Below are 57,547 nucleotides of genomic sequence, written 5' to 3' on the forward strand. Positions count from 1 at the left end.
GCCCGGTTACATTCCGAACCCGGAAGCTAAGCCTTTCAGCGCCGATGGTACTGCAGGGGGGACCCTGTGGGAGAGTAGGACGCCGCCGAACAATCTTTCAAAGGACCCTTGGTCCAGCGTTCAACGCTGGACCAAGGGTCCTTTTTGTTTTTCACCATCTTTACGTCGAAGCGCGGCCATGGGCTGGCTGCGCGAGAATGACTAGCGGTACCCCGAAGACAGGAGTCACACCCATGTCCAACTACTCCGACGATCGTCCGGAGCGCGAGCCTCGGCGCAGCGACGGCGGTGACAGGGGCGGCTACCGCGGGGGCCGTGACGACCGCGGCGGTGACCGCGGTGGCTTCCGCCGCGACGACCGCGGCGGCCGGCCCGCCGGTGGCGGTGCCGGTGGCGGCTTCCGCCGTGACGACCGCGGCGGGCGTCCCGCCGGCGGCGGTGCCGGTGGCGGCTTCCGCCGTGACGACCGCGGCGGGCGTCCCGCCGGCGGCGGTGCCGGTGGCGGCTTCCGCCGTGACGACCGCGGCGGGCGTCCCGCCGGCGGCGGTGGCGGTGGCTTCCGCCGTGACGACCGTGGTGGCGACCGTCCGTCGTACCCGCGTCGCGATGACGACCGTGGTGGTTTCCGTGGCGGTCGTGACGACCGTGGTGGCGACCGTCCGTCCTACCCGCGCCGTGATGACCGTGGTGGGGACCGTCCGTCCTTCCCCCGTCGTGACGACCGTGGCGGGGACCGTCCGTCGTTCCGTCGTGACGACCGTGGCGACCGTCCCTCGTACCCGCGCCGCGATGACGACCGTGGTGGGCGTCCGTCGTACCCGCGTCGTGACGACGACCGTGGTGGTTTCCGGGGCGGTCGTGACGACCGTGGTGGCGACCGTCCGTCCTACCCGCGTCGCGACGACCGTGGTGGGGACCGTCCGTCCTTCCCCCGTCGTGACGACCGTGGCGGGGACCGTCCGTCGTACCCGCGTCGCGATGACGACCGTGGTGGTTTCCGTGGCGGTCGTGACGACCGTGGCGGGGACCGTCCGTCCTACCCGCGCCGTGATGACCGTGGTGGGGACCGTCCGTCCTTCCCCCGTCGCGACGACCGTGGCGGGGACCGTCCGTCGTTCCGTCGTGACGACCGTGGCGACCGTCCCTCGTACCCGCGCCGTGACGACGACCGCGGTGGTTTCCGTGGCGGTCGTGACGACCGTGGTGGCGACCGTCCGTCCTACCCGCGCCGTGACGACCGTGGTGGGGACCGTCCGTCCTACCCGCGTCGCGACGACCGTGGCGAGCGTCCCAGCTACCCGCGCCGTGACGACGACCGTGGTGGGCGCCCCTCGTACCCGCGCCGTGACGACGACCGCGGTGGTTTCCGTGGCGGTCGTGACGACCGCGGTGGCGACCGTCCGTCCTACCCGCGCCGTGACGACCGCGGCGGCGACCGGGGCGGCTTCCGCCGCGACGACCGGGGCGACCGTGCTGGGTACCGTGGCGGCCGTGATGACCGTGGTGGCTTCCGCCGTGACGACCGCGGGGACCGTGACTTCCGCTCCGACCGTGACCCGGTCAAGCGGCTCCCGATCGACGAGGACGTCACCGGCCACGAGATCGACGCCGATGTGCGCCAGGAGCTCCTGAGCCTGCCCAAGGGTCTGGCCGAGGAGGTCTCGCGGAACCTGGTCATGGTCGCCCGCCTGATCGACGAGGAGCCCGAGCAGGCGTACGCGTACTCCCGCATCGCCCTGCGGCTGGCCTCCCGTGTCGCCGCCGTGCGCGAGGCCGCCGGCTTCGCCGCGTACGCGACGCAGAAGTACAGCGAGGCGCTCGCGGAGTTCCGCGCCGCCAAGCGGATGACCGGTTCCGTCGAGCTGTGGCCCGTCATGGCCGACTGCGAGCGCGGCCTCGGCCGTCCGGAGCGGGCGCTGGCCATGGCCGGTGAGCCCGAGGTGCAGAAGCTGGACAAGGCCGGCCAGGTCGAGATGCGTCTCGTCGCCGCCGGTGCCCGCCGGGACATGGGCGAGCTCGACGCCGCCATCGTGACCCTGCAGAGCCCCGAGCTGGCCTCCAGCGCCGTGCAGCCGTGGACCGCGCGCCTGCGGTACGCCTACGCCGACGCCCTCCTCGCGGCCGGCCGTGAGGACGAGGCCCGCGAGTGGTTCGCGAAGACCCTCGAGGCCGACAAGGACGGCGCGACCGACGCCTCCGACCGGCTCGCCGAGATCGACGGCGTGGAGTTCGTGGACGCCGCCGCCGCTGACGACGCGGACCTCGACGACGCCGACCTCGAAGCCGACGAGGACGACGACCAGGACCCGGCCGAGGTTGCCGCCGCCGAGCGCGCCGCCGACCAGGCCGAGTACTACGACGAGGACGACGAGGAGTACGAGCCCGCCGACGACGCCGACGTCGACCTGACCGACGAGCTCGTGGTCGTCGAGGACGACGAGCGCGACAAGGCGTAACCGCGGCGCTCACCGGACGACGGAAGGGCGGCACCCCCTCGGGGGTGCCGCCCTTCCGTGTGTCCGGGGCCGGTGGCGGCCGTCAGGCCAGGCTGCGGAGCACCAGACCGGTGGCCGGCTTCGGGCCGAACGAGGTGGACTTCCGGGGCATCGTGACGCCCTGTCGGGCCAGGTCCCGGACGACCTCCTCCCGTACGGGGTGCAGCAGGACCGCGGTGCCACCGTGCCGTTCCGCCATGGCGACCGTGGCGGCGGCGTCGTGGATGTACGAGATGTGCTCGGGGGCGTCCGGGACCTGCCACAGGGCGTCGAGCAGGGAGGCGTGCAGCACGGTCGCGTCCAGCCGGCGCCAGGCCTCGGGGCGGTCGCGGCGGACGGTCCGCTCGATGAGGGCCGGATCCGGGTCGGTGACCAGGTGGAAGCTGCCGTCGCCGGTGAGGAGGAAGGCGTTCCCCCGCTCCGAGGCGTCCGCGAGGGCCTCCAGGGCCAGCGGCAGCGGGCCCTCGACGGGGCGGACCCGGAAGGAGCCCTCGACCTTGGCCAGCGCCTCGGCGAGGGGGAGCCGGCGCAGCATCCGGTGGATGGCCCGGACCTGGAGCGGGTAGCGGGCGGTGTCGACGAGGAGGACCAGGCCGAAGTCCCACGGGGTGGCCGGGCCGTGCTCCTCCTGGAGGCGCAGGTACGTCGCCCAGCGGTGGTGGCCGTCGGCGATGAGGGCCTGGCGGTGGGCGAGGTCGGAGGTGACGACGGCCAGCTCGGCGGGGTCCGTGATGGCCCAGAGGCTGTGGCGGAAACCGTCCTCGGTGACGGTGGACAGCAGCGGCTCGCGGGCGGCGGTGTCCTCGACGACCGCGCCCGCCCCGGTGCCGGGGCCGTCGCCGCGGTAGGTGAGGAGGAGGGGCTCCAGGTTGGCCGACGTGGCGCGCATCAGGCCGGCCCGGTCGGTGACCACGTCCGGCATGACGTCCTCGTGGGGGAGGACCACGCCCGCCTCGGCGGGGGAGAGGGCGAGGGCGCCGATGATGCCGCGCTGGAGGAGGCCCGGCTTGCGCTGCTCGTAGACGTAGAGCGCGGGCTGCGGGTCGCCGCTGAGGACGCCGCCGGCGAGCCAGTCGCGCAGGGTGCGGGCGGCCTGCTCGTTGCGCGCGGCCGGGGTCTCCGCCTGCGGCAGGATCAGCCGGACGATGTTGTGCGGGTCGGCGGATTCGAGGTAGTCGACTCCGTCGGGGCGTACGACCACGTCGTACGGCGGCGAGGTCACTGCCGCCAGGCTGCCGACGCGCTCCGGGACGTAGCGCAGTCCGTGGAATGGGATCAGGCGCAGCCCGTGCTCCGCGTTGCCAGGTGTGGTCATTGGTGCATGGTAAGACCCGTCTCGGGATGCGGGATGATCGGGGGAGTTACGGGGTAGCGCAAACTCGGACAAGATCGATCTTAAGAATCCCGATGTCTCGAGCGTTGTTGGAACGGTTCAGAAGGAGTGGCCAGATGACCCGGCAGAGCAGGACCCGCCCGGCGGGCAGTGAGCGGAGTCTGCACCAGGCGTACGACACGGCGCTGCTGGACCTGGACGGGGTGGTGTACGCGGGCGGGCACGCCATCGCGCACGCGGTGGAGTCCCTGGCCGTGGCCCGGGAGGGCGGGATGCACCTGGCGTACGTCACCAACAACGCGCTGCGGACGCCGGACGCCGTCGCCGAGCACCTGACCGAGCTGGGGATCCCCACCGAGGCGGGTGAGGTGATCACCTCCGCTCAGGCGGTGGCGCGGCTGATCGCGGAGCAGGTGGAGCCGGGGTCCAAGGTGCTGGTGATCGGCGGCGAGGGGCTGCGGGTCGCGCTGCGGGAGCGCGGGCTGGTGCCCGTGGAGTCCGCGGACGAGGAGGGCCTCGCGGCGGTCGTGCAGGGGTACGGCGGGCCGGAACTGTCGTGGGGGCGGTTCGCGGAGGCCTCGTACGCGGTCAACCGGGGGGTGCCCTGGTTCGCGTCCAACACCGACCTGACGATTCCGGGGGCGCGCGGGATCGCGCCGGGCAACGGGGCGGCCGTGGAGGTCGTACGCATCGCCACGGGCGCGGAGCCGCAGGTGGCGGGGAAGCCGCTGCCCCCGATGCACCGGGAGACGGTCCTGCGGACCGGGGCGGAGCGGCCGCTGGTGGTGGGGGACCGGCTGGACACCGACATCGAGGGCGCGTTCAACGGGGACGTGGACTCGCTCCTGGTGCTGACCGGGGTGACGGACGCGGTACAGCTGCTGCGGGCCGAGCCGAGGCACCGGCCGACGTACGTGGACCGGGACCTGCGGGGGCTGCTGACGGGACAGCCGGAGGTCGTGGAGCACGCCGGCGGCTGGCGGTGCGGCGGCTGGACCGCGGTGCACGCGGACGGCCGCCTGGACGTGGAGCCGGCGGACGGTTCCGGGGGTCCGGGTGATCCGCTCGACGGGTTGCGGGCGCTGTGCGCGGCGGCCTGGTCGCGGGCCGGGGACGGGGTGTACCCGGACGACGTGGAGAAGGCCCTGACGAAGCTGGGGTTCTGAGCCAGGCCGCCCGCCCGGCCCGCCCGGCTCGGCCGTTCGGGTGATCGAAAAAGGCGCAGGGTAGGCTAACCTAACCTTCGTGTTGGCTGAGAGTCCCCCCGAAACCGAGCAGAACGCGCCTCCGCCCGCGGCCCGTCCGCGGCACGCGGTGCGCGTGGCCGGTCTGCTGATCGCCCTCGCCGTGCTGGCCCTGGTCGCGGTGGCGAGCATCGCCGTGGGCGCCAAGCCGATGCCGCTCGACGAGGTCTGGCACGGCCTGTTCCACTACTCCGGCACCACCAACGACGTGGTCGTACGGGACCTGCGGGTCCCGCGCACCGTCCTCGGGGTGATGGTCGGGCTCGGACTCGGCCTGTCCGGCGCGGTGATGCAGGCGCTGACCCGCAACCCGCTGGCCGAGCCCGGCATCCTCGGCGTCAACGCGGGCGCCGCGGCCGCCGTCGTCTCGGCGATCAGCTTCTTCGGGGCCGCCACGCTGAACGAGTACATCTGGTGGGCCTTCCTCGGCGCCGCCGTGGTCTCGGCCGCCGTGTACGCGCTCGGCGGCAGCCGCAGCGCGACGCCGGTGCGCCTCGCGCTCGCCGGTACGGCGGCCAGCGCTGCCCTCGTCGGCTACATCAACGCCGTGCAGCTGATGGACACCAAGGCGCTGGACAAGCTGCGCTTCTGGACGGTGGGGTCGCTGGCCTCGGCCAACATGGACACCGTCGAGCAGGTGGCCCCCTTCCTGCTGCTCGGCGCCGTGCTCGCGCTGACGCTGGGCCGGCCGCTCAACGCGATGGCGATGGGCGACGACACCGCGCGGGCGCTCGGCGCGCACCTGACGCGGACGCGGATCCTGGCGATGGCCGCCATCACCCTGCTCTGCGGGGCCGCGACCGCCGCGTGCGGGCCGATCATCTTCATCGGGCTGATGATCCCGCACCTGGCCCGGCTCGTGACCGGGCCCGACATGCGCTGGGTGCTCGCGTACTCGGCCGTCCTGTCGCCCGTGCTGCTGCTCGGCGCCGACGTGATCGGACGGGTCGTCACCCGGCCCTCCGAACTCCAGGTCGGCATCGTCACGGCGCTCATCGGCGGCCCCGTCTTCATCTACCTGGTTCGGCGCAAGAGGATGGCCCAGCTGTGACCGTGACCCCCGCCGCCCCCGCCCCCAAGCTCCGGGCCCTGCGCGGACCCGGCGGCACCTCGCTGCGGGTCGAGCCGCGTGCCCTGGCGACCGGGCTGGTGCTGGCCGTGGCGACCCTGGTGCTGGCCGTCGTGCTCATCGGCACCGGCGACTTCGAGATCGCGCCCTGGGACGTGGTACAGACGCTGCTGGGCAACGGGACCCCCGCCGACGACTTCATCGTCAACGACCTGCGGCTGCCGCGGGTCCTGGTCGCGGTGCTGGTCGGCGCGGCCCTCGGGATGTCCGGGGCGGTCTTCCAGTCCGTCTCGCGCAACCCGCTCGGCTCCCCGGACATGCTCGGCTTCGGGTACGGGTCGGCCGTCGGCGCGCTCGTCGTCATCGTCCTGCTCAAGGGCGGCGCCACCGAGGTCGCGCTGGGCGCGGTCGTCGGCGGTCTGCTGGCCGGCGCGGTCGTCTACCTCCTCGCGTACAAGCAGGGGATCCACGGCTACCGGCTGGTGCTCGTCGGCATCGGGGCGTCCGCCGTCCTCGTGGCGGTCATCCAGTACCTGATCGCCAAGGCGCAGATCGTGGAGGCCACCCGGGCGATGGTGTGGCTGACCGGTTCGCTGGCCGGGCGGGACTGGGCGCAGGTGTGGCCGCTGCTCGCGGCCTGCGCGGTGCTGTTCCCGCTGGTCCTCGGGCAGAGCCGGGCACTGCGGATGATCGAGATGGGCGACGACGCCGCGTACGCGCTGGGCGTGCCCGTGGAGCGGACCCGGATGCTGCTGATGCTGGCGGCGGTCCTGCTGACCACCGCTGCCGCCGCCGCGGCCGGACCGATCAGCTTCGTCGCGCTGGCCGCGCCGCAGCTGGCCCGGCGGCTGTCGCGGTCGCCGGGGTCGAACCTGCTGACCGGTGCGCTGATGGGCGCCGTCCTGCTGCTGGCCTCGGACCTGGCCTCGCAGCGGGCCTTCGGCTCCGACCAGCTGCCGGTGGGCGTGGTCACGGGGCTGGTCGGCGGTCTCTATCTGCTCTGGCTGCTCGTCACGGAGCGCAAGGCAGGACGTATATGAACAAGCAGGTCGAAACGAGGAGTGGGCAAGTGCAGAGGCTGAGCGCGGAGAACGTCACCCTCGGCTACGACCAGCGGGTCATCGCGGAGAACCTGTCGGTGGAGATCCCCGACAACTCCTTCACGGTGATCGTGGGACCCAACGCCTGCGGCAAGTCGACCCTGCTGCGGGCCCTGTCGCGGATGCTGAAGCCGGCCGCCGGCCGGGTGCTGCTCGACGGGCAGGCGATCTCCTCGCTGCCCGCGAAGAAGGTGGCGAAGACGCTGGGACTGCTCCCGCAGTCCTCGGTCGCCCCCGACGGCATCACGGTCGCCGACCTGGTCTCGCGCGGCCGCTATCCGCACCAGGGGCTGCTGCGCCAGTGGTCGGCGGAGGACGAGCGGATCGTCGTCGAGTCGATGGCCTCGACCGGCGTCGCCGAGCTCGCCGACCGGGCCGTGGACGAGCTGTCGGGCGGCCAGCGCCAGCGGGTGTGGATCGCGATGGCCCTGGCGCAGCAGACGCCGCTGCTGCTGCTGGACGAGCCGACGACCTACCTGGACATCCAGCACCAGCTCGACGTGCTCGACCTGTGCGCGGAACTCCACGAGACCCGGGGCCGGACCCTGGTCGCGGTGCTGCACGACCTGAACCACGCGGCGCGCTACGCCACGCACCTGATCGCCCTGCGCGGGGGCGTGGTCGTCGCAGAGGGCCCGCCGGCCGAGGTGGTCACCGCCGGGCTGGTGGAGGAGGTGTTCGGGGTGCGCTGCCAGATCATCGACGACCCGGAGACCGGTACGCCGCTGGTGGTCCCCGCCGCCCGGCAGGCCCGCGCGAAGGCCGCCGTCTGAGGCGTACGCCTACAGCATGCTCTTCAGGCGGAGCAGGTCGCGGAAGCCGGCCTCCAGGCGGACCCGGCCCGAGGCCCAGGCCTTGGCGAACTTCAGCTCGCCGGCGACCATCGCGACCAGGTCGTCGCCGGTCATCGCCAGCCGGATCTCGGCCTTGGACCGGGGCGGCCCGGGCGTGAGGCCGTCCACCCGGATCCGGCCGCCCGCCAGGCGGCCGGAGAAGGTCTCGTCGAGGTCCGTGATGTGGCAGCTCAGGGAGCGGTCGAGGGCGGCCGCGCCGCGTACGTCGCCGTCCGCCGAGGCCAGGTTGTCGGAGAGTCGGTCGAGTGCCGCGCGGCACTCCTGGATCGTAGCCATGGTGATCACGACCGTACCGCAGAGCCGCGGGTGGTGACGGCCGCGCTTCGGGGTAGCGTCGTGGCATGACCGACGCACGGTCCGGGAGCGTCCCGGACGACCCCCGGGAGCCCTCGGCCCCCGCCGCCGAGCCGGCCGCCGGGCCCGCCGGGCCCGCGCCGCTGGGCCTCGTACGGACCCCCACCGGCCACGCCGCGGTGGACGCGGGGCTGGAGCGCCTGGCGGACGCGGACGACCTGGCGGCGGACGGGCACGTCGAGGTGTACGAGGATGTGCACAGGGGACTGCGCGAGGCGCTCGACGCGCTGGACGCGACGCCCGTCCCCGGACCTTACGAAAACAGGAGCTGAACCGAACGTGGCAGGAGTGGCACGCCGCCGCCTGGACGCCGAACTGGTACGCCGCAGCATGGCCCGCTCGCGCGAGCACGCGGCCCAGCTGATCGCCGCGGGCCGGGTCACCGTGGGCGGTACCACCGCCACCAAACCGGCCACCCAGGTCGAGACCAGCGCGGCGCTCGTCGTCCTCAAGGACGACAGCGACCCCGACTACGTCTCCCGGGGCGGCCACAAGCTGGCCGGCGCGCTCGCCGCGTTCCGGCCGCTGGGGCTGGCGGTCGAGGGCCGCCGGGCGCTCGACGCGGGAGCCTCGACGGGCGGGTTCACCGATGTGCTGCTGCGCGCGGGCGCGGCCCACGTCGTCGCCGTCGACGTCGGCTACGGACAGCTCGCCTGGTCGCTGCAGAGCGACGAGCGGGTCACCGTCAAGGACCGTACGAACGTGCGCGAGCTGACGCCGGAGCTGATCGACGGCGTCCCGGTCGACCTGGTCGTCGGGGACCTGTCCTTCATCTCCATCGGCCTGGTGCTGCCCGCGCTGGTGCGGTGCACGGCGCCGGACGCCGATCTGGTGCTGATGGTGAAGCCGCAGTTCGAGGTGGGCAAGGACCGCCTGGGCAGCGGCGGTGTGGTGCGCAGCGCCGAGCTGCGGGCCGAGGCCGTGAAGGACGTCGCGGCGCAGGCCTGGAAGCTGGGGCTGGGCGTGCTCGGGGTGACGGCGAGCCCGCTGCCGGGGCCGTCGGGGAACGTCGAGTACTTTCTGTGGCTTCGGGCGGGGGCACCGGCACTCGACCCGGGGGATGTCGATCGTGCAGTGGCGGAGGGGCCGCAGTGACGGATGTGTCAGCAGGTTCAGCAGGTTCAGCACGTCGGATGGAATCGGAGGGGGCGGTCCCGGGAGAAGCCGCGGAGCCGACGGGGCCGCGGACCGTCTTCCTGGTCGCGCACACCGGCCGGCCCGCCGCGATCCGCAGCGCCGAACTGGTGGTGCAGGGGCTGCTGAAGTCGGGGATCGGGGTGCGGGTCCTGGAGCACGAGGCGCGGGACCTGCCGCTGCCGGCCGAGGTGGAGCTCGTCGCGGAGTGCACGCCCAAGGTGTTCGAGGGGTGCGAGCTGCTGATCGTGCTGGGCGGGGACGGGACCCTGCTGCGCGGGGCGGAGTTCGCGCGCGGCTCGGGGGTGCCGATGCTGGGCGTCAACCTGGGCCGGGTGGGGTTCCTCGCCGAGGCCGAGCGGGACGACCTGGACAAGGTCGTCGACCGGGTGGTGACCCGGTCGTACGAGGTCGAGGAGCGGATGACCCTCGACGTCCTCGTACGGACCAACGGTGACATCGTGCACCGGGACTGGGCGCTGAACGAGGCCGCCGTCCAGAAGGTGTCCGCCGAGCGGATGCTGGAGGTGGTCCTGGAGATCGACGGGCGCCCGGTGACCGGCTTCGGCTGTGACGGGATCGTGTGCGCGACGCCGACGGGCTCGACGGCGTACGCGTTCTCCGCGGGCGGGCCGGTGGTCTGGCCGGAGGTGGAGGCGCTGCTGATGGTGCCGATCAGCGCCCACGCGCTGTTCGCGAAGCCGCTGGTGACCTCCCCCACCTCGGTGCTGGCCGTGGAGGTGCAGAACGGTACCCCGCACGGCGCCCTGTGGTGCGACGGGCGCAGGACGCTGGAGCTGCCCTCCGGGGCGCGGGTGGAGGTCCGCCGGGGGACGGTGCCGGTGCGGCTCGCCCGGCTGCACCACGCGTCGTTCACGGACCGGCTGGTGGCGAAGTTCGCGCTGCCGGTCTCGGGGTGGCGCGGGGCACCGCACTGACGCTTCAATAGCACATTCGTTCGAGGAACTTCGGGCGGGTGAGGTCACATGGCACCCGTGAAACCTCGGTATGGTCGTCCCGTGCTTGAGGAGATGCGGATACGGTCGCTCGGGGTCATCGACGACGCGGTGGTCGAGCTGTCGCCCGGTTTCACCGCGGTGACCGGCGAGACCGGTGCGGGCAAGACGATGGTCGTCACCAGCCTCGGGCTGCTGCTCGGCGGCCGCGCCGACCCGGCCCTGGTACGGATCGGGGCCAAGGCCGCGGTGGTCGAGGGGCGCGTCGTCATGCGCCCGGACGCCCCCGCCGCCGTCCGCGCCGAGGAAGCCGGGGCCGAGCTCGACGACGGCGCCCTGCTGATCAGCCGGACCGTGTCCGCCGAGGGGCGCTCCCGCGCCCACGTCGGCGGCCGCTCCGTGCCCGTCGGCCTGCTCTCCGAGCTCGCCGACGAACTCGTCGCCGTCCACGGCCAGACCGACCAGCAGGGCCTGCTGCGCCCCGCCCGCCAGCGCCAGGCCCTCGACCGGTACGCCGGCGACGCCGTCGCCGTCCCCCTGGAGAAGTACGCCGGCGCGTACCGGCGGCTGCGCGCCGCCACCGCCGAGCTGGACGCCATCACCACCCGCGCCCGGGAGCGGGCGCAGGAGGCGGACCTGCTGCGCTTCGGGCTGGACGAGATCGCCGCCGTCGAACCGCTGCCCGGAGAGGACGCCGAGCTCGCGGCCGAGGCCGAACGGCTCGGACACGCCGAATCCCTGGCCTCCGCCGCGCAGGCCGCGCACGCGGCGCTCGCCGGCGACGTCGAGGACCCCGAGGGCGTCGACGCCAACACCCTCGTCGCGGGCGCCCACCGCGCGCTGGAGTCCGTACGCTCCCACGACCCGGCGCTCGGCGCGCTCGCCGACCGGATCGGGGAGCTCGGCATCCTGCTCGCCGACGTCGCCGGGGAACTCGCCGGCTACGCCGACGACCTCGACGCCGACCCGCTGCGGCTGGCCGCGGTGGAGGAGCGGCGGGCCGCCCTCACCCAGCTCACCCGCAAGTACGGGGAGTCCGTCGACTCGGTGCTGGACTGGGCCCAGAAGGGCTCGGCGCGGTTGCTGGAGCTGGACGGGGACGACGAGCGGATCACCGGGCTGACCGCCGAGCGGGACGCCCTGCGCGAGGAGCTGTCACTGCTCGCGCAGGCCCTGACGGACGCCCGCACCGAGGCCGCCGAGCGCTTCGCCGCCGCCGTCACCGAGGAGCTGGCCTCCCTGGCCATGCCCCACGCCCGGGTGACCATCGAGATCCGGCAGACCGAGGACGCCGACGGCGTCGAGGTCGGCGGCCGCACCGTCGCGTACGGGCCCGCGGGCGCGGACGAGGTCGAGCTGCTGCTGGCCCCGCACCCCGGCGCCCAGCCGCGGCCGATCGCCAAGGGGGCCTCGGGCGGTGAGCTGTCGCGGGTCATGCTGGCGGTGGAGGTCGTCTTCGCCGGTTCCGCGCCCGTGCCCACGTACCTCTTCGACGAGGTCGACGCGGGCGTCGGCGGCAAGGCGGCCGTCGAGATCGGGCGGCGGCTCGCGAAGCTCGCCAAGTCCGCGCAGGTCGTCGTCGTCACGCACCTGCCGCAGGTCGCGGCCTTCGCGGACCGCCAGCTGCTGGTGGAGAAGACCGTCGACGGATCGGTCACCCGGTCCGGGGTGACCGTGCTGGAGGGCGAGGACCGGATCCGCGAGCTGTCGCGGATGCTGGCCGGCCAGGAGGACTCCCAGACGGCGCGCGCCCACGCGGAGGAGCTGCTGGAGGCGGCCCGCGCGGACGCGTGACGACGCGGTCGTTAGCCCGTGTGGGTGAGGCTGGGGGGCGCACTGCGGTATCTCGTACGGGATCCGCACCCGTATGGTCCCGGAACGCGCGTGCGGACTGGCATCCTGGGCGACGTCTCTGACTCCTCACCCTGGAGCTACGGCCCGTGAGCAGCTCCCCGGCCTCCTTCCCGCCCCCCGCACAGTCGTACGGGCGACCCCCGCTGAGTACCGTCCAGGTCCTCGGCGGTTCGGGCGCGGGCAGCAGCGCGCACGTGCGGTCCCTGGCGACGGGGCTGGCCGCGCGGGGCGTACGGGTCACCGTGTGCGCCCCCGTCGCGGCCGAAGGGGAGTACGACTTCACCGGCGCCGGCGCCGAGTTCACCCCCGACGCGGCCGGCGCCCTGCGGGCCGCCTGCGCCGGGGCCGACGTGGTCCACGCCCACGGGATCCGGGCCGGGATGCGGGCCGCGCTGGCGCTGCGCCGCGGGCACGGGCGGCGGGTGCCGCTGGTGGTGACCTGGCACGGCGGCGCACCGGAGCCCGCGGGGCCGCTCGGGCGGCTGAGCCGGCTCCTGGAGCGGCACGTGGCCCGGGCCGCGGCGGTGGTGCTGGGCGCCTCCTCCGACCAGGTCGACCTCGCGCGGCGGCGCGGTGCGCGGGACGCGCGGCTGGCGGCGGTGGCCGTACCGGCCGCGGCGGCGCTGCCCGACGCGGGCAAGACCCGGGCGGAACTGGGCGCGGTGGAACGGCCGCTGATCATCGCGGTCGGCAGCCTGGTGGCGCGGCGCGGGTACTCCGTACTGCTGGACGCGGCACGGGCGTGGCGGGTGCTGGAGCCGCTGCCGCTGCTGGTGATCGCGGGGGAAGGGCCGCTGCGCCCCGAACTGACCCGGCGCATCGAGGAGGAGGGCCTCCCGGTGCGGCTCCTGGGCCGCCGCCGGGACGCCGACCGGCTGCTCGCGGCGGCGGACGTGGCGGTGCTGCCGAGCCGCTGGGAGGGCCGGTCCCTGCTGGCGCAGGAGGCCCTGCGGGCGGGGGTGGCCCTGGTGGCCACCGAGGTCGGGGCAGTCCCGGAACTGGTCGGCGACGCCGCCGTCCTGGTCCCCTACGGGGACTCGGGAGCGCTGGCGGGCGCGGTGGCGGCCCTCCTGGACGACCCGGACCGCCGGGCCGCCCTCGCGGTGGCGGGACGCGCCCAGGCGGCGACGTGGCCGTCGGAGGACGACACGGTGGCGCAGGTCCTGGCGGTGTACGACGAACTGATGGACCGGCCCGTTTCCTGACCCCTTCCCGACGGGCCGCTCGCGCGGCGCGTCAGGAAGAAGCGGTATGCCGGCGGGCGCGCAGGGCCAGGCTGAGGGAGAGGACCGTTTCGGGGTCGTCCAGGTCCGTGCCCAGCAGTTCCGAGATGCGGGCCAGCCGGTTGTAAAGGGTCTGGCGGTTCAGGTGGAGCTCGCGCGCGGTCTCCGCCTTGCGGCCCGCGTGGGCCAGGTACGTCTCCAGGGTCGGGAGCAGCGGGGGACGGGAAGTGGTGTCGTGGGTGCGCAGGGCCCCGATCGCCCGGTCCACGAACGCCGCCAGGTCCGGATGCTCGCGCAGGCGCCACAGCAGCAGGTCGATGTCCAGGCGGCGGGCGTCGTACCAGGGCCGGGCCGGCAGGCCGTGGGCCGCGGTGGCGGTCTCGGCGGCGTGCCGCAGGCCCGAGGAGGCGGCCGCCCAGCCGCCCGCGACACCCACGACGACGGCCGGCGGGGCGGAGGCCCGCTCCAGCCCGGCCCGTTCGACGCCCGCCCGCAGCGCGGCCGCGACCCGGTCGGCGACCGCCGTGCGCTCCGACTCGGCGCGCAGGGACACCAGCAGCGGCACCCGGCCCTCCACCGGGCGGACGCCCAGCAGCACCGGTACCCCGACCGAGGACAGCTCCTCCAGGACAGCCCGGGCCAGCACCGCCCAGTTCCCCGACGCCCCCAGGTCCGTGGACAGCCGCATCACGATCGGCAGCAGCGGCCCCGTCCCCGGCCGGAAGCCCAGGACCCGGGCCTGCGCCGGGGCGTCCTCCGCCGAGATCCGGCCCTCCGCCAGGTCCGTGAGGAAGTCCCCGCGGCCGCGCGCGGCCAGCTCCTCCTCCTGCCGCGCCTGCATCAGCACCACCGCGAGGACCCCCGCCGTGCGCTCCGCCGCCATCCGGTGGACCGGCAGCAGCGGTGCCGACACCCCCGCCAGGACGACCCGCGCCCGGACCGACCCCGTACCGTGGCCGCCGCCCGGTACGTCGACCACCACGGCGTTCGCCGACGGCTCGGCCGTGCGCTGGCCCCGCAGCCCCTCCCACACCTGGAGCGGGTCCGCCGCCGCCTCCCCGGCCACCGGCCCGGCCGCGTACAGCAGTTGGCCGTCCGGGGTCTCCAGGAAGACCGGGTTGCCGGTGAAGTCGGAGAGGATGCGCAGCACCTGCGGGATCCCGCCACCGCCCAGCAGGGCCTCCGTACAGCGCCGGTGGACCTCCTCGGCCCGCTGGAGCAGGGCGTAGTGGCCGTTGACGATCTCGGTGTGGACCTCCTCCGTCACCGTCACGAAGGGCACCTCGCGGTGGAGTTGGACCAGCGGCAGCCCGGCGGCCTTGGCCGTCTCGACGATCGTGGCGGGCAGCCGGGTGAAGCGCGGGCCCAGCTCCACCACCAGCGCGGCGATCCCCCGGTCCGCGAGGCGGCGTACGAAGGCGCGCTGTTCGGCCGGCCGGGTGCCCAGGCCGAGCCCGGTGGTCAGCAGCAGCTCGCCGCCCTTGAGCAGCGAGGCGATGTTCGGCACCTCGCCCGCGTGCACCCAGCGCACGGTCCGTCCCAGCCGGTCCGCGCAGGCGACGACCTCCGGGAGCCCGCCGCGCAGCCCCGGCAGCTCAAGTGCCCGCTGAACCGTGATTCCGCCCTGGTTGTCCATATCGCGGACGCTACCGGGCGCCCTGTTCCTCGCACATCACCGGCCGGTCACGGAGCCCGATATGCCCCCCGTCCGGACCGACAACTCGTCGCCCGCGAAAGGAGATTATCGGACCGCGTGCCGATTGTGGCGTGCGTCACCCGGGTGGAGAGTGTCGGCCCTCGGACACAGCAGAGAAGACAGACCAGGAAGCAGGAACGAGGACTCCATGAGCAGAGCCAGCGCCACCCCTCCGCCCGCCGCCGGGGCCACACCCCCGGTCCAGCGCCTGAAGGCCGATTCCGTCGGCCTCGTCGGCGTCGTCTTCATGGCGGTCGCCACCGCCGCGCCGATCACCGCGATGACCGGCAACCTCCCCATCGCGGTCGGCTTCGGCAACGGCACCGGCGCCCCCGCCGGGTACCTCTTCGCGACCGTCGTCCTCACCGTCTTCGCGGTCGGCTACGTGGCCATGGCCAAGCGGATCACCGCCGCCGGCGCCTTCTACGGATACATCTCGCACGGCCTCGGCCGGATCGCCGGCATGGCCTCCGGCATGCTCGCCGTCCTCGCGTACATCGTCTTCGAGGCCTCGATCGTCGGCGTCTTCTCCTACTTCGCGAAGACGACCGTCCACGACCAGCTCGGCGTCGACCTGCCGTGGATCCTCTACGCCGCCGCGATGCTCGCCGTCACCGCCGTACTCGCCCACTTCGACATCAACCTCACCGCCAAGGCCCTCGGCGTGATGCTCGTCGCCGAGATCGCCGTCCTCTTCGCCGTCGCCACCGCAGTGCTCCTCGCGGGCGGCGGCCCCGACGGGATACCGCTGGAGCCCGTCAACCCGAAGAACGCCTTCACCGGCACCTCCGCCGGACTCGGCCTCTTCTTCGCCTTCTGGTCCTGGGTCGGCTTCGAGTCCACCGCCATGTACGGGGAGGAGTCCCGCGACCCCAAGCGGGTCATCCCCAAGGCCACCATCATCTCCGTCGTCGGAGTGGGCCTCTTCTACATCTTCGTCTCCTGGATGACCATCTCCGGCAACGGCCTGGCCGACTCCGTCACCCTCTCCGCCTCCGCGAGCCCCCTGGACCTGTTCTTCGCCCCCACCAAGACCTTCATCGGGGCCTGGGCCGTCGACGCCTTCCAATGGCTGCTGCTCACCGGCTCCTTCGCCTGCGGCATGGCCTTCCACCAGTGCGCCGCCCGCTACCTGTACGCCATCGGCCGCGAGGGCTTCCTGCACCCCGGACTCGGCCGCACCCACCACCGCCACGGCTCCCCGTACACCGCCTCCCTGGCGCAGACCGCCATCGCCACCGCCCTCGTCGCCGGGTTCTGGCTCACCGGCCAGGACCCGTACCTGCACCTGTACACGCTGCTCGCGATCCTCGGCACGATGGCGATCCTGATCGTGCAGACCCTGTGCTCCTTCGCCGTCATCGGCTACTTCCGCGCCAACCACCCCGAGGACCGCCACTGGTTCAGGACCTTCACCGCCCCGCTGCTCGGCGGGATCGGGATGACCGCCGTCGTGGTCCTGCTGGTGCTCAACATGGAGACCGCTGCGGGAGCCGCCGCCGGATCGCTGTTCTTCGAGCTCATCCCGTGGATCGTCGGCGGCGTCTTCCTCGGCGGCCTGGCGCTGGGCCTCTGGCTGAAGGCGAAGGCACCCGAACGCTACGAGGTCATCGGCCGGATCGTCCTGGAGGACGCCGCCGAACGCACCGGCGGGGCCGAAGACCCCGCCCCCGACGCCACCGCCTCCGGCCCGACCGCCGCCACCGTCTGAGGAGCCCCGCCATGGCCCGTACGCCCCTGATGCGCTCCCTGCGGCAGCTCGCCGCCGAACACGCCGCCAGCCGCCGGCTGCGCCTGCCCGTCGCCGAGGTGCGCGGCTCCACCCGCCGCGAACTCCTCTCCCGGGCCGCCGCGCTCGGCCTCGGCACCGCCATCGCCTCCTCCGCGACGGCGGCCGCCCCCGCCACCGCGTACGCCGCGGACGCCGCCCCCGCCAAGAAGCCCGCCGCCCCCGCCCGCGTCGCCGTCGTCGGCGCCGGGATCTCCGGCCTCACCGCCGCCCTCACCCTCCAGGACGCCGGCATCCCCTGCACCCTCTACGAGGCCAACCCGGCCCGCGTCGGCGGCCGCATGTGGACCCAGCGCGGCCACTGGGCGTACGGCCAGACCTCCGAGATCGGCGGCGAGCTGATCGACACCAGCCACAAGAAGATCCTCGAACTCTGCCGCCGCTTCGACCTGCCCGTCGAGGACTTCCTCGGCGGCGGACCCAACGGCGCGGAGGAAGTCCTCTGGTTCAACGGCGGCTACTACTCCCGCACCCAGGCCGACGAGGACTTCAAGGCCGTCTACCAGGCGCTGCGCCGCGACCTCCAGGAAGCCGGCGAGGTCAGCTGGAACAGCTCCACCCCCGCCGGCACCGCCCTCGACGACATGACCCTGTACGAATGGATCGAGACCCGGATCCCCGGCGGCCACGGCTCGCGGCTGGGCCGGTTCATCGACGTCGCCTACAACGTCGAGTACGGCGCCGACACCACCGCCCAGTCCGCCCTCGCCCTCGTCCTGCTGATGGGCTACCAGCCCAACCCCGGCAACTTCAACGTCTGGGGCCTCTCCAACGAGCGGTACCACATCACCGGCGGCAACGACCGCCTCCCGAACGCCATCGCCGCCGCCCTCGCCCCCGGCACGCTCGTCATGGGCCGCGCGCTGCTCGCCGTACGGGCCGGCGCCGACGGCACCCAGACCCTCACCTTCGACGACTCCGGCGCCACCCGCACCGCCGTCGCCGACCACACCGTCCTGTGCCTGCCGCTGCCGGTGCTCCAGAACCTCGACACCTCACGGGCCGGCTTCGACCCGCTGATGCGCGACCTGCTGCGCGACGCCCGCATGGGGCACTGCACCAAGCTCAACATGCAGTTCACGGCCCGGCCCTGGCGCGGCACCGGCCCCTGGCCGGGCGTCTCCGCCGGCGACTGCTTCACCGACTCCGACGTCCAGCAGACCTGGGACACCACCAAGGTCCAGCCCGGCACCGGCGGCATCCTCCTCCAGTACGGCGGCGGCGGCCTCGCCGGCTCCCTCACCCCCGCGAGCCCCTTCGCCACCGAGACCGACCCCTACGTACGCGCCCTCGCCGACCGGATGCTCACCGGCATCGACGCCTTCTACCCCGGCACCAAGGCCGTCTGGACCGGGCGCGCCCAGCTCTCCGCCTGGCACCGCAACCCCTACTCCCTGGGCGCCTACTCGTACTGGCCCACCGGCTACCTGCACCGCTACGCCAAGTACGAGGGCACCGCCCAGGGCAACGTCCACATCGGCGGAGAGCACTGCAGCTACGACTTCCAGGGCTTCATGGAGGGCGGCGCCACCGAGGGCGAACGGGCCGCCCGGGAGGTGATCGCCGCCCTCACCTGACACCCGCGCGGGGCGGGCGCCTCACAGGGGCCTGATGTTGTGGTTGAAGCGGAAGACGTTGTCCGGGTCGTAACGCCGCTTCAACTCGCCCAGCCGCCGCATGTTCTCGGTGCCGAGCCCTGCCACCACCCGGTCCGCGCCCTCGTCGCCCGTGAAGTTCAGGTACACCGCGCCGGTGCTCCACGGCCGGGCATCGGCGCGGACGTCCCGGACCCAGTCCCGGACCCGGTCGTCGTCGGCCGGGTCCTCCCACATCCCGAACGGGTGCACCGCCCAGGGCGCGCCCCGGTAGGGGACCGGGTAGTCGGCCGGGCCGGAGGCGATCGCCCCGCCCTGCGGGAACAGCACGTGCTGGGTGCCCGTCGGCACCGGCATCGAGTCGGCCCGCGCGCAGAACGCGTCCACGAACGCGTCCGGCGCACCGGTCAGGTACTCCGCCGACCAGTAGTTCCGCAGCCCCGGCGGGTCGTCGATCATGCACTGGAGGTCGGCGTACGGGATGGGCGTCACCATCTCCACCTCGTGCGGGATCGCCAGCAGCGGCTCCGCCAGCTCGCGCATCCCGTCCTCGGGACCCGCGTACGTCAGGAGCACGCCCGCCACCAGCAGCCCCACCAGGTGCGGCGGGACGAACTCCTCCGGCGGCGCGGTCAGGTAGATGGCCCCGCCGCCCACCTCGGGCGGACCCGACTCGATGACGTCCCGGAAGGTGCGCACCACCTCCGGGCCGCGCTCCGGCAGGTACAGCAGGAACGCGATCGACATGTGCGGCAGGTCGTGCAGCCGCAGCGTCAGCGAGGTCGCGATGCCGAAGTTCCCCCCGCCGCCGTGCAGCCCCCAGAACAGGTCCGGGTGGTCCTCCGCCGTGACGTGCAACAGCTCTCCGTCGGCGGTGACCAGGTCCACGCCCAGCAGGTTGTCCACGGCCAGGCCGAACTTCCGGTCCAGCCAGCCCGTACCCCCGCCCAGCACGAAACCGCCCACACCGGTGGTGGAGGCCCGGCCCCCGGTGGTCGCCAGCGCGTACGGCCCGCAGGCCCGGTCCAGGTGGCTCATCGTGGCCCCGCCCCCGATGTGCGCGGCCCGCGCCGCCGGGTGGACGGTGACCGCGTGCATCCGGCGCAGGTCCACGACCAGGCCGCCGTCGTTCAGGGACATCCCCGCCACGCTGTGCCCGCCGCCGCGCACCGCGACCGGCAGGTCCAGCTCCCGGGCGAAGCGGACCGCAGTCACCACGTCGGACGCGCCCTCGCACTGGGCGATCACCGCCGGCCGGCGGTCGATCATGGCGTTGAACAGGATCCGGGCCTCGTCGTACCCCGGGTCGTCCGGGGCGAAGACGTCACCGGCCAGATCCTCGCGGAGCGCGGCGAGGGCCGCGCCCGCCTTCGACAGGGGCGCCATGGCCACCCCCCCTTTCCCGTGAAGGGCGAAGGACCCTTACAGGCTAGGCGGGCGGCCCCGCCCCCGCGCGTCAGCCGCCGTAGGCCCCGCTCGCCGTCAGCCGAAGCGCCGTGTCGATCAGCGGAACGTGGCTGAAGGCCTGCGGGAAGTTCCCCACCTGACGCTCGTGCTTGGAGTCCCACTCCTCCGCCAGCAGCCCCAGGTCGTTGCGGAGCGCCAGGAGCTTCTCGAAGAGGCGGCGGGCCTCGTCGACCCGGCCGATCATCGCGAGGTCGTCGGCCATCCAGAACGAGCACGCGAGGAAGGCCCCCTCGTCGCCCTCCAGCCCGTCCACGCCGGCCTCCTCGCCGGCCGTCGGGTAGCGCAGGATGAAACCGTCCGGGGTCGACAGTTCGCGCTGGATCGCCTCGATGGTGCCGATGACCCGCTTGTCATCGGGCGGCAGGAAGCCCATCTGCGGGATCAGCAGCAGGGAGGCGTCCAGCTCCCGGGACCCGTAGGACTGGGTGAAGGTGTTGCGCTCCGGGTCGTAGCCCTTCTCGCACACGTCCGCGTGGATCGCGTCGCGCATCTCGCGCCAGCGCTCCAGCGGGCCGTCCGCGTCCCCGCTCTCGATCAGCTTGATCGTGCGGTCCACGGCCACCCACGCCATCACCTTCGAGTGCACGAAATGGCGGCGCGGACCGCGCACCTCCCAGATGCCCTCGTCCGGCTCCATCCAGTGGGTCTCCAGGTAGCGGATCAGCTTCAGCTGGAGGACCGAGGCGTAGTCGTTGCGGGCCAGGCCCGTCATGTGGCCCAGGTGCAGGGCCTCGGTGACCTCGCCGTACACGTCGAGCTGGAGCTGATGTGCGGCGCCGTTGCCGACGCGCACCGGAGCGGAGTTCTCGTACCCGGGCAGCCAGTCCAGCTCGGTCTCGCCGAGCTCGCGCTCGCCGGCGATCCCGTACATGATCTGGAGGTTCTCCGGGTCGCCGGCGACCGCGCGCAGCAGCCAGTCCCGCCAGGCCGCGGCCTCGCCCCGGTAGCCGGTGCGCAGCAGCGAGGACAGGGTGATGGCGGCGTCGCGCAGCCACGTGTAGCGGTAGTCCCAGTTGCGGACCCCGCCGATCTCCTCGGGGAGGGAGGTGGTCGGCGCGGCGACGATCCCGCCGGTGGGCGCGTACGTGAGCGCCTTGAGGGTGATCAGCGAGCGGATCACGGCCTCCCGGTAGGGCCCGTGGTACGTACACAGGTCCACCCACTCGCGCCAGAACTCGCTGGTCGCCTCCAGCGCCGCCTCGGCGTCCGGGGTCTCCGGCGCACCCTTGTGCGAGGGCTGCCAGCTGATCGCGAAGGCCACCCGGTCGCCGGGTCCGACCGTGAAGTCCGAGTACGTCGTCAGGTCCTTGCCGTACGTCTGCGCGTCGGAGTCCAGCCAGACCGAGTCCGGGCCGGCGACGGCCACGGTGCGTCCGTCGACCTTGTGCACCCACGGCACGACCCGCCCGTAGCTGAACCGCATGCGCAGCGCCGAGCGCATCGGGACGCGCCCGCTGACGCCCTCCACGATGCGGATCAGCTGCGGCGCGTGGTCCTCGCGCGGCGGCATGAAGTCGATGACGCGGACGGTCCCGCGCGGGGTGTCCCACTCCGACTCCAGCACCAGGGAATCGCCCCGGTAGCGCCGGCGGGCGGCCCGCGGCGGCTCCGCACCCGAGGGGAACGCCGGGCCGATGCGCCAGAAGCCGTGTTCCTCGGTGCCCAGAAGGCTCGCGAAGACGGCATGGGAGTCGAAACGTGGCAGACACAACCAGTCCACCGAGCCGTCCCGGCAGACCAGCGCCGCGGTCTGCATGTCCCCGATCAGTGCGTAATCCTCGATGCGCCCGGACACGTTGGTCTCCAGTCGAACGGCCACGTCCGCCCCGAAGGGCGCTTGCAATGCGCTGTCGCGCGGTCTCCTGTGCGCAGGGATCCCCGCGTCGAGTCCTAGATTGCCGGAACCGGCGTTGTTACGCCGTCTGCCGGACTGCTCGGCGGCGATGTGCAGCGGTATCCGAGCACGTTATGAGCGCACCCTAGTGATCTCCTTAAGTATGGGGACAATGTCACTCGGCCGAACGGGTGACCTGCGGGAACGGCTGGCCGGACGACCCGCGGGGACCGCCGCGCAGCGCGCCCGGAGGCGGACCGTCCCGGGCGCTGATAGGCTGGTACCCCGTGGACCGGTGGTCTGCCTGTGCGAATCAGGGGCCCCGAAACCGCAGCTTCGGCACCCCCGGAAACGGGAGAAGTCGCCGGACGCACCTCACCTCGCGACCACGGGAGCCCCCTCTTGGCGATGCCGCCCAAATCCATGACGACCAAGCACATCTTCGTCACCGGGGGTGTCGCTTCGTCCCTCGGCAAGGGCCTGACGGCCTCCAGCCTGGGTGCGCTGCTGAAGGCGCGCGGCCTGCGGGTCACGATGCAGAAGCTCGACCCGTACCTGAACGTCGACCCCGGCACGATGAACCCCTTCCAGCACGGCGAGGTGTTCGTCACCAACGACGGCGCCGAGACCGACCTGGACATCGGCCACTACGAGCGCTTCCTCGACGTCGACCTCGACGGCTCGGCCAACGTCACCACCGGCCAGGTCTACAACACGGTCATCGCCAAGGAGCGCCGCGGCGAGTACCTCGGTGACACCGTGCAGGTCATCCCGCACATCACCAACGAGATCAAGCACCGCATCCGCCGCATGGCGACCGAGGACGTCGACGTCGTCATCACCGAGGTCGGCGGCACCGTCGGCGACATCGAGTCGCTGCCGTTCCTGGAGACCGTCCGCCAGGTCCGCCACGAGGTCGGGCGCGACAACGTCTTCGTCGTGCACATCTCGCTGCTGCCCTACATCGGCCCCTCCGGCGAGCTGAAGACCAAGCCCACCCAGCACTCCGTCGCCGCCCTGCGCAACATCGGCATCCAGCCCGACGCGATCGTGCTGCGCGCCGACCGCGACGTCCCCACCTCCATCAAGCGCAAGATCTCGCTGATGTGCGACGTGGACGAGGCGGCCGTGGTCGCGGCGATCGACGCCAAGTCGATCTACGACATCCCCAAGGTGCTGCACACCGAGGGCCTGGACGCCTACGTCGTCCGCAAGCTCGACCTGCCCTTCCGCGACGTCGACTGGACGGTGTGGGAGGACCTGCTGGACCGCGTCCACAACCCCGACCACGAGGTCAAGGTCGCGCTCGTCGGCAAGTACATCGACCTGCCCGACGCCTACCTGTCGGTGACCGAGGCGCTGCGCGCCGGCGGTTTCGCCAACAAGGCCCGCGTGCAGATCAAGTGGGTCACCTCCGACGACTGCAAGACCCCGGCCGGTGCCGCGGCGCAGCTCGGCGACGTGGACGCGATCTGCGTGCCCGGCGGCTTCGGCGACCGCGGTGTCAACGGCAAGGTCGGCGCGATCACCTACGCCCGCGAGAACAAGATCCCGCTGCTGGGCCTGTGCCTGGGCCTGCAGTGCGTGGTCATCGAGGCCGCGCGCAACCTGGCGGGCATCGAGGGCGCGAACTCCACCGAGTTCGACGCCTCGACCCCGCACCCGGTCATCTCGACCATGGAGGAGCAGCTGGCCTTCGTCGAGGGCGCGGGCGACCTGGGCGGAACCATGCGCCTGGGCATGTACACGGCCAAGCTGGCCGAGGGCTCGATCGTGCGCGAGGTCTACGGCGACGCGTACGTCGACGAGCGCCACCGCCACCGCTACGAGGTCAACAACGCCTACCGCGGCGAGCTGGAGAAGAAGGCCGGCCTGGTCTTCTCCGGCACCTCCCCGGACAACAAGCTCGTCGAGTACGTCGAGTACCCGCGCGAGGTGCACCCCTACCTGGTGGCCACCCAGGCCCACCCGGAGCTCCGCTCCCGCCCGACCCGGCCGCACCCGCTCTTCGCGGGCCTGGTCAAGGCCGCCGTGGAGCGCCAGCAGCGGGGCTGACGCGCGGTAGCTGACGCTCGGTAACGTAGGCAGCCGGGTACGGATCATCCGTACCCGGCTGTCGCGCGTTGTGGAGGGCACTGGCCATGGGGATCGCCATCAAGGACACGTCGGAGACCTGGGAGACGCTGTCGACCAGGCGGCCCTTCCAGGGCGCCAAGACGGCGGTGGCCTCCGACGAGGTGCGGATGCCGGACGGCTCGGTGGCCCGCCGCGACTACCAGGTGCACCCGGGATCGGTGTGCGTGCTCGCCCTGGACGACGACGACCGGGTGCTGGTGATCCGGCAGTACCGCCACCCGGTCCGGCACCGGCTGTGGGAGCTGCCCGCCGGGCTGCTGGACGTGCCGGGGGAGAACCCGCTGCACGCGGCGCAGCGCGAGCTGTACGAGGAGGCTCACGTCAAGGCGGGGGAGTGGCGGGTGCTGGCCGACTTCTTCGCCTCCCCGGGCGGCTCCGACGAGGCGATCCGGGTCTTCCTCGCGCGGGACGTGGCCGAGGCGGACGGCGAGCGGTACGCGGAGACGGACTCGGAGGAGGCCGACATGCAGGTGGAGTGGGTCGCGCGGGAGGACCTGGTCCGCGGGGTCCTGGCCGGCGAGCTGGGCAACCCGGCGCTGGTCACGGGCGTCCTGGCCCTCACCGCCGCCCTCGCCTCCGGGGGCGGCCCCGACACCCTCCGCCCCGCCGACGCCCCCTGGCCGGCCCGGCCGTACGAGGCGTAGCCGCTGCGCGGGGCCTTCCCCTACCGCCCTTCCACCGTTCCCGGGGGCGCTGCCCCTGACCCCGTTGCGCTCGACCTCCCCCAGCCCCGGCGGCGTTCGATGCGCGGGGGTCGGGGCGGAGCCCCCGGGGAACGGGCGAAGGGCGGGGCCGGGAGCAGCCCGCGCAGCGGCGCACGACCCGCGGACGACCCATCGGCCCCGGACGGCCGGCATCGGACCAGTAATAGGGACATCGGCTGATCCGATCGGGCGATCTACGGGCCGCGCTCCCCGCAGCCCGTCGCTCTGCGTGAACTACGCTCAGCAACCCGAAGGCAGGGAGAGGAGCGGATCCGTGGCGGATTTCGTCGGGCGGCGGCGTGAGCTCAAGGAGCTGCGCGAGGACATCGCGCGGACCGGGCTCGACACCCTCTCGGGCCGCAAGGCGAAGGCCCCCCGCGCGCGGGTGCTGCTCGTCGCCGGGCGCCCCGGGTCCGGGCGGACCGCGCTCGCCGAGGCGTTCGTGCGCGAGGTCGCCCCCCAGTACCCCGACGGCCTGCTCCGGGTGCGGCTCACCGAGCCCGGAGGGGAGCCCGTCGACACCGAGCGGGCGGTCCGGACCCTGCTGGAGGGGCTCGGGGAGCGCACCCCGCCCGGGGCCGGTGAGGACGACCTCAGCGCCGCCCTGCGGGAGGCCCTCAAGAACCGGCGGGCGATCCTGCTCGTCGACGACGCCGCCGACCCGCACCAGGTCGACGCCCTGCTCCCCGACACCCCCGAGTGCCTGGTCGTGGTCACCGCCGAGGGCCCGCTCACCGGGATCCCCGACGTCCGCCCCTGCACCCTCGGCGGCCTCGACCCCGTGTCCGCCGTCGGCCTGCTCGCCCGGCTCATCGGCGACACCCGCGTCACCGTCGACCCCCGTGCCGCCGAGGACCTCGCCGAAGAGTGCGGGGGGCTGCCCGCCGCACTGGCCCTCGCCGGCGGCTGGCTCGCCGCCCACCCCAAGGCCGCCGTCGCCGACCTGGCCAAGCAGCTCCACGACATGCCCCCCGGCACCGCCGGCCCGCTCGGCCGCGCCTTCCGGCTGGCCTACGAGTCCCTGCCCCAGCCGGCCCGCCGCACCCTGCACCTGCTGCCGCTGGCCCCGGCCGGGTACCTCGACTCGCACACCGCCTCGGCCCTGGCCGGCTGCTCGGTGGCCGCGGCCCAGTCCACCCTGGAGGACTTCGCCGCGCTGGGCCTCGTACGGCCCGCCCCGGACGGCCTCTTCATGCTCCCCGGCTGCCTCGCGCCCTTCCTCCAGGCCCTGCTGGAGACCAAGGAGCGCCCCGCCGAGGTACAGCTGGCCCGTGCCCGGATGCTGGAGCGGACCGTGCGGCTGCTCACCTCGTGCCGGGCCATGGCCGACACGGACGAGGACGACGACGGGCTGCTGCGCGAGCACCTGGACGGGACGCCCCGGGCCCTGCGCTTCCCCGACCGCCGGGCGGCCGCCACCTGGCTCGACACCCGGCTGCCCGCGCTGACCTCGGCCGCGCACCTGGCCGTGGCGGACGGCGGGCTCGACACGCTGGCCCGCAGGCTGGTCTCCGCCCTGGTCCGAGCGCTGGCCGGGCACCGGGGCACCGAGGCGGCCGCGCCCGAGCTGTACGGGCTGCACCGCCTGGTACTGGACGTGGCCGAGCGGCGCGGCCTGCACCGGGAGCGGGCCGCGGCCCTGCTGAACCTGGCCGATCTGGACGCCGAGACCGGCCGGACCCAGGAGGCGCTGGCGCGGTACCGGGCCGCGCTGGGCGCGGGGAAGGCCGCGAAGGACCCGTACGCGACGGGCCGCGCGATGGAATCCGTAGGCGGGGCGTACCAGGAGCTGGCGGACTGGTCCCGGGCCTCCGACTGGTTCGGCCGCGCCCTGGCCCACGCCCTGGCGCGCGGCGAGCGGGCGGACGAGGCCAGGCTCTACGGCCGGCTCGGCAACGTGCACACCTACGCGGGCCGCTACGGGGAGGCCCTGCGCAGCTGGCGCGCGGCCGCGGCGGGCTACCGCCGGCTGGCCGATGTCCCCGGCCAGGCAAAGGCGTTGAGCGAGATGGCGCGGGTCCAGGAGTACGCCGGCAGGCCCGAGGAATCCCTGCACACCTGCCGCGAGGCGATCGAGCTGGCGCGCCGCGCGGGGGACCAGCGACTTCAGGCCGCGCTCCAGGTCCGGCTGGCCGACACGCTGGACCGTCTGGGTGACCCGGCGGCGGCGAGGCTGCACCGTTCGGCCGCTGACAGATTGCTGGGAGACGACCCCGCAGCCTGCGAAATCCGTAGTGTGTCCGACTGAACTTATTGGTTTGCAAGGCTAGACAGCGACTCATCCTTCATTAGACTGGCTTCACCACGACATCAGTGGTGCATCCCGTTGCGCGTTCTTGTGGGCGGGTATGTATGGAAGTGCCCCGTAATATCCCCTGAGCCAAGGACCGTGATCGACGATGAAGGTCGGCATCCCCCGCGAGGTCAAGAACAACGAGTTCCGGGTCGCCATCACGCCCGCCGGCGTGCATGAGCTGGTCCGCAACGGCCACCAGGTCTTCATCGAGCAGAACGCCGGTGTCGGCTCCTCGATCACGGACGCCGAGTACGTCGCCGCCGGTGCCGAGATCCTCGGCACCGCCGACGAGGTCTGGGCCACCGCGGACCTCCTGCTGAAGGTCAAGGAGCCCATCGCGGAGGAGTACCACCGCCTCCGCAAGGACCAGACCCTCTTCACCTACCTGCACCTCGCGGCCTCCCGCGAGTGCACGGACGCCCTGCTGGAGTCCGGCACCACCGCCATCGCGTACGAGACGGTCGAGCTCGCCAACCGCGCGCTGCCGCTGCTCGCCCCGATGTCCGAGGTCGCGGGCCGCCTGGCCCCGCAGGTCGGCGCCTACCACCTGATGCGCTCGGCCGGCGGCCGCGGCGTCCTCCCCGGCGGTGTCCCCGGCACCCACGCCGGCGAGTGCGTGGTCATCGGCGGCGGCGTCTCCGGCTGGAACGCGGCGCAGATCGCCATCGGCATGGGCTTCCACGTGACCCTGCTCGACCGCGACATCAACAAGCTCCGCGAGGCCGACAAGATCTTCGGCACGAAGATCAAGACGATCGTCTCCAACGCCTACGAGCTGGAGAAGGCCGTCATCGAGGCCGACCTCGTCATCGGCGCCGTGCTGATCCCGGGTGCGAAGGCCCCGAAGCTGGTCACCAACGAGCTCGTCGCCAAGATGAAGCCCGGAAGTGTCCTTGTCGACATTGCGATCGACCAGGGCGGCTGCTTCGAGGACTCCCGTCCGACCACCCACGCCGAGCCGACCTTCCAGGTCCACAACTCGGTCTTCTACTGCGTCGCCAACATGCCGGGCGCGGTCCCGAACACCTCCACCTACGCCCTGACGAACGCGACCCTGCCGTACATCGTGCAGCTCGCGAACCTCGGCTGGGTCGAGGCGCTGCGCCGTGACCCGGCGCTGGCGCTGGGCCTCAACACCCATGACGGCAAGGTCGTTTACGGCCCCGTCGCCGAGGCCCACGGCCTCGAGACCCTTGAGCTCAGCACGCTGCTCGGCTGAACCGTCAACGACTGACGTCAATCTCACGTATCCGGCCGGACCTTGCCCGCAAGGTCCGGCCGGACGCGTTTGCGGCATGCCCGCGGAGCCCGCTCAACTCGCCTCGAACGTAACCCTTTAACCCTTTCGCGCACCCGCGAAACTTCGCAGTGACAGCGCGCACGCCCTTGACAGAGTGGTGTTCGGTTGCCGACACATCGTGCCGGGTACGGCGGATTGTGTTGCCGCTGGGCGGTGACACGCCATAGAGTCGCCAACCGTCGGCATGGTGCAACGCTGACCTATCGATAAGTGTCCTGGTCACGTCCGAGGAGGTAAGACGACTTGTGAATGAGTCGACATTTGCTCCTGGAGGTGGTCGAGCAGGGACGCCTGAGCGGGGACAGGGTCCTGCCGGGCTCGAAGCTGTCGGCTCCGTCGCGGTCCGCACCTTCGCAAACCACCAGCACATGACGACGCCCCAAAAGAGCATGGACGGCCTAGACGTGAACTCCACGGCCGGCGACCACGGTGGCGATACGCCCATTGGTTTCGCCGACTACGACCAGGTGCCCGAGGGGCACTTCTACGACCCCGACGCGGAATACGAGCCCGACCCCGAGTACGCGGCCACCCTCGCGCCCGACGCTGCCCGCCAGCGCCGCGAGCGGATCGGCCCGACCGGACGCCCGCTCCCGTACTTCCCGATCCCGGGTCCGCTGACCGACCACGGTCCGGCGAAGATCATCGCGATGTGCAACCAGAAGGGCGGCGTGGGCAAGACCACGTCGACCATCAACCTGGGTGCCGCGCTCGCCGAGTACGGGCGCCGCGTGCTGCTCGTCGACTTCGACCCGCAGGGCGCGCTGTCCGTGGGCCTCGGCGTGAACCCGATGGAACTCGACCTGACGGTCTACAACCTGCTCATGGAGCGGGGCATGTCGGCCGACGAGGTGCTGCTCAAGACCGCGGTCCCCAACATGGACCTGCTGCCGAGCAACATCGACCTGTCCGCCGCCGAAGTGCAGTTGGTGAGCGAGGTCGCGCGCGAGTCCACGCTCCAGCGGGCGCTGAAGCCCCTGATGGCCGACTACGACTACATCGTGATCGACTGTCAGCCCTCGCTCGGCCTGCTGACGGTGAACGCCCTGACGGCGGCTCACAAGGTCATCGTGCCGCTGGAATGCGAGTTCTTCGCGCTGCGCGGTGTCGCGCTGCTGACGGAGACCATCGAGAAGGTCCAGGAGCGGCTCAACCCGGAGCTGGAGCTCGACGGCATCCTCGCCACCATGTACGACTCCCGTACGGTGCACAGCCGCGAGGTGCTGGCGCGCGTGGTCGAGGCCTTCGACGACCACGTCTACCACACGGTCATCGGCCGGACGGTGCGCTTCCCGGAGACCACGGTCGCCGGCGAGCCGATCACCACGTACGCGTCCAACTCCGTCGGCGCCGCCGCCTATCGCCAGCTGGCCAGGGAGGTGCTCGCCCGGTGTCCCGCCGAGTGAGTCTGCCCGGAGCCGACGAACTGTTCCGCACGACCGGGGGGATGGCCCTCCAGTCGTCCTCGCCGCGGCGGGGCGCCGAGGAGGCGCCGGCGGGCGGGGGCGCGGGCGGGGAACACGCGGCCGCACCGGCGGACGGCACGACGCGGACCACGGGAGAGGCCCGGGGCCGGGAGGCCGCGGAGACCGGGGCGGGCTCGGTGGGCGCGCAGCGCAGGCCGCAGGAAGGTTCTGCCAGCGCCGGGCCCCGGCAGGGCAAGGGCCAGGGCCGGGGCGCGAACCGGCGGCCGAGCGGGCGCGAGCGGCACGACGAGAAGATCACGGTCTACGTCTCCGCGGAGGAGCTCATGGACCTGGAGCACGCCCGTCTGGTGCTCCGCGGTGAGCACGGGCTCGCGGTCGACCGGGGGCGCATCGTGCGCGAGGCGGTCGCGGTCGTCCTGGCGGACCTGGAGTCGCGCGGCGACGCCAGCATCCTGGTCCGCCGCCTCCGGGGCCGCTGACCCTTTTCGACGCGGTCCTCGCACCGCTCAGCGCTGGCGCGCTTCCCGGGCTTCGGGCCCGCTGCCCCGGACTCCGTCCGGCGGGCCTGGGGCGGGGTCGGTTCGGGTGGCGGGGGCCGGTGGGTCTGGTGCGGGTGGTTGGCCGCTGCGCCGGGCCGGCCCCTCCCCGCCCTTCAGCCGTTCTCGCCTCAAACGCCGGCCGGCATGTCCAGCCCCGCCGGCGTCTGGGGCGCGGGTCCGGGCGGCGCCCGGGAACGGGGGAAGGGCGGGCAGGGGAGCGGCCCCGCGCAGCGGCGGACCCGAAACCGCCCGGCCAGGGCCTAGGCTGCACCCGTGGCCGCTCGGCCGAAACCCCGTACCACCCTGGACCGCGATGCCCCCGAACGAAGACGCCCCCCGCCCGGCCCGCCGGAGCCTGGGCCGCGGCCCAGGGGTGGCCCAGGAGCCCGCTACAGGGGGCCACCAGGAGGCTGACGGGCCGATCCGGGCCCGGGAGGCCCAGGCGGCCCCCCAGGCCGCCGGCGGCCCGCCTGCGGCCGCCGCCGGCGACGGACGGTTCACGTTGCGGCTCGACAACTTCGAGGGGCCCTTCGACCTGCTCCTCCAGCTGATCTCCCGGCACAAGCTCGACGTCACCGAGGTCGCCCTCTCCAAGGTCACCGACGAGTTCATGGCGCACATCCGCGCCATGGGCCCCGACTGGGACCTCGACCAGACCACCGAGTTCCTCGTGGTCGCCGCCACCCTGCTCGACCTCAAGGCCGCCCGCCTGCTGCCCGCCGCCGAGGTCGAGGACGAGGCCGACCTGGCCCTGCTGGAGGCGCGGGACCTGCTCTTCGCGCGGCTGCTCCAGTACAAGGCGTACAAGCAGATCGCCGCGATCTTCCAGGACCGCGCCGAGGCCGAGGGCAAGCGCTACCCCCGCACCGTCGGGCTGGAGCCGCACCACGCGGACCTGCTGCCCGAGGTGGTCATCGGCATCGGCGCCGACGGCCTCGCCCGGCTCGCGGTGCGGGCCATGCAGCCCAAGGCGGCGCCCGAGGTGTACGTGGACCACATCCACGCCCCCCTCGTCAGCGTGCGGGAGCAGGCCGGGCACGTCGTAAGCCTGCTCAAGACGCGTGGCGAGGCGACGTTCCAGGAGCTGACCGAGGACGCCCCCGACACCCTCACCGTCGTCGCGCGCTTCCTGGCGCTGCTGGAGCTGTACCGGGAGAAGGCCGTGGTCCTCGACCAGGCGGACGCCCTGCTCACGCTCACCGTGCGCTGGTGCGGCGGGGACGGCGACGGGATGCCGAAGGTGACGGACGAGTTCGACCAGGTCGTGGAGGGTGCCGAATGAACCGGACGCAGCTCGGGCTGAAGGGCGCGCTGGAGGCCGTGCTGATGGTCGTGGACGAACCCGCGACCGCCGAGCACCTGGCGAAGGTGCTGGACCGCACCCCGCGCGAGGTCGCCGGGGCCCTCTCCGCGCTCGCCGACGAGTACGCCGCGCAGCGCCGCGGCTTCGAGCTGCGGCTGGTCGCCGGGGGCTGGCGGTTCTACACCCGGCCCGAGTACGCGGCCGCCGTGGAGGCCTTCGTCCTGGACGGGCAGCAGGCCCGGCTCACCCAGGCGGCCCTGGAGACCCTGGCGGTGGTCGCGTACCGCCAGCCGGTGAGCCGTTCGCGGGTCTCGGCGGTCCGCGGGGTCAACTGCGACGGGGTCATGCGGACCCTCCTCCAGCGGGGTCTGGTGGCCGAGGCGGGCACGGAACCCGAAACAGGTGCGATCCTGTACAGGACGACGAACTACTTTCTGGAGCGGATGGGCCTGCGCGGCCTGGACGAGCTCCCGGAGCTCGCGCCCTTCCTTCCCGAGGCGGACGCGATCGAAGCCGAGACGCAAGAAGGTGTGCCGTCGTTCGATCCGGACGCACCGGACACTGACGTAGACGACGACAAGACGACGGAACTTTGATGCGAAGCAGCGGCAACGGCAACGGTGGCGGCAACAGGAACAGCGGCGGCAGCAGCGGCGGCGGGCGCGGTAGCGCCCGCGGCGGCGGCTCCGGCGGCGGTGGCGGCTACCGGGGCGGCTCCGGCAGCGGCTCGGGCGGTGGCTACCGGGGCGGTTCCTCCGGCGGCTCGGGCGGTGGCGGCTACCGGGGCGGTTCCTCCGGCGGCTCGGGCGGTGGCGGCTACCGGGGCGGTTCCTCCGGCGGCTCCTCCGGCGGCTCCCGGGACCGCGACCGGGACCAGGCGCCCCAGCGCCCCCGCAACCCGCGCCCCGAGGAGCGCCGCTACGACGTGGGCCCCGAGGGTGAGCGCAGCCGCGGCGGGGCCCGCCCGGGCGGCGGCGGTGCCCGCGGCGCGGCGGCGCGCGGCGGGGCCAAGGGCGGTCCCCGTACCCCCTCCCGCACCCCCGGCATCGGCGGCGCCGGCGGTCCGCGCAGCGGCCCGGGCAGCCGCAGCGGCCAGTCCCGCCCCCGCGAGCTGGACGCGCGGATCGAGGAGCGCGTGCGCGACCGGTACGCCGACAAGCCCGTGATCAAGACCCCGAAGACCTTCCCGGGCGCGGAGCTGGAGGGCGAGCGCCTGCAGAAGGTGCTGGCCCGGGCGGGCATGGGCTCGCGCCGCGCGTGCGAGGAGCTGATCGAGCAGGCCCGCGTCGAGGTCAACGGCGAGATCGTCACCGAGCAGGGCAAGCGCGTCCAGCCGAAGGACGAGATCAAGGTGGACGGCCTCACGGTCGCCACCCAGTCCTTCCTGTTCTTCGCGCTGAACAAGCCCGCCGGCGTCGTCTCCACCATGGAGGACCCGGACGGCCGCCAGTGCCTCGGCGACTACGTCACCAACCGAGAGACCCGTCTCTTCCACGTCGGCCGGCTCGACACCGAGACCGAGGGCATCATCCTCCTCACCAACCACGGTGAGCTGGCCCACCGCCTCACGCACCCCAAGTACGGCGTGCAGAAGACCTACGTCGCCGCGATCACCGGCTCCCTGCCGCGCGACATCGGCAAGCGGCTCAAGGACGGCATCGAGCTGGAGGACGGCTGGGCCCGCGCGGACAACTTCCGCGTCGTCGACCAGGTCGGCAAGAACTACCTGGTCGAGGTGACCCTCCACGAGGGCCGCAAGCACATCGTCCGCCGCATGCTGTCCGAGGCCGGCTTCCCGGTCGACAAGCTCGTGCGGACCTCCTTCGGCCCGATCGAGCTGGGCGACCAGAAGTCGGGCTGGCTGCGCCGCCTGACCAACACCGAGGTCGGCATGCTCATGCGCGAGGTCGGTCTGTAGCCCCCTCGCAGGATCCGGCGGAAGCCCGCAGTGCCCCGGCACTGCGGGCTTCCGCGTTTCCGGGCCCGGTCTCCTTGCCCGGGACCGCCGCACCTGTTTATAGTCAGAGTGACTATTAAAGGGAGCGGATGGCCTGCATGGGCTGGAACACGAGCTGGACCGAGATCCTCGGCTTCGCCACGGGCGCCGTCTGCGTGTGGCTGGTGGCCCGGCAGCACATCGCCAACTGGCCCGTCGGCATCGCCAACAACCTCTTCTTCATCGTGCTGTTCACCCAGGCGGGCCTCTACGCCGACGCCGGCCTCCAGATCGTCTTCATCGCCCTCGCCGCCTACGGCTGGTGGTCCTGGACCCACGGGGGTGGACCAGGAACCGCCACGGCCCTGCCGGTGCGCCGCACCACGCGCGCCGAATGGGCCTGGCTGCTGGTGGCGGGTGCGGTGGGGACCGCCGCCCTGACCCTGCTGCTCGGCCGGGTCAGCGACTCCACCGTCCCGTTCTGGGACGCCCTCACCACCGGGCTCTCCCTCATGGCCACCTACGGGCAGTGCCGCAAGCTCCTGGAGTCCTGGTGGCTGTGGATCGCCGCCGACCTCGTCTACGTCCCGCTCTACGCGTACAAGGGCCTGTACCTGACCTCGGTCCTCTACACGGGATTCCTCGCCCTGTGCGTGGCGGGCCTCGTCGGCTGGCACCGGGCGCTCCCGGCGCGGGGCGCCCGTACGGCCCTGGAGGCGACGGCATGAGCGGCGGCAAGCGCTACGGCCACGGGCTGGTGCTGGGCAAGTTCTACCCGCCGCACGCCGGTCACCACCACCTGGTGCGCACCGCCCAGGACCAGTGCGAACGGCTGACCGTGCTGGTCTGCGCCGCCTCCGTCGAATCCGTGCCGCTCGCCGACCGGGTCGCCTGGATGCGCGAGGAGCACCCCGGCGCGGAGGTCGTCGGCGCGGTCGACGACGTGCCCGTCGACCTGCACGACGCCGGCATCTGGGAGGCGCACATGGCGATCTTCCGCGGCGCCGTGGGCCGGCGCGTGGACGCCGTCTTCACCTCCGAGGAGTACGGGACCGAACTCGCCCGGCGCTTCGGGGCCGAGGAGGTCTGCGTCGACCCCGCGCGCACCCTGTTCCCGGTGTCCGGGACCGCCGTGCGCGAGGACCCGGCCGGCAGCTGGGAGTTCCTCGGACCCGGCGTACGGGCCGCCCTGACCCGCCGGGTCGTCGTCCTGGGCGCCGAGTCCACCGGCACCACCACCCTCTCGCGGGAGCTGGCCGCCCACTACCGCCGCCGCGGCGGGGTGTGGGCGAAGACCGGCTGGGTCGCCGAGTACGGCCGCGAGTACAGCGAGGAGAAGCTCGCGGCGGCCCGCGCCGTCGACCCGGCGGCCTCCTGGGAGGACATGACCTTCACCTCGCGCGAGTTCCCGGTCATCGCCCGCCGCCAGGACGAGGCCGAGGAGCGGGCCGCCCGGCTCGGCTCGCCGGTGCTGTTCTGCGACACCGACTCCTTCGCCACCGGCATCTGGCACGAGCGCTACCTCGGCGGCCGCAACGCGGAGGTGGAGAGGATCGCCGCCCGCCGCCCCCGCGACCTGTACCTGCTCACCGACCACGAAGGAGTGCCCTTCGAGGACGACGGGCTGCGCGACGGGCCGGAACTCAGACCCTGGATGACCGCCCGCTTCCGCCGGGAACTCGCCCGCACCGGCCGGCGTTTCCTGGTCGTGAGCGGGGACCGGCGGACCCGGCTCGACACGGCCGTGGCGGCGGTCGACGGCCTGCTGTCCGAAGGCTGGCACTTCGCGGCGCCCCTCCCGGAGCGCCGGTGAACTACGACCCGTACGCCTTCGAGCCCTTCGCGGTGACCGTCGACCTCGCCGTCCTCACCGTCCGCGGCGGCGCCCTGCACGTCCTGCTGATCCGGCGCGGCCAGGAACCGTACGCGGGCGCCTGGGCGCTCCCCGGCGGCTTCGTCCTGCCCCGGGAGTCCGCCGAGACGGCCGCCCGCCGCGAGCTGGCCGAGGAGACCGGCCTGCCGCCCGCACTGGTCGCCGCCCTGCACCTGGAACAGCTGCGCACCTACAGCGAACCGGACCGGGACCCCCGCATGCGGGTGGTGTCGGTCGCCTTCACCGCCCTGGTCCCCGACATGCCCGAACCGGCCGACGAGGGCGGCGGGGACGCCGACCGCGCCCGCTGGGTGCCGGTGGGGGAGGCCTCGGGACTCGCCTTCGACCACGCGCTGATCCTGGCCGACGCCCGGCAGCGGGTGGGCTCCAAGCTGGAGTACACCTGCCTGGCCACCGCCTTCTGCCCGCCCGAGTTCACCCTCGGGGAGCTCCAGGCCGTCTACGAGACCGTCTGGGACACCTCCCTGGACCGCCCCAACTTCCGCCGCAAGGTCCTCGCCACGCCCGGTTTCGTCGATGCGGTGCCCGGCGCCGCCCGGCTGACCGGCGGCCGCGGCAAACCCGCCGCCCTGTACCGGGCCGGCCCGGCGACCACCCTCCACCCGCCCCTGCTCCGCCCTTCGGAAGGACCCACCCTGTGACCGCCACCAAGCGTGCCGCGACGGGCGCCCTCGTAGGCCTGGCCCTCGGCGACGCCCTCGGCTTCCCGACGGAGTTCAACGACGTCCCGTCGATCCTCGCCAAGACCGGCCCGTGGCGCGAGATGCGGCTGCCGCGCCCCGCGATCGTCACGGACGACACCCAGATGACCCTGGCCCTGGCGCGCGGCATACGGACCGCCGCCGAGCGGGGACCGGTCGGCCCGCTGCGGCTGGCCCGGCCGGTCCGCGAGGAGTTCGTCGACTGGTACCGGTCCCCGGAGAACAACCGCGCCCCCGGCAACACCTGCCTGCGCGCCTGCGCCCTGCTCAAGGACCCCGAGCGCGACTGGCGCGACGCCAGCCAGACCGGCTCCAAGGGCTGCGGCGCCAACATGCGCGTGGCCCCCGTCGGGCTGGTCCCCGGATGGACGGACGAGGAGCGCGCGGGCGCCGCCCAGCTCCAGTCGGCCCTCACCCACGGCCACCCCACCGCACTGGCCGCCTCGGACCTGACCGCCCGCGCCGTGCACCTCCTGGCACAGGGCACCGAGGTCACGGGCCTGGTCGGGGGGCTGCGCTCGTACGCCCTGGAGAACCGCACCCGCTACCACGAGCGCTGGCTCGGCGACCTGTGGATGCGCTCCGCCTCCGACGCCTCGCCGGAGTCCTTCATCGCCCGGGGCTGGGACGAGTGCCTGGCCGTCCTGGACCGGCTCGCGGCCGCCCTGCGCTACCCCTCCCCGGAGACCGACCCCTGCCTGACCACCGGTCAGGGCTGGATCGCCGAGGAGGCCCTGGCCACCGCCCTCCAGTGCTTCCTGCTGTTCCCGGACGAGCCCCTCCTCGCGCTGCGCCGCGCGGCCTGCACCGCCGGGGACTCGGACTCCATCGCCTGCCTGGCCGGCGCCTTCGCCGGAGCCCACCTCGGCGCCGACGTCTGGCCCCGCGACTGGGAGGGCCGCATCGAGTACCGCGAGGAACTCCTCGCCTTCGGCACCCTCTGGGACGCGTGAGCCGTGCTGGACGCCATGGGCATCGACCTCGCCCCCGTCGTGGCGGAGCAGCCGGACCCGCTGCTCTTCGCCACGGTCTCCGGGGCCCACCTGTACGGCTTCCCCTCCCGGGACTCCGACATCGACCTGCGCGGCGCCCACCTGCTGCCGCCGCGCGCCCTGCTCGGCCTGCGCGATCCGGAGGAGACCCGCACCCGGATGTGGGAGGACGACGGGGTCGAACTGGACCTCGTCACGCACGACCTGCGCAAGTTCGTCCGCCTGATGCTGCGGCGCAACGGCTACGTGCTGGAGCAGCTGCTGTCCCCCCTGGTGGTCCACACGACCGGGGCGCACGCGGAGCTGGCCGCGCTGGCCCCGGGCGTGCTCACCGGCCACCACGCCCACCACTACCGGGGCTTCGCCAACACCCAGTGGCGGCTCTTCGAGAAGACGGCCGAGCTGAAGCCCCTGCTCTACGCCTTCCGCGCGCTCCTCACCGGCATCCACCTGATGCGCTCCGCCGAGGTGCAGGCGCACCTGCCGACCCTGCTCGGGGAGGTCCCGGAGGCGCCCTCGTACCTGGGCGCGCTGATCGAGGCCAAGGTGGCCGCCGAGCACGGCGGGTACGAAGGGCCCGCGGTGGACGCGGTCGGGCGGGACTTCGCGGCACTGCACGCGGTGCTGGACGCGGCGCAGGCCGGCACGGCGCTGCCGGAGTACGTGAGCGCGTACGAGGAGCTCGACGAGTTCGTCGTACGCCACCGCACGCCGCTCTGGACGGCTCTGGACGGCTGCGGACGGCTCTAGACGGCCGAGGCGCGGCGGGCGCGGTGGAGGAAGTCCGCCACGCGGGCCCCGTCCGGTTCGGCGGGCAGCGGGCTGGTGGAGAGGGCCGCCTCGGACTCCTCGGCGAGGCGGGTCATCCAGGCGTCGACCTCGTCCCAGCCCAGCTCGCCCCGCTTGACCGCGAGGAACCGCTCGCGGTCGGCGCCCGCGTCGATCGTCAGGCGGCCGGTGCGCAGCAGGTCGCGGCAGGAGGCCAGCAGGCGCAGCAGGTGCATGGCGTGCTTCCAGCGCGGCGCGCCGTGGACGCGGACGTCCGCGAGGAGCTTGCGGTGCTGGGAGACGGCGTACCGGCTGAAGGTGGTGTGGGCCCGGCGGGAGAGGAAGGCCCCGCGCAGGGACAGCAGTTCCTCACCGGTCGGGGTGAGCCGCTCCACCAGCGGGGAGTGCAGGCACTCCAGGATGTTCGGGTTGGCGCGCAGGGCCAGCTCGCAGAAGCGCTCCAGCTCCCAGGAGAACTCCTCCTCCCGGGGCCCCTCGACATGGGTCGGGGGCTTCTCGAACCGCCAGAAGAGCGGCGTGGGGGCGAGGTAGACACCGCGCCGGTCGGTGTCGCTCGCCTCCGTGGCCAGTCCGAAGGCGCGGGAGCCCATCACGCAGGCGTAGATCGTGTGGTCCCGGACCAGGGTGAGGTCGTCCATCCCGGGAGGGTAGGCGGCGCCGTGCCCGCTAGGCGAGCGAGATTTCCCCCTCCGGGGACACGGTGATCTTCTTCTCCGCGAGCGGCTTGACCGCCGGCCCGTGGGCCACGGCCCCGTCGGCGACCTTGAACTTGCTGCCGTGGCAGGGGCAGTCGATCGTGCCGTTCTCGACCTTGTCCACCAGGCAGCCCTGGTGCGGGCAGACGGCCGTGAAGCAGCGGAAGGAGCCGGCCGTCGGCTGGGTGACCACCACCTTCTGCTCCTTGAGGACGGTGCCGCCGCCGACCGGTACCGCGGAGGACTTCACCAGCGGCTCCGCGACCGCGCCCGGCGCCGAGGCCCCCGGGGACGCGCCCGTCTGCGGGGCGGAGGCGGTGCCGGAGCCGGTGTCGGGCTTCTCCGTGTCGGACCCGCAGGCGGCGAGGGTGCCGCCCGCCAGGACGGCGGCTCCGGCCGCCAGTACGGTGCGCCGGGCGGTGTTCGAGTCGGTCATGCGGGGCTCCTTGCTGGGTGGCCGGGATGGCGAGGTGCATCCTGGCGTGCGGCGGGCCCCAGGAGAAGCCCGCCACACCGTCTGTCTCACTCCGGCCGCCAGGGGACCAGGTCCGCCGGACCGCCGGGGGTGCGTACGACCTCCCACACGCGGGAGACGGCGTCGCGGTTCAGCGGCCCGTGGACGTGGGGGTACGGGTCGCCGGGCCCGGTGCGGCGGACCTCCGCCGTCAGGGCCGCCTCGTCGAGCTCGACGGCGAGCAGGACGCCGGGCGCCCCGCGGTAGTGGGAGCCGGCGATGGCGAGCACGGTGGGCCGGTCCGCCGAGCAGTGCACGAAGCCCTCGGAGGCGAGCGAGCCGGGGGCGTACGGGGACTCGGGAGCGGCACTCCAGTCGGCGAGCGGAACGATGTGGAAGATCATGCGGGTGGTTCTACCGCACCCGCTCCGAGAGCCGTGCGCCAAGTGGCAGTACGGGATGATCTGGGTGACATTGTCCGTGTCTCGAAGCCGGGCCCGACACCGACGCGCGCCCGGTCCCCCTTCGAAAGGCAACAGGACCATGGCGGGTAATGACCTCGGCTCCCTCCTCGGCGGACTCCTCGGCGGCGGCCAGGGAGGCAGCGGCGGCGCGGCGGGCGGCGGCGGCAACATCCTCGGCGCCCTGCTCGGAGCCCTGATGGGCGGCGGCGCGGGCGGCGCCCAGGCCGGAGGCGCGAACAACCCCCTCGGCGGCCTGCTGGACATGCTGACCAAGTCCGGCCTCGCCGACCAGGCCCAGTCCTGGATCGGCACCGGCGAGAACCAGCCCGTCAGCGGTGCCCAGATCAAGGAGGCGCTGCCGGACGACGCCCTCCGGCAGGCGGCCCAGCAGGCGGGCGTCAGCCCCGACGAGGCCGCCGACCAGCTGGCCCAGGCGCTCCCGCAGGCCGTCGACAAGCTGACCCCGACCGGCCAGGTGCCCACGGAGTCGCTGGAGGACATCATCCGCAAGCAGAACCTCTGACGAGGAGTCGCTGACGCGGGCCGCTGACGAGGGCCGCCGACGAGGGCCGCTGACAAGAACGGCCGACCACGGCAAGATCGTCCGCGAGGACCCGGCCCCGTCCACAGGGCGGACCGCCGGGTCCTTTCGCGATACCGAGTCGCTACCCTGAGTCAGGCCCATCCCGTCGTTACGCGATCACCCTTGGAGCGCCCCGTGAGAACCGCCGTCGTCATCGGAACCGGACTGATCGGCACCTCCGCGGCGCTCGCCCTGACCGCCCGGGGCATCAGCGTCCACCTCGTCGACCACGACCCCGCGCAGGCCCGTACGGCCGCCGCCATGGGCGCCGGCACGGACGACGCCCCCGAGGGCCAGGTGGACCTCGCGGTCGTCGCCGTACCGCCGGCCCACGTGGCCGCCGCGCTGGCCGACGCGATCGGACGCGGGACGGCCCGCGCCTACGTGGACGTGGCCAGCGTCAAGGGCGGCCCGCGCCGGGAACTCGCCGCGCTGGGCGCCGACACCTCCGCCTACATCGGCACCCACCCCATGGCGGGCAAGGAGCGCTCGGGCCCGCTGGCGGCCACGGCGGACCTGTTCGAGGGCCGGCCCTGGGTGCTGACCCCGACCAGGGAGACCGACCACGAGGTCCTCAACCTCGCCCTGGAGCTCGTCGCCCTGTGCCGGGCCGTCCCGGTGGTGATGGACGCCGACGCCCACGACCGCGCGGTGGCGCTGGTCTCGCACACCCCGCAGCTGGTGTCTAGCATGGTCGCCGCCCGCCTGGAGGACGCCGACGAGACGGCCGTGCGGCTGTGCGGCCAGGGCATCCGCGACGTGACCCGCATCGCGGCCTCCGACCCCCGGATGTGGGTGGAGATCCTCTCGGCCAACCCGGGACCGGTCGCCGACGTCCTGGCCGGCATCGCCGCCGACCTGGAGGAGACCGTGGAGGCCCTGCGGGGCCTCCAGTCCGCCGACGAGACCGAGCGCAAGGGCGGCGCGGCGGGCATCGAGGACGTCCTCAAGCGCGGCAACGCCGGCCGGGTCCGGGTCCCCGGCAAGCACGGCGCGGCGCCCATGGCGTACGAGACCGTCGGGGTGTTCATCAGCGACAAGCCCGGCGAGCTGGCGCGGATCTTCGCGGACGCGGGCCGCGCCGGGGTCAACATCGAGGACGTGCGGATCGAGCACGCCACGGGCCAGCAGGCCGGTCTCGTGCAGCTCATGGTGGAACCCAGGGCGGTCGCGGCCCTGACCGCGGAGCTCCGCGAGCGGGGCTGGGCGCTGCGGCAGCAGTAGGCCGGGAACGGCGGGCGCCCGGGGCCGGTAACCTGGTGCGGGGGCGCCTTTGGCGCGCCCGCACACGTACGCGCAACCAGGAAGGTGCCCGCACCGTGGAAACCGCCGCTCCGTCCGCCGTGATCGTCGCCATCGACGGTCCCTCCGGCACGGGCAAGTCCAGCACCTCCAAGGCCGTGGCCGCCAAGCTCGGGCTGCGATACCTGGACACCGGTGCCCAGTACCGGGCCATCACCTGGTGGATGATCACCAACGGCGTCGACACCGACGACCCGCAGGCGATCGCCCTCGCGGCCGGCAAGCCGGCCATCGTCTCCGGCACGGACCCGGCCGCCCCCACCATCACGGTGGACGGCCTGGACGCCTCCGGCCCGATCCGCACCCAGGAGGTCACCTCCAAGGTCAGCGCCGTCAGTGCCGTCCCCGAGGTGCGCACCCTGATCACCGACCTCCAGCGCTCCATCGCCGCCGAGGCGGCCGAGGAGGCCGACGGGATCGTGGTCGAGGGCCGGGACATCGGCACGACCGTCCTGCCCGACGCCGACCTCAAGATCTTCCTGACGGCCTCGGCCGAGGCCCGCGCCGCCCGCCGCAGCGGCGAGCTGCGCGGCAAGGAGGCCACGGACCTCGCGGCCACCAAGGAAGCCCTGATCAAGCGGGACGCCGCCGACTCCGGCCGCAAGACGTCCCCGCTCGCCAAGGCCGGCGACGCGGTCGAGGTGGACACCACCGACCTCACCCTCGACCAGGTCATCGAGTGCGTCGTGACCCTGGTCGAAGAACGGCGCGCCAAGTGAGCGGTACGCCCTCCCCCAAGGGCGCGGCGGTCGGCAGGCGCATCGGCATCGGCCTCATGTACGGGCTGTGGAAGCCGCGCGTGCTGGGGGCCTGGAAGGTGCCCGCCTCCGGCCCCGTCATCCTGGCCGTGAACCACGCGCACAACATCGACGGACCCATGGTCATGGGCACCGCGCCGAGGCCGCTGCACTTCCTGATCAAGAAGGAGGCGTACGTCGGCCCGCTCGGCCCCTTCCTGGAGGGGATCGGGCAGGTGAAGGTGGACCGCACCGGCACCGACCGGACCGCGATCAGCCGTGCCCTCGGCGTCCTGGAGAACGGCGGCGCCCTGGGGATATTCCCCGAGGGCACCCGCGGCGAGGGGGACTTCGCGTCCCTGCGCGCCGGGCTGGCCTACTTCGCCGTCCGCAGCGGTGCCCCGGTCGTGCCCGTCGCCGTCCTGGGCAGCACCGAGGCCAAGGGCAGGCTCGTCAAGGGCCTGCCGCCGCTGCGCAGCCGGGTCGACGTGGTCTTCGGCTCCGCCTTCGACGCCGGGGACGGCACGGGCCGTCGTACGCGCACCGCGCTGGACGAGGCCACCGCACGCATCCAGGGACGGCTGACCGCCCACCTGGCCGACGCCAAGCGCCTCACCGGGCGCTGAGCGAGACTTGACCTAGTAGTGGAACCGCGTAGCGCGGGCGCCACCGATCACCACGAACGACGAGGAACGGACTTCATGAACGACCAGCACGACCACGGAGCACTTGGCGACGCCGAGTACGCGGAGTTCATGGAGCTCGCCGCGGAGGAAGGCTTCGACCTCGAAGAGGTCGAGGGCGCGATCGAGGAGGCCGGCCACGGCCCGCTCCCCGTCCTCGCCGTCGTCGGCCGCCCGAACGTGGGCAAGTCGACCCTGGTGAACCGCATCATCGGCCGCCGCGAGGCCGTCGTCGAGGACAAGCCGGGCGTCACCCGCGACCGCGTCACGTACGAGGCCGAGTGGGCGGGCCGCCGCTTCAAGGTCGTCGACACCGGCGGCTGGGAGCAGGACGTCCTCGGCATCGACGCCTCCGTCGCCGCCCAGGCCGAGTACGCCATCGAGGCCGCCGACGCGGTCGTCTTCGTCGTGGACGCCAAGGTCGGCGCCACCGACACCGACGAGGCCGTCGTCAAGCTGCTGCGCCGCTCCGGCAAGCCCGTCGTGCTCTGCGCCAACAAGGTCGACGGCCAGAGCGGCGAGGCCGACGCGGCCTCCCTGTGGTCCCTCGGCCTCGGCCAGCCGCACCCGGTCTCCTCGCTGCACGGCCGCGGCACGGGCGACATGCTCGACGCCGTCCTGGAGGCCCTGCCGGAGGCCCCCGAGCAGACCTTCGGCGGCACGGCCATCGGCGGACCGCGCCGCATCGCCCTGATCGGCCGCCCGAACGTCGGCAAGTCCTCCCTGCTGAACAAGGTCGCGCGCGAGGACCGCGTCGTCGTCAACGAGCTGGCCGGCACCACCCGCGACCCGGTCGACGAGCTGATCGAGCTCGGCGGCGTCACCTGGAAGTTCGTGGACACCGCGGGCATCCGCAAGAAGGTCCACCTCCAGCAGGGCGCCGACTACTACGCCTCGCTGCGCACGGCCGCCGCCGTGGAGAAGGCGGAGGTGGCGGTCATCCTGATCGACACCACCGAGAACATCAGCGTCCAGGACCAGCGCATCATCACCATGGCCGTCGAGGCCGGCCGCGCGATCGTCATCGCCTACAACAAGTGGGACGAGCTGGACGAGGAGCGCCGCTACTACCTCGAGCGCGAGATCGAGACCGAGATGCAGCAGGTCGCCTGGGCGCCCCGCGTCAACGTCTCCGCGAAGACCGGCCGCCACATGGAGAAGCTGGTCCCGGCGATCGAGGCGGCCCTCGCGGGCTGGGAGACCCGAGTCCCCACCGGCCGGCTGAACGCCTTCCTCGGTGAGATCGTCGCGGCCCACCCGCACCCGATCCGCGGCGGCAAGCAGCCCCGCATCCTGTTCGGTACCCAGGCGGGCAGCAAGCCGCCGCGGTTCGTCCTCTTCGCCTCCGGCTTCCTGGAGCACGGCTACCGGCGCTTCATCGAGCGCCGCCTGCGCGAGGAGTTCGGCTTCGAGGGCACCCCGCTCCACATCTCGGTGCGGGTGCGCGAGAAGCGCGGCGCGCAGTACAAGAAGAAGAAGTAGCGGCGGTCCGGGGTCAGTAGCCCCGGCGCGGAGCGGGCGGCAGGGCCGCCGGGATGTGCTGCATCCCGGTCTGGTGCTGCCGCCCGCCGCCGTATCCGGAGCCGCCCGCGTACGAGTACGCCGGCTGGGCCGCCTGCTGCGGGAGGTACGAGGGCTGCCAGCTGTCGGCCTGCTGCCACGCGGAACCGTTCCAGCCGGTGCCGGTGCTGCTGAGGCCGCCGCCGTACGAGCCGCCCGTGCCGCCGCCGTACGAGGTGCCGGTGTACCCGCTGCCGTACGAGAACGCGGTGAAGCCGAGGTCCTCCTCGCCCGTACGGTCTCCCGGCAGCGCCCGGAAGGCGCGCAGGTACTCCGAGTACAGGCTGTCGTAGATCGGGGTGTGCGAGGCGCTGCTCGCACGGAACGGGGCGCGGGAGGGGTCGTATGAATGCACGTATCAGCCAACGAAACCGGCGGCCTGCGGATGCGGGGTGACGGGGCGGAAAACGCAGATCGCCGGGGGTGCGCGGGACGGACCGCGCACCCCCGGCGCATGCCGTCCGGCCCCCTCGGCAGGGGGCGGACGGTCGTTCCGGCGGGGAGGAGTGGGGCTCAGGCGCCCGGCGTACCGGCCAGGGGCATCGAGGCGCCGACCAGCTTGCCGTTGCTCGCGGCCTTGTCCAGGGCGTCGCGGAGGAGGTCCTCGCGCGGCTGCTGGCCGATGGAGCCGACCGGGGCGGCGTAGATGAGCACGCGCTGCGTCTTGTTGACGGCGGCCCGCCAGCCGTCGGTGACGCCCAGCGCCTGGTGGGCCTGCCACCAGGCCACCTGGGGCCCGCCGTCGGTGCCGGGCTGGAGCACGGCGTGCAGCTGCCCGCCGGCCAGCAGGACCGACCAGCCGGCGAGGGCGGAGGGGACCTCGTTGGTGTCGGTGACCGGGATGAAGCCCTGCTCGATGAGGAGGGGGAGGAAGTCGTCGCCGGGGCCGGTGGTGCCGGGGCGGGCGATCGGCGCGGTCGGCTCGACGACCAGCGCGGGGTGCAGCTCCCCGGCGATCAGGACGAGGCCGCTGGTGATGCCGAGGACGGCCTGTCCGCCGGGGACGGACTGCGGGCCCTCGCCGCCGGCCTGCTCCGGGGCGGGGGCCGGGCCGTCGCCGGTGATGCTGCGGACCGCGCCCTGGAGCTGCTCCTCGGACACCTGGACGACCTGGGAGGGGATGCAGGCGGTGTGGGCGAAGGCGAGTACGGCGGTCTCCTCGCCCACGAACAGCACGGTGCTCGTGGGGTCGGTCTCGGGGTCGCCGGGGGTGCGGCAGGAGGTGCAGTCGTAACTGCCCGGGGCGTCGTCGCCGGTGAGCAGCCTGTCGGCTTCTTCGTCACCGATCTCGGCACGTACCTCAAGACTGACGTCGAGCATGCGCGGCACGGGGTGGCTCCTCATTCGTGCGGAGGCCGGGGGGTTCCCGGCTCGCCGGGATCAACGGCGCGGCGGCGGCCGGGGTCACGCCGTTTGAGGGAACGGATTCGAACCGGCCACCCGGAAGAGTGAACCGTCCGACCGCGACTTCTGTTTCGTGTCAACTGTTGGCCCTTCGTGCGCAGTTGGAGCCGCTTTTCGAACGTCTCGGGGTGTTCGAGGCGCCGGCCGGGCGTCGGCCGTCCGGGTGGGGCCCGGGGGAGCGCCGCGTGGCGGGGACGTGGCGGGGCGGGGGCTCCGTAGCGTGAGCCGATGCCCGATCTGTGTACGCGGCGGGCGGCGGCCACCGCTGTGGCCGCGGCGGTCGCCGCGCTGGTGCTCGTTCTCCCGTCGGGTGTCGGCGCGGTCGCCGCGCCGCCCCCGCCCGCCCCGGGCCCCGCGGGGGCCGCGCACCCGGGCTCGCCGGGCGTGATCGGGACGGGGCCGGGGGACTGCGGGCCGGGCGGGCAATGGCCGTGGGACTGCGTCGCCGACTGCGAGAGCAGCGGGCGGTGGGCGGTGAACACCGGCAACGGCTTCTACGGGGGCCTGCAGTTCTGGCAGCCGACCTGGGAGGAGCACGGGGGGCTGGCGTACGCGGCGCGGGCGGACCTGGCCAGCCGCGACCAGCAGATCCGGGTCGCGGAGGAGCTGCTGGCGGTGCAGGGGTGGGAGGCGTGGCCGGTGTGCGCGAAGCGGTACGGGCTGGCGGGGCGGATGCACGTGGTGCGGGCCGGGGACACGCTGGAGGGCATCGCGCGCCGCCGCCGGGTCCCCGGCGGGTGGCGGCCCCTCCACGAGGCCAACCGCCCCGTGATCGGCCCGGACCCGTCCCGCCTGACCCCGGGCCTCCTCCTCACCCTTCCCCCGGCCCCGCCGCCGACACCCCCGCCGCCGCCGACACCCCCGCCGCCGACGGCCCCCGCGGGCCCCGCGGCCCCGCAACCGAAGCCGGCGGCGCCGAAGCCCACCCCGGTCGGGGCCGCGGCGCCTGCGCGGGTGCGCTGAGGCCGAGGTCGTCCGCGGGTGGCGGGCCGCTGCGCGGGCTTGCCCCTCCCCGCCCTTCAACCGTTCTCGCCTCAAGCGCCGGCGCGGCTCAAGACACGGCGCTACCGCGCCCGCGCCTCAAACGCCGACGGGGCTATGGACAGCCCCCCCCGCAAGGGGTCCGGGCGGAGCCCGGGGAACGGTGGAAGGGCCGGTAGGGGACACGGCCCCGCGCAGCGGCCGACCACCCGCACCCGACCCACCGGCCCCGGCCACCGAACCGACCCCGCCCCGCGTCGGACAAGCAGGAGGGGCGGGCCCCGCGCAGCGGCACACCACCCGCACGCCACACAATGGCGGGGTGCTCGAGACCTCCGCGCGACTGCTGCGCCTGCTGTCCCTCCTGCAGGCCCACCGGGAATGGACCGGTGCCGACCTGGCCGCCCGGCTCGGGGTGACGCCCCGGACCGTGCGCCGGGACGTCGACCGGCTCCGGGAGCTCGGGTACCCCGTGAACGCGAGCCCCGGCACCGGCGGCGGGTACCAGCTCGGGGCGGGGGCGGAGCTGCCGCCGCTGCTGCTGGACGACGACGAGGCCGTCGCCGTGGCCGTCGGGCTGCGCACGGCCGCCGGCAACGGCGTCGAGGGGATCGGGGAGGCCTCCGTACGGGCCCTGGCCAAGCTGGAGCAGGTGCTGCCGTCGCGGCTGCGCCGACGGGTCTCGGCGCTCAACGAGTTCACCGTGCCCATGCTGCGCGGGCCGGGCCGCGACACCGTCGACCCCGCCGTGCTCACCGACCTCGCCGCCGTGTGCCGGGACGGCGAGCGGCTCCGGTTCGGGTACCGGGACCACGGCGGCAGCGTCAGCCGCCGTACGGTCGAGCCGCACCGGCTGGTGTGCTCCGAGCGGCGCTGGTACCTCGTCGCCTGGGACCTCGACCGGGAGGACTGGCGGACCTTCCGCGCGGACCGGATCGAGCCCCGCCCGCCGCACGGCCCGCGCTTCGTCCCGCGCCCGGCTCCCGCCGAGGACCTCGCGGCGTACGTCTCGCAGGGCGTGTCGCACCGTGCGTACGCGGCACGGGCGGTGGTGCGGCTCCGCGTCCCGGCGGAGGAGGCGGCGCGGATCATCGGGCCCTCCGACGGGGTGATCGAGCCGGTCGACGCGGAGAGCTGCCTGCTGCGCACCGGGGCGGTGAGCCTCGACGTCCTGGTGATTCACGTCATGCTGATCGGCTGTGAGTTCGAGGTGCTGGAGCCCACCGAGCTGACGGACCGGATCAGGGGTCTGCGGGACCTTCTGGGGCGAGCCGTGGAAGCATCCCCGGAGTAAGTCCGCGGCGCGGAATTCGGGTTCTGCGGCGGAATTCGAAAGGGGTCCCGCAAAGCCGGGATTACCGGCGGCGGCTGTCGACAATCCGTGACACAAGCGTGACCCGGCGCGGAGGAACATCCGCTCAGCGGGCTGACGTGTCCGGACATATGAACGCCGCCCAACGCGGCCCAACGCCGCCCAACGCCGACGGCGGACCGGTCGCTCGGACCGGCCCGCCGTTTTCGCGGTGCGGGGTGGGGCTGTGCGTACCGGCCCCGCTCCGGGGTCAGCCCCCGGTGGCGGGGCGGGCCGAGGCCCCCCGGGCGGTGGCCCGCTCGGTGTGCGCCGGACGGCGGCTGCCGCCCGGGGTGAGCGGGGTGCGCTCGGAGCGGATGACGTGCTGCCGGGAGACCTGGTGCGCGTGCGCGGCGGGGCGCAGCGCGGGGGAGTGCCCGCCGGGGGCCTGGGCGGCGCCGGGTGCCGCGGCCGCGTCCTCGCCGGCGGCGGGGGTGCGGCCGGGCTGCCACTTCCCGCCCGCGGAGAGCAGCGGGGTGAGCGCGGCGGCGACCGGTTCGGAGAGCCGGCCGTCCTCCAGCCGGCGGCGCCACTGCTCGCGCAGTCCGAACACGTAGGCCTCGGTGCGGCCGATGAGCGGCTCGAACCAGGGCAGCGCCAGCATGATGAGCAGTCCGGCGGTCCAGCCGAGGAGCACGTCGCTCACCCAGTGGGTGCCCAGGTAGACGGTGGTGGCGCCGACGCTCAGCGAGAGGACCCCGGAGAGGATGGACAGCACCCGCCGGGTGACGGTGGTGGAGGCCAGGTACGCCAGGATCCCCCAGGTCACGACGGCGTTGGCGGTGTGGCCCGAAGGGAATATATCGCCGCCGGCGAAGAGCTCCGCGGAGCCGATCTGGGTGGCGTAGTGCGGGCCGAGCCGGCCGAGGCCGAGCTTGACGGAGCCGACGGTGATGTTCAGCAGCAGCAGCGCCACGCCGAGTGCGATCAGCGGGCGGAGGGTGTGCTGGCGCCAGGACCGCCAGCCGAGCCAGGCCGCGACCATCACCGCGGTGGGTCCGCGCTGGCCGAGTACGACGAGGTAGTCGAGGAAGGCGTGCACCTGCGGCCACTGCTCGTAGGGCCGGAAGAACATGATCTGCCAGTCCAGGCGGACGAGCCACGAGGTCGTCAGCACGGCCACGACGATCACCAGGTAGAAGGCGAGGGTCGCGGAGAGGAGCACGACGCGGTGCCGGCTCATCTGCGGCGTTTGCAGATGAGCCGGTCGCTCTGGTTCCCGGTCGAGCCGGGCGAACACCGGCTCCAGACGGGCAAGCATTTGGTCAGTACGCACTCAATCGACGTTACCGCGCGTCGAAGCGCACCCCGGGCGAATCGCGCGCTTTGTGATGACCATGTGATGTGGAGTGCGTCTCACGCCGGACTTAATTCCCCTTGTTCCGGCACTTGTTGGAACTTTCCGGATTCAACTCCGGGAGTACCGCCCCGGCAATTATCGGCGTACCTGCACGGTATTCATCGCAGCAGGCCAATTCCTTTGCACAACCATGGATTGGAATGATCCATTCCGTGATCGCGCCCGCACGCCGTCCGACCGGCCTACGGGGGCCCCGAACCGTTCAGCCAGAACGCCCCGTACGCCGCCGAGGCCAGTGCCACGGCCCCCAGCACGGCCGCCGCCCGGCCGGTCCGCCACCGCGCCAGGGCCACCGCGAGGGGCAGCACCAGCGGGAAGGCCGGCAGCAGCAGCCGGGGCTTGGAGCCGAAGTAGCCCGAGGCGCACAGCGCCAGCGCCACCACGATCCCGCAGTACACGAGCAGTGCGGCCGGCTGCCGGTCGCGCACGCACAGCCGGTACAGCCACAGCACCAGCAGCACCCCGGCGATCAGTCCCAGCCCGGCGGGGAACGCGGGGGAGGCCAGCCGCGCTCCGATGAACCGGGCGAAGGCCCAGCCGCCGTCGAATCCGTTGCCCCAGCCCGCCTGCACGTCCAGGTACCCCGTCAGCCCGCCGCCGGTCCTGGCCCCCACCCACAGCGCGTACGCCGCCGCCCCCAGCGGGGCCAGCAGCACCCCGGCCGCCATCGGCCAGGAGCGCTCCCCGCGCCGCCAGGCCAGCGCCGCCGCCACCCACACCGCCGCGACCACCGCCGCCCCGACCGGCCGGGTCAGCCCCGCCCCCGCCGCGAGCAGGCCCGCCACCACCCACCGTCCGCGCAGCACCGCGTACACCGCCCAGGCGGCCAGGGCGGTGAACAGGGATTCGCTGTACGCCATGGACTGCACGATCCCCACCGGCAGCGCCGCCCACAGCGCCACCGCGAGGACCCCGGCGCGCCGCCCGTGGAGCAGGTCGGCGACGGCGAAGACCCCCCACGCGGCGGCGAGCCCCGCCACCGCCGAGACCACCAGGCCGGCCGAGCCGTACGAGAGCCCCGTGGGCACCGCCACCAGCCGCTCCAGCCACGGCAGCAGCGGGAAGAAGGCCAGGTTGGAATGGACGGCCCCGCTCGGCAGGACCACCTCGTACCCGTAGCCCTCGGCGGCGATCCGCGCGTACCAGAGGGAATCCCAGCGGGCCGAGATCAGGGTGTGCGGGCTGCTGCCGGCCGCCGCGCACCACAGCGCGAGCACCGCCAGCACCAGCAGCCGCACCGCGGCGAAGGCTGCGAGCGCGGGCGCGGCACGGCGCGGTCCGGGGTACTTCGCGGGGGCGTCGTCAACGGGCAGAGTTGTCACGGGGACGAGTATCGGTGCCGCGACCGGCGGGAACGGAACGCGGAAACGGAGCGTGAGCGGGCGCGCACACGGGGGGAGGGCGGAACGGGGCGAGTGGCGCACACCACAGGGGGGCCGCCGCAGGGATGAGAGCTTGGCCACGTGTCGGGCACGCGAACTCGCGTACGCTGACCCTTCACTCGCGTGTCGATGCCGGACCCCGTAGGACGCCGCACAGCGCACCACCCGCGGCGCCCCACGACGCTGTCCGCCGAGTGCGAGGGACCACCTGGGAGGTACATGCATGTCGGGGACGAACACGGCCGGCGACAGGAAACCCTCCCTCCGGCAGCGGGTCGCCGCCGCCTCCGGCGGGGCCAACCGCTGGGTGGTCCTGGCGGTCCTGTGCGTCAGCCTCGTGCTCGTCGCGCTCGACGCGACGATCCTGCACGTGGCCGTCCCCTCCGTCACCGAGGACCTGCGCCCCGGCTCCCAGGAGCTGCTGTGGATCGTCGACGCGTACCCGCTGGTCTGCGCCGCGCTCCTGATCCTCTTCGGCACCCTCGGCGACCGCGTCGGCCGCCGCCGGATCCTGCTCCTCGGCTACACCCTCTTCGGCGTGGCCTCGGCCATCGCCGCCCTCGCCGACAACGCCCAGGTCCTGATCGCCGCCCGCGCCCTGCTCGGCGTCGGCGGGGCGATGATCATGCCGGCCACCCTGTCGATCCTGCGCCAGGTCTTCCCCGACCGGCGGGAGCGGGCCCTGGCCATCGGCATCTGGACCGCCGTCGCCGCGATCGGCGCGGCCAGCGGCCCCGTACTCGGCGGCTTCCTCGTCCAGCACTTCTGGTGGGGCTCGGTCTTCCTCATCAACATCCCGCTGATGGCCCTGATCCTGCCGCTCGGCCGCTGGCTGCTGCCGGAGTCGAAGGGCGCGGCCGACGGTCCCTGGGACGTGCTCGGCGCGCTGATGGCCGCCGCCGGCGTCCTCGGCGCGGTGCTCGGCATCAAGCGGATCGGCGCGGAACGACAGCTCACCGACCCCGGGGCACTGGTCCCGCTGCTGCTCGGCGTGCTCCTGCTGGTCCTCTTCGTACGCCGCCAGAAGCGCCGCGAGCACCCGCTGATCGACATGCGGATGTTCTCCCGGGCCGCCTTCTCCACCTCCGTCGGCTGCATCGTGCTCGCCATGCTGGCCCTGGTCGGGCTGGAGCTGCTCGCCGTCCAGTACCTCCAGCTGGTCCTGGACCTCAGCCCGCTGGAGACCGGCCTGCGGCTGCTGCCGCTCACCTTCGCCGCCATGGCCGCGGGCGCCACCGGCTCCTACACCCTCCAGCGGGTCGGCCCGCGCACCATGGTCTCGCTGGGCTTCGTGCTCACCGCCGGCGCGGTGCTGCTGCTGACGCTGATGGGCCAGCACGACCGGCCCGTACTGCTGACGGCCGGCTTCATCCTGCTCGGCTTCGGGCTCCAGACCACCCTCTTCGCGGCGTACGAGTCCATGCTGAGCGAGGCCCCGGCGGACACCGCCGGCGGAGCCGCCTCCATAGGCGAGACCTCCTACCAGCTCGGAGCGGGCATGGGCATCGCCCTGCTCGGCAGCGTGATGAACGCCGCCTACCGGCCCGGCCTGCTGGACGTCCCCGGCGTCCCCGCCGAGGACTCGGCGGGCGCCGCGAACTCCCTCGGAGAGGCCTACCAGATCGCCGCCCACCTCGGCGGCCCGGCGGGGGACTCCCTCTACGCGGCCGCCCGGCACTCCTTCGTACACGGGCTGCACGTCACCCTCGTCGTGAGCGCCTGCCTTCTGCTCGCGGGCGCCGTGATGGCGCTGAAGCTGCCGCGCACCATGGAGAACGCCGAGCCGGCCGCCCCCTGCGAGAGCGGGACCGGGGCCGCGGTGAAGCTGCCCGCGCAGCCCGCCGGCCCGTCCCGCCCCTCCGCCGGAGGGCGGATCCCCGCCCCGGCACAGCCCGAGCGCGATCCCGCGGTCGGCGGCAGGCCCGGCCGCCAGGGCTGACCCGCTCCCCTCCGCGGAAGCCGGGGGTGGACCCGGGGCCGGGTCGGCGACAAACTTGCACCGCTAGGTTTCGCCCCACGTGGCCGCCGGGAGGCCCCCTTGTCCGCGCCGAAGACCCCGTTCGCCCCCACCGACCCGCTCGGACTCGACGAGCTGCTCGGCCCCGAGGACCTCGCCGTCCGCGACACCGTCCGTTCCTGGGCCGCCGACCGGGTCCTGCCGCACATCGCCCAGTGGTACGAGGACGGGGAGCTCCCGCAGATCCGGGAGCTGGCCCGCGAGCTCGGCTCCATCGGCGCGCTGGGCATGTCCCTGACCGGCTACGGCTGCGCCGGCGCGAGCGCCGTCCAGTACGGCCTGGCCTGCCTGGAGCTGGAGGCCGCAGACTCCGGGATCCGCTCGCTGGTCTCCGTACAGGGCTCCCTCGCCATGTACGCGATCTGGAAGTACGGCTCCGAGGAGCAGAAGCGGCGCTGGCTGCCCGGCATGGCGGCCGGCGAGCTGATCGGCTGCTTCGCGCTGACCGAGCCCGACATCGGCTCCGACCCGGCCGCGATGCGCACGTACGCCAAGCGCGACGGCTCCGACTGGGTGCTGAACGGCCGCAAGATGTGGATCACCAACGGCTCGGTGGCAGCCGTGGCCGTCGTCTGGGCCCAGACGGACGAGGGGATCCGCGGCTTCGCCGTCCCCACAGACAGCGCCGGCTTCTCGGCGCCGGAGATCAAGCACAAGTGGTCGCTGCGCGCGTCGGTGACGAGCGAGCTGGTGCTGGACGACGTACGACTGCCCGCGGACGCGGTGCTTCCGAACGTCACGGGGCTCAAGGGTCCCCTGGGCTGCCTCAGCCACGCGCGGTACGGGATCATCTGGGGGTCGATGGGCGCGGCGCGCGCCAGTTTCGAGGCGGCGCTCGACTACGCGAAGACGCGGGAGCAGTTCGGCCGGCCGATCGGCGGCTTCCAGCTCACCCAGGCCAAGCTCTCGGACATGGCACTGGAACTCCACAAGGGCATCCTGCTCGCCCACCACCTGGGCCGGCGCATGGACGCGGGCACCCTGCGGCCGGAGCAGATCAGCTTCGGCAAGCTCAACAACGTCCGCGAGGCCATCGACATCTGCCGCACCGCGCGGACCATCCTCGGGGCCAACGGGATCTCCCTGGAGTACCCCGTCATGCGGCACGCCACCAACCTGGAGTCGGTGCTCACCTACGAGGGCACCGTCGAGATGCACCAGCTGGTCCTGGGCAAGGCGCTCACCGGGCTCGACGCGTTCCGGTAAGCCGCCCAGGTTCAGCTCTGGTTGAAGAAGTCGCGGGAGCGGCCGCCCGCCTCGCCGCTGACGATCTGGGTGTCGGCCGGGGTCAGGAGGAAGACCCTGGTCGCCACCCGCTCGATCGACCCGCGCAGCCCGAAGGTCAGGCCGGCCGCGAAGTCGACCACGCGCTTGGCGTCGGTCGGGTCCATCGAGGACAGGTTCACGATGACCGGGACGCCCTCGCGGAACAGCTCGCCGATGCCGCGCGCGTCGCGGAAGCCGTCGGGGGTCACGGTCGCGATGCGCCGGCCGCGCTCGACCGCGGAATCCGAGGCCACCTTCACCCGCGGGTCGGTGACCCACTGGTCGCCGGGGCCGGAGGCCGAGCCCTGCTGGCGCTCCACCGCCTCCGCGTAGTCGTCGTCGTAGTACCGCTCGTCGTCGCTGTCCTCTACGAGACCCAACCACGCACTCGCCTTGCGCACCGAACCCATGGACGCCTCCTTTCACCGTGGCCAGTCCGTCTTCTTCTCCGCTGCCCCTATGGTCGTCCATGATGCTGACAACGCGCCAAGTGGATAGCCGCCGCGCAGATGTTTCGTGACGGGACTGGTGCAGAACATCCGTTGCACGGACGAGGTTCCCGGTCGCCACCGCTGCTGACTGAGTGAAAATACGACCGCCGCTGCCGTCCGGGTGAGGCACTGGGGCGTACGAGTGATCCGCCTGGCTGGATACGATGCCCCGAAAACTTGCGTATGACACACGGGGGAAGCGGTTGTTCGGCATCGTCAGACCTTGCGCGCACCGGCTCGGCGAGCGCTTCAAAACGGAGTGGATGGCCCATCTCTGCGGCCTCTGCCTGGCACTTCGCGGTGACCACGGCCAGTTCGCCAGGATCGTCACCAATTACGACGGGCTGCTCGTCTCCGTTCTGACGGAGGCTCAGGCCGGTCCGCTGCCCGGCGCCCGGCGCACCGCCGGGCCCTGCCCGCTGCGCGGAATGCGCACCGCGCCCGTGGCCAACGGCGAGGGCGCCCGGCTCGCCGCCGCCGTCTCGCTCGTGCTGGCCTCGGCGAAGGTGCGGGACCACGTGGCCGACCGGGACGGCCTGTTGGCCCGCGCCCCGATCGCCGCCGCCGCGCGCAAGGTGGCCCGGGGCTGGGACCGGGCCGGCGCCCGCACCGGCGCCTCGCTCGGCTTCGACACGGCGGTGCTCGTGGACGCCGTGGACCGCCAGGGCGGCATCGAGACCCTGGCCGGGATCGGCACGCCCGTGCTGGTGGTCACCGAGCCGACGGAGACCGCGACCGCGGCCGCCTTCGCGCATACCGCGATCCTGGCGGGGCGGCCGGGCAACGGCCCGGCCCTCGCCGAGGCCGGCCGGTACTTCGGGCGGCTCGCGCACCTGCTGGACGCCGTCGAGGACCAGGGCGCCGACGCCCTGGCGGGCGCCTGGAACCCGCTCACCGCCACCGGCACCTCCCTCGCGGAGGCCCGCCGGCTGTGCGACGACGCGCTGCACGGCATACGGCTGGCCCTGCGCGAGGTGGAGTTCGCCGACGCGGGGCTCGCCCACCGGCTGCTGGTGCACGAGCTGCGCAACTCCGTGGACCGGGCGTTCGGCACCTCCTCCTGCGGGCACACGGCCGCGAACTCGGCGGGCCAGGGCTACGGTCAGCCCCCGCAGGGGTACGGGCAGCAGGGCTACGGCCAGCCCCCGCAGGGCCACCCGGCCGGGTACGGCCAGGCCGGCCCGTACGGCGGCGGCCAGGTCGGCCCGTACGCCCCCGGCGGGCCCGGGATGCCGCCGCCGATGGGCCCGGGCGGCCCCGGCGGTGGCGGCGGCGGTGGCGGCTTCGGCGGGCTTCCGCCGCAGAAGCCGCGCCGCGGACTGATCCACGGCTGCGCGGTGGCCATCGGCCTCTTCTGCACCTGCCAGATCTGCTGCACGGACTACGAGGGCCCCTGGTCCCGCCAGAAGCGCGACGCCTGGTGCGACGACTGCGGCGACGGGTGCGACTGCTGCAACTGTGACGGCTGCTGCTGCGACGGGTGCGGCTGCGACTGCTGACCGGGCGTCATTTCCCCGCAGGTCCGGACGGGTTACCGGAAGGTTCCCGCCCGGCCCGCGGGGGAAGGGCTGAGCGGCATGAGCGATGACGAAGCGGGCAAGGCCTGGCGGGAGTGGCACGAGCACCGCACGGCCACCGTCTCGGCCCCCTACGGACCCCTCGCCCTGACGGGCACCTTCTGGATCTCCGACTACTCGGAAGGTCGAATTCCGGCCGTTCCGGGGCGTTGGCGCGCCCACGACGGCGGGGTCGTGCTGACCGCCTCCGCCGAGGACGGCGTCGCGCTCGACGGGCGGCCGCTCGTGGGGGAGGCCGCCCTCGCCGCGGACGAGGGCCGGCCCGCGCGGTCCCGGCTCGCGGCCGGGGAGGTACGGCTCGTGGTGATCCGGCGCGAGGGGCAGTGGGCGGTCCGCGCCTACGACCCAGCCGCCCCCGCCCGGCGCGCCTTCGCCGGTATCGAGGCCACCCCGTACGACCCGGACTTCGCGCTGCCGGGCCACTTCCGCCCGTACCCCGCGCGGCGGACCGTCCAGGTCGGCAACGCCGACGGGCGCGCCCGCGGCCTCGGCCTCGGCGGCGAGCCGGCCTTCGTCCGCGAAGGCGTCCCGCACACCCTCCAGGTGGCCGTGGACGAGGACGACGGCAGCCTCTGGGCCGTCTTCGCGGACGCCACCAGCGGCGGTTCCAGCTACCGCTTCCGCTTCCTGCACCCCGGATCCCCCTCCCCGGAAGGGTCCGTCACCGTGGACCTCAACCGGGCCCAACTCCCGCCCTGCGCCTTCGCCGACCACTTCATCTGCCCGTTCCCGCCGCCGGGGAACGCGTTGCCCTTCGAGGTCGCCGCCGGGGAGCGACGGCTGAAAGGCGCCCTTGCCGCCGGTAACTGACGCCAGGACACTCCCGTTCAGCGTCACCCGGCGGACTTGTCAGGGTCACGACGAGAGTGCGGCTTCCCGGCCGCGCACCCGCAGTGTCCCCCCACCGCCGCTCACGGGCTCCGGCACCCCCACCCCAGCCGGGCCCCCGACCCCCACCCGGGAGGACGTGAAGTGAGGACCAACAGCACCCCCCGCCTCCGGCTGCTCGCCCTGGCCGCCGGCCTGGCCGCCACGGCAGCTCTCGCCGCCCCCACCGCCGCCAGCGCGGACGACAACGGCACCGGCTTCGGCGCCGCCCGCCTCGCCGCCGCAGGGGCCTCCGTCCTGCGCGCCGACGTCGCCGGCACCGCATGGCACACCGATACCGCCACCGGCACCCTCGTGGTCACCGCCGACTCCACCGTCACCGCCGCCGACATCGCCAG

The 57,547-nt window shown here is 73.6% G+C and carries 51 protein-coding genes, 1 rRNA gene and 1 pseudogene (1 of these 53 cut by a window edge); 40 read left to right on the forward strand and 13 right to left on the reverse strand.

The genetic code is table 11. The annotated features are described in order from the left end of the window. From rrf to ACZ597_RS29765, 3 genes and pseudogenes are all read left to right on the forward strand, one after another. Positions 1-91: ribosomal RNA gene (gene rrf, locus ACZ597_RS29755) — 5S ribosomal RNA — on the forward strand; the annotation flags it as partial. Between the two features lie 229 nt (positions 92-320). Further along, positions 321-1,559, forward strand: a pseudogene (locus tag ACZ597_RS29760) (hypothetical protein); the annotation flags it as partial. Positions 1,560-1,613: 54 nt separating this feature from the next. Continuing rightward, a complete protein-coding gene (locus ACZ597_RS29765) occupies positions 1,614-2,456 on the forward strand; it encodes a tetratricopeptide repeat protein (RefSeq protein WP_471336837.1) in 843 nt (280 codons plus the stop codon). An 82-nt stretch (positions 2,457-2,538) separates the two neighbouring features. Here the strand turns inward: ACZ597_RS29765 and ACZ597_RS29770 are convergent, their stop codons facing one another. Then, a complete protein-coding gene (locus ACZ597_RS29770; protein ID WP_471336491.1) occupies positions 2,539-3,810 on the reverse strand; it encodes a DUF1015 family protein in 1,272 nt (423 codons plus the stop codon). Between the two features lie 134 nt (positions 3,811-3,944). Between ACZ597_RS29770 and ACZ597_RS29775 the strand changes: the two genes are divergently transcribed. From ACZ597_RS29775 to ACZ597_RS29790, 4 genes are all read left to right on the forward strand, one after another. Next, the gene (locus ACZ597_RS29775) at positions 3,945-4,994 is read left to right on the forward strand and encodes an HAD hydrolase-like protein (protein WP_471336494.1); all 1,050 of its coding nucleotides are present in this window, start codon (positions 3,945-3,947) and stop codon (positions 4,992-4,994) included. A gap of 79 nt (positions 4,995-5,073) precedes the next feature. Then, complete coding sequence (locus ACZ597_RS29780) at positions 5,074-6,123, forward strand: FecCD family ABC transporter permease (RefSeq protein WP_471336497.1); 1,050 nt, start codon at positions 5,074-5,076, stop codon at positions 6,121-6,123. Further along, a complete protein-coding gene (locus ACZ597_RS29785) occupies positions 6,120-7,181 on the forward strand; it encodes a FecCD family ABC transporter permease (RefSeq protein ID WP_471336500.1) in 1,062 nt (353 codons plus the stop codon). Before ACZ597_RS29780 ends, ACZ597_RS29785 begins: the two co-directional genes overlap by 4 nt. Beyond that, positions 7,178-8,014, forward strand: coding sequence for an ABC transporter ATP-binding protein (locus ACZ597_RS29790; protein WP_471336503.1), 837 nt, complete (start codon positions 7,178-7,180; stop codon positions 8,012-8,014). The genes ACZ597_RS29785 and ACZ597_RS29790 overlap by 4 nt, the downstream gene beginning before the upstream one ends. Before the next feature lie 9 nt (positions 8,015-8,023). On the opposite strand, the gene ACZ597_RS29795 is transcribed toward ACZ597_RS29790, so the two are convergent. Further along, positions 8,024-8,371 carry a sterol-binding protein gene (locus ACZ597_RS29795; RefSeq protein ID WP_471336506.1) on the reverse strand — a complete coding sequence of 116 codons (348 nt, stop codon included), beginning with the start codon at positions 8,369-8,371 and terminating at the stop codon, positions 8,024-8,026. A 65-nt stretch (positions 8,372-8,436) separates the two neighbouring features. On the opposite strand from ACZ597_RS29795, the gene ACZ597_RS29800 reads away from it, so the two are divergent. From ACZ597_RS29800 to ACZ597_RS29820, 5 genes are all read left to right on the forward strand, one after another. After that, positions 8,437-8,721: a hypothetical protein gene (locus ACZ597_RS29800; protein ID WP_471336509.1), complete on the forward strand. Its 285-nt coding sequence runs from the start codon at positions 8,437-8,439 to the stop codon at positions 8,719-8,721. Between the two features lie 7 nt (positions 8,722-8,728). Beyond that, positions 8,729-9,544 carry a TlyA family RNA methyltransferase gene (locus tag ACZ597_RS29805; RefSeq protein ID WP_471336511.1) on the forward strand — a complete coding sequence of 272 codons (816 nt, stop codon included), beginning with the start codon at positions 8,729-8,731 and terminating at the stop codon, positions 9,542-9,544. A 38-nt stretch (positions 9,545-9,582) separates the two neighbouring features. After that, a complete protein-coding gene (locus ACZ597_RS29810; protein WP_471336514.1) occupies positions 9,583-10,521 on the forward strand; it encodes an NAD kinase in 939 nt (312 codons plus the stop codon). A gap of 93 nt (positions 10,522-10,614) precedes the next feature. Continuing rightward, complete coding sequence (gene recN / locus ACZ597_RS29815) at positions 10,615-12,333, forward strand: DNA repair protein RecN (RefSeq protein WP_471336840.1); 1,719 nt, start codon at positions 10,615-10,617, stop codon at positions 12,331-12,333. 146 nt (positions 12,334-12,479) lie between these two features. Further along, positions 12,480-13,598 carry a glycosyltransferase family 4 protein gene (locus ACZ597_RS29820; protein WP_471336517.1) on the forward strand — a complete coding sequence of 373 codons (1,119 nt, stop codon included), beginning with the start codon at positions 12,480-12,482 and terminating at the stop codon, positions 13,596-13,598. 31 nt (positions 13,599-13,629) lie between these two features. Here the strand turns inward: ACZ597_RS29820 and ACZ597_RS29825 are convergent, their stop codons facing one another. Then, the gene (locus ACZ597_RS29825; RefSeq protein ID WP_471336520.1) at positions 13,630-15,252 is read right to left on the reverse strand and encodes a PucR family transcriptional regulator; all 1,623 of its coding nucleotides are present in this window, start codon (positions 15,250-15,252) and stop codon (positions 13,630-13,632) included. Positions 15,253-15,460: 208 nt separating this feature from the next. Between ACZ597_RS29825 and ACZ597_RS29830 the strand changes: the two genes are divergently transcribed. Then, positions 15,461-17,023 carry an APC family permease gene (locus tag ACZ597_RS29830; protein WP_471336523.1) on the forward strand — a complete coding sequence of 521 codons (1,563 nt, stop codon included), beginning with the start codon at positions 15,461-15,463 and terminating at the stop codon, positions 17,021-17,023. Between the two features lie 11 nt (positions 17,024-17,034). Next, positions 17,035-18,678, forward strand: coding sequence for a flavin monoamine oxidase family protein (locus ACZ597_RS29835; protein ID WP_471336526.1), 1,644 nt, complete (start codon positions 17,035-17,037; stop codon positions 18,676-18,678). A 21-nt stretch (positions 18,679-18,699) separates the two neighbouring features. Here the strand turns inward: ACZ597_RS29835 and ACZ597_RS29840 are convergent, their stop codons facing one another. Together ACZ597_RS29840 and ACZ597_RS29845 are read right to left on the reverse strand one after the other, a co-directional pair. Continuing rightward, positions 18,700-20,082 carry an FAD-binding protein gene (locus ACZ597_RS29840; RefSeq protein ID WP_471336529.1) on the reverse strand — a complete coding sequence of 461 codons (1,383 nt, stop codon included), beginning with the start codon at positions 20,080-20,082 and terminating at the stop codon, positions 18,700-18,702. A gap of 70 nt (positions 20,083-20,152) precedes the next feature. Beyond that, positions 20,153-21,982 carry a glycoside hydrolase family 15 protein gene (locus tag ACZ597_RS29845; protein ID WP_471336532.1) on the reverse strand — a complete coding sequence of 610 codons (1,830 nt, stop codon included), beginning with the start codon at positions 21,980-21,982 and terminating at the stop codon, positions 20,153-20,155. Positions 21,983-22,405: 423 nt separating this feature from the next. Between ACZ597_RS29845 and ACZ597_RS29850 the strand changes: the two genes are divergently transcribed. From ACZ597_RS29850 to ACZ597_RS29915, 14 genes are all read left to right on the forward strand, one after another. Next, positions 22,406-24,052, forward strand: coding sequence for a CTP synthase (locus ACZ597_RS29850; RefSeq protein WP_471336535.1), 1,647 nt, complete (start codon positions 22,406-22,408; stop codon positions 24,050-24,052). Between the two features lie 92 nt (positions 24,053-24,144). Continuing rightward, positions 24,145-24,777, forward strand: a complete 633-nt coding sequence (locus ACZ597_RS29855) for an NUDIX domain-containing protein (protein WP_471336842.1) — start codon at positions 24,145-24,147, stop codon at positions 24,775-24,777. A 289-nt stretch (positions 24,778-25,066) separates the two neighbouring features. Further along, positions 25,067-27,085: a tetratricopeptide repeat protein gene (locus ACZ597_RS29860; RefSeq protein WP_471336538.1), complete on the forward strand. Its 2,019-nt coding sequence runs from the start codon at positions 25,067-25,069 to the stop codon at positions 27,083-27,085. A gap of 151 nt (positions 27,086-27,236) precedes the next feature. After that, the gene (gene ald / locus ACZ597_RS29865; protein WP_470846182.1) at positions 27,237-28,352 is read left to right on the forward strand and encodes an alanine dehydrogenase; all 1,116 of its coding nucleotides are present in this window, start codon (positions 27,237-27,239) and stop codon (positions 28,350-28,352) included. Between the two features lie 326 nt (positions 28,353-28,678). Then, positions 28,679-29,839 (forward strand): ParA family protein, encoded by a 1,161-nt coding sequence (locus ACZ597_RS29870; protein WP_125604141.1) that lies wholly within the window; start codon positions 28,679-28,681, stop codon positions 29,837-29,839. After that, the gene (locus ACZ597_RS29875; protein WP_471336542.1) at positions 29,824-30,339 is read left to right on the forward strand and encodes a hypothetical protein; all 516 of its coding nucleotides are present in this window, start codon (positions 29,824-29,826) and stop codon (positions 30,337-30,339) included. Before ACZ597_RS29870 ends, ACZ597_RS29875 begins: the two co-directional genes overlap by 16 nt. Before the next feature lie 373 nt (positions 30,340-30,712). Then, entirely contained in the window at positions 30,713-31,681 is a 969-nt protein-coding gene (locus ACZ597_RS29880) for a segregation and condensation protein A (RefSeq protein ID WP_471336543.1), read from the forward strand. After that, positions 31,678-32,298, forward strand: coding sequence for an SMC-Scp complex subunit ScpB (scpB, locus tag ACZ597_RS29885; protein ID WP_471336545.1), 621 nt, complete (start codon positions 31,678-31,680; stop codon positions 32,296-32,298). Before ACZ597_RS29880 ends, scpB begins: the two co-directional genes overlap by 4 nt. Beyond that, positions 32,298-33,620, forward strand: a complete 1,323-nt coding sequence (locus ACZ597_RS29890) for a pseudouridine synthase (protein ID WP_471336547.1) — start codon at positions 32,298-32,300, stop codon at positions 33,618-33,620. The genes scpB and ACZ597_RS29890 overlap by 1 nt, the downstream gene beginning before the upstream one ends. Before the next feature lie 137 nt (positions 33,621-33,757). After that, entirely contained in the window at positions 33,758-34,366 is a 609-nt protein-coding gene (gene pnuC / locus ACZ597_RS29895) for a nicotinamide riboside transporter PnuC (protein WP_471336549.1), read from the forward strand. Next, a complete protein-coding gene (locus tag ACZ597_RS29900) occupies positions 34,363-35,451 on the forward strand; it encodes an AAA family ATPase (protein ID WP_471336552.1) in 1,089 nt (362 codons plus the stop codon). The genes pnuC and ACZ597_RS29900 overlap by 4 nt, the downstream gene beginning before the upstream one ends. Then, positions 35,415-36,173, forward strand: coding sequence for an NUDIX hydrolase (locus ACZ597_RS29905; protein WP_471336845.1), 759 nt, complete (start codon positions 35,415-35,417; stop codon positions 36,171-36,173). Before ACZ597_RS29900 ends, ACZ597_RS29905 begins: the two co-directional genes overlap by 37 nt. Beyond that, a complete protein-coding gene (locus ACZ597_RS29910; RefSeq protein ID WP_471336555.1) occupies positions 36,170-37,186 on the forward strand; it encodes an ADP-ribosylglycohydrolase family protein in 1,017 nt (338 codons plus the stop codon). Before ACZ597_RS29905 ends, ACZ597_RS29910 begins: the two co-directional genes overlap by 4 nt. Positions 37,187-37,189: 3 nt before the next feature. After that, a complete protein-coding gene (locus ACZ597_RS29915) occupies positions 37,190-37,975 on the forward strand; it encodes a nucleotidyltransferase domain-containing protein (protein ID WP_471336557.1) in 786 nt (261 codons plus the stop codon). On the opposite strand, the gene ACZ597_RS29920 is transcribed toward ACZ597_RS29915, so the two are convergent. The 3 genes from ACZ597_RS29920 to ACZ597_RS29930 form a co-directional block, all read right to left on the reverse strand. Next, entirely contained in the window at positions 37,972-38,652 is a 681-nt protein-coding gene (locus tag ACZ597_RS29920; protein WP_471336560.1) for a nucleotidyltransferase domain-containing protein, read from the reverse strand. The genes ACZ597_RS29915 and ACZ597_RS29920 overlap by 4 nt on opposite strands. 28 nt (positions 38,653-38,680) lie before the next feature. Continuing rightward, on the reverse strand, positions 38,681-39,145 hold the full coding sequence (locus tag ACZ597_RS29925) for a Rieske (2Fe-2S) protein (protein WP_471336563.1): 465 nt from the start codon (positions 39,143-39,145) through the stop codon (positions 38,681-38,683). 86 nt (positions 39,146-39,231) lie between these two features. Next, the gene (locus ACZ597_RS29930) at positions 39,232-39,567 is read right to left on the reverse strand and encodes a DUF952 domain-containing protein (RefSeq protein WP_471336566.1); all 336 of its coding nucleotides are present in this window, start codon (positions 39,565-39,567) and stop codon (positions 39,232-39,234) included. A gap of 139 nt (positions 39,568-39,706) precedes the next feature. Here ACZ597_RS29930 and ACZ597_RS29935 point away from each other — a divergent pair, with 139 nt between their 5' ends. From ACZ597_RS29935 to der, 5 genes are all read left to right on the forward strand, one after another. Beyond that, positions 39,707-40,150 carry a YidB family protein gene (locus ACZ597_RS29935; RefSeq protein ID WP_471336569.1) on the forward strand — a complete coding sequence of 148 codons (444 nt, stop codon included), beginning with the start codon at positions 39,707-39,709 and terminating at the stop codon, positions 40,148-40,150. A 195-nt stretch (positions 40,151-40,345) separates the two neighbouring features. Next, positions 40,346-41,434 (forward strand): prephenate dehydrogenase, encoded by a 1,089-nt coding sequence (locus tag ACZ597_RS29940; RefSeq protein ID WP_471336572.1) that lies wholly within the window; start codon positions 40,346-40,348, stop codon positions 41,432-41,434. A gap of 95 nt (positions 41,435-41,529) precedes the next feature. Then, complete coding sequence (gene cmk, locus ACZ597_RS29945) at positions 41,530-42,231, forward strand: (d)CMP kinase (protein WP_471336575.1); 702 nt, start codon at positions 41,530-41,532, stop codon at positions 42,229-42,231. Positions 42,232-42,287: 56 nt separating this feature from the next. Then, positions 42,288-42,875: a lysophospholipid acyltransferase family protein gene (locus ACZ597_RS29950; RefSeq protein ID WP_405983143.1), complete on the forward strand. Its 588-nt coding sequence runs from the start codon at positions 42,288-42,290 to the stop codon at positions 42,873-42,875. A 75-nt stretch (positions 42,876-42,950) separates the two neighbouring features. After that, positions 42,951-44,414 (forward strand): ribosome biogenesis GTPase Der, encoded by a 1,464-nt coding sequence (gene der / locus ACZ597_RS29955; protein WP_471336578.1) that lies wholly within the window; start codon positions 42,951-42,953, stop codon positions 44,412-44,414. A 13-nt stretch (positions 44,415-44,427) separates the two neighbouring features. Here the strand turns inward: der and ACZ597_RS29960 are convergent, their stop codons facing one another. Further along, positions 44,428-44,847, reverse strand: coding sequence for a hypothetical protein (locus ACZ597_RS29960; protein WP_471336580.1), 420 nt, complete (start codon positions 44,845-44,847; stop codon positions 44,428-44,430). A 158-nt stretch (positions 44,848-45,005) separates the two neighbouring features. Beyond that, entirely contained in the window at positions 45,006-45,821 is an 816-nt protein-coding gene (locus ACZ597_RS29965) for a hypothetical protein (protein WP_471336583.1), read from the reverse strand. A gap of 303 nt (positions 45,822-46,124) precedes the next feature. Here ACZ597_RS29965 and ACZ597_RS29970 point away from each other — a divergent pair, with 303 nt between their 5' ends. Then, a complete protein-coding gene (locus tag ACZ597_RS29970; protein ID WP_471336586.1) occupies positions 46,125-46,859 on the forward strand; it encodes a transglycosylase family protein in 735 nt (244 codons plus the stop codon). Between the two features lie 340 nt (positions 46,860-47,199). Next, on the forward strand, positions 47,200-48,171 hold the full coding sequence (locus ACZ597_RS29975; protein WP_471336589.1) for a helix-turn-helix transcriptional regulator: 972 nt from the start codon (positions 47,200-47,202) through the stop codon (positions 48,169-48,171). 268 nt (positions 48,172-48,439) lie between these two features. On the opposite strand, the gene ACZ597_RS29980 is transcribed toward ACZ597_RS29975, so the two are convergent. Continuing rightward, positions 48,440-49,504 (reverse strand): phosphatase PAP2 family protein, encoded by a 1,065-nt coding sequence (locus ACZ597_RS29980; protein ID WP_471336592.1) that lies wholly within the window; start codon positions 49,502-49,504, stop codon positions 48,440-48,442. Positions 49,505-49,770: 266 nt separating this feature from the next. Continuing rightward, a complete protein-coding gene (locus tag ACZ597_RS29985; RefSeq protein ID WP_471336849.1) occupies positions 49,771-50,901 on the reverse strand; it encodes a hypothetical protein in 1,131 nt (376 codons plus the stop codon). Positions 50,902-51,193: 292 nt separating this feature from the next. On the opposite strand from ACZ597_RS29985, the gene ACZ597_RS29990 reads away from it, so the two are divergent. Continuing rightward, positions 51,194-52,909 (forward strand): MFS transporter, encoded by a 1,716-nt coding sequence (locus ACZ597_RS29990; protein ID WP_471336595.1) that lies wholly within the window; start codon positions 51,194-51,196, stop codon positions 52,907-52,909. 99 nt (positions 52,910-53,008) lie between these two features. Beyond that, positions 53,009-54,193 carry an acyl-CoA dehydrogenase family protein gene (locus tag ACZ597_RS29995; protein ID WP_471336598.1) on the forward strand — a complete coding sequence of 395 codons (1,185 nt, stop codon included), beginning with the start codon at positions 53,009-53,011 and terminating at the stop codon, positions 54,191-54,193. Between the two features lie 11 nt (positions 54,194-54,204). Here ACZ597_RS29995 and ACZ597_RS30000 read toward each other — a convergent pair whose 3' ends face one another. Then, positions 54,205-54,663, reverse strand: coding sequence for a cell division protein SepF (locus ACZ597_RS30000; RefSeq protein ID WP_471336601.1), 459 nt, complete (start codon positions 54,661-54,663; stop codon positions 54,205-54,207). 284 nt (positions 54,664-54,947) lie between these two features. Between ACZ597_RS30000 and ACZ597_RS30005 the strand changes: the two genes are divergently transcribed. The 3 genes from ACZ597_RS30005 to ACZ597_RS30015 form a co-directional block, all read left to right on the forward strand. Beyond that, the gene (locus tag ACZ597_RS30005; protein ID WP_471336604.1) at positions 54,948-56,243 is read left to right on the forward strand and encodes a DUF5685 family protein; all 1,296 of its coding nucleotides are present in this window, start codon (positions 54,948-54,950) and stop codon (positions 56,241-56,243) included. A gap of 78 nt (positions 56,244-56,321) precedes the next feature. Next, positions 56,322-57,131, forward strand: coding sequence for a DUF1684 domain-containing protein (locus tag ACZ597_RS30010; protein WP_471336607.1), 810 nt, complete (start codon positions 56,322-56,324; stop codon positions 57,129-57,131). A 162-nt stretch (positions 57,132-57,293) separates the two neighbouring features. Next, positions 57,294-57,547: the start of a S1 family peptidase gene (locus ACZ597_RS30015; RefSeq protein ID WP_471336610.1), read on the forward strand. It continues 631 nt past the right edge of the window; the window shows 254 of its 885 coding nt (coding positions 1-254); its start codon is at positions 57,294-57,296; its stop codon lies beyond the right edge, outside the window.

It is taken from the genome of Streptomyces sp. NPDC040718, from assembly GCF_055593565.1.

Coding starts and splice junctions, on each gene's coding strand:
- ACZ597_RS29770 (WP_471336491.1), bottom strand. CDS start 3,810: ATGACCACACCTGGCAACGCGGAGCACGGGCTGCGCCTGATCCCATTC.
- ACZ597_RS29775 (WP_471336494.1), top strand. CDS start 3,945: ATGACCCGGCAGAGCAGGACCCGCCCGGCGGGCAGTGAGCGGAGTCTG.
- ACZ597_RS29790 (WP_471336503.1), top strand. CDS start 7,178: ATGAACAAGCAGGTCGAAACGAGGAGTGGGCAAGTGCAGAGGCTGAGC.
- ACZ597_RS29795 (WP_471336506.1), bottom strand. CDS start 8,371: ATGGCTACGATCCAGGAGTGCCGCGCGGCACTCGACCGACTCTCCGAC.
- ACZ597_RS29800 (WP_471336509.1), top strand. CDS start 8,437: ATGACCGACGCACGGTCCGGGAGCGTCCCGGACGACCCCCGGGAGCCC.
- ACZ597_RS29810 (WP_471336514.1), top strand. CDS start 9,583: ATGGAATCGGAGGGGGCGGTCCCGGGAGAAGCCGCGGAGCCGACGGGG.
- recN (WP_471336840.1), top strand. CDS start 10,615: ATGCGGATACGGTCGCTCGGGGTCATCGACGACGCGGTGGTCGAGCTG.
- ACZ597_RS29825 (WP_471336520.1), bottom strand. CDS start 15,252: ATGGACAACCAGGGCGGAATCACGGTTCAGCGGGCACTTGAGCTGCCG.
- ACZ597_RS29830 (WP_471336523.1), top strand. CDS start 15,461: ATGAGCAGAGCCAGCGCCACCCCTCCGCCCGCCGCCGGGGCCACACCC.
- ACZ597_RS29835 (WP_471336526.1), top strand. CDS start 17,035: ATGGCCCGTACGCCCCTGATGCGCTCCCTGCGGCAGCTCGCCGCCGAA.
- ACZ597_RS29840 (WP_471336529.1), bottom strand. CDS start 20,082: ATGGCGCCCCTGTCGAAGGCGGGCGCGGCCCTCGCCGCGCTCCGCGAG.
- ACZ597_RS29850 (WP_471336535.1), top strand. CDS start 22,406: ATGCCGCCCAAATCCATGACGACCAAGCACATCTTCGTCACCGGGGGT.
- ald (WP_470846182.1), top strand. CDS start 27,237: ATGAAGGTCGGCATCCCCCGCGAGGTCAAGAACAACGAGTTCCGGGTC.
- ACZ597_RS29880 (WP_471336543.1), top strand. CDS start 30,713: ATGCCCCCGAACGAAGACGCCCCCCGCCCGGCCCGCCGGAGCCTGGGC.
- scpB (WP_471336545.1), top strand. CDS start 31,678: ATGAACCGGACGCAGCTCGGGCTGAAGGGCGCGCTGGAGGCCGTGCTG.
- ACZ597_RS29890 (WP_471336547.1), top strand. CDS start 32,298: ATGCGAAGCAGCGGCAACGGCAACGGTGGCGGCAACAGGAACAGCGGC.
- pnuC (WP_471336549.1), top strand. CDS start 33,758: ATGGGCTGGAACACGAGCTGGACCGAGATCCTCGGCTTCGCCACGGGC.
- ACZ597_RS29900 (WP_471336552.1), top strand. CDS start 34,363: ATGAGCGGCGGCAAGCGCTACGGCCACGGGCTGGTGCTGGGCAAGTTC.
- ACZ597_RS29920 (WP_471336560.1), bottom strand. CDS start 38,652: ATGGACGACCTCACCCTGGTCCGGGACCACACGATCTACGCCTGCGTG.
- ACZ597_RS29925 (WP_471336563.1), bottom strand. CDS start 39,145: ATGACCGACTCGAACACCGCCCGGCGCACCGTACTGGCGGCCGGAGCC.
- ACZ597_RS29930 (WP_471336566.1), bottom strand. CDS start 39,567: ATGATCTTCCACATCGTTCCGCTCGCCGACTGGAGTGCCGCTCCCGAG.
- ACZ597_RS29935 (WP_471336569.1), top strand. CDS start 39,707: ATGGCGGGTAATGACCTCGGCTCCCTCCTCGGCGGACTCCTCGGCGGC.
- ACZ597_RS29950 (WP_405983143.1), top strand. CDS start 42,288: ATGTACGGGCTGTGGAAGCCGCGCGTGCTGGGGGCCTGGAAGGTGCCC.
- der (WP_471336578.1), top strand. CDS start 42,951: ATGAACGACCAGCACGACCACGGAGCACTTGGCGACGCCGAGTACGCG.
- ACZ597_RS29970 (WP_471336586.1), top strand. CDS start 46,125: ATGCCCGATCTGTGTACGCGGCGGGCGGCGGCCACCGCTGTGGCCGCG.
- ACZ597_RS29990 (WP_471336595.1), top strand. CDS start 51,194: ATGTCGGGGACGAACACGGCCGGCGACAGGAAACCCTCCCTCCGGCAG.
- ACZ597_RS30000 (WP_471336601.1), bottom strand. CDS start 54,663: ATGGGTTCGGTGCGCAAGGCGAGTGCGTGGTTGGGTCTCGTAGAGGAC.
- ACZ597_RS30010 (WP_471336607.1), top strand. CDS start 56,322: ATGAGCGATGACGAAGCGGGCAAGGCCTGGCGGGAGTGGCACGAGCAC.